This is a genomic window from Neobacillus mesonae, from assembly GCF_023715155.1.
Taxonomy (GTDB): Bacteria; Bacillota; Bacilli; order Bacillales; family Cytobacillaceae; genus Neobacillus; species Neobacillus mesonae_A.
On record NZ_JAMBNQ010000042.1, the window covers coordinates 1 to 42,040 of the forward strand.

General features: G+C 38.0%; 39 protein-coding genes and 2 pseudogenes. 30 read left to right on the top strand and 11 right to left on the bottom strand.

The features are described from left to right. The first annotated feature begins 102 nt into the window (after window positions 1–102). Window positions 103–582 carry an FAD-dependent oxidoreductase gene (locus M3183_RS22635; protein ID WP_251473255.1) on the top strand — a complete coding sequence of 160 codons (480 nt, stop codon included), beginning with the start codon at window positions 103–105 and terminating at the stop codon, window positions 580–582. A 174-nt stretch (window positions 583–756) separates the two neighbouring features. Here M3183_RS22635 and M3183_RS22640 read toward each other — a convergent pair whose 3' ends face one another. The 3 genes from M3183_RS22640 to M3183_RS22650 form a co-directional block, all read right to left on the bottom strand. Next, the gene (locus tag M3183_RS22640; protein ID WP_251473256.1) at window positions 757–861 is read right to left on the bottom strand and encodes a YjcZ family sporulation protein; all 105 of its coding nucleotides are present in this window, start codon (window positions 859–861) and stop codon (window positions 757–759) included. Window positions 862–1,008: 147 nt separating this feature from the next. Continuing rightward, entirely contained in the window at window positions 1,009–1,353 is a 345-nt protein-coding gene (locus tag M3183_RS22645) for a CotD family spore coat protein (RefSeq protein ID WP_311315399.1), read from the bottom strand. 255 nt (window positions 1,354–1,608) lie between these two features. After that, the gene (locus M3183_RS22650; RefSeq protein ID WP_251473258.1) at window positions 1,609–2,331 is read right to left on the bottom strand and encodes a DUF421 domain-containing protein; all 723 of its coding nucleotides are present in this window, start codon (window positions 2,329–2,331) and stop codon (window positions 1,609–1,611) included. 462 nt (window positions 2,332–2,793) lie between these two features. On the opposite strand from M3183_RS22650, the gene M3183_RS22655 reads away from it, so the two are divergent. The 4 genes from M3183_RS22655 (at window position 2,794) to M3183_RS22670 (ending at window position 9,171) form a co-directional block, all read left to right on the top strand. Next, window positions 2,794–3,576: a putative protein N(5)-glutamine methyltransferase gene (locus M3183_RS22655; RefSeq protein WP_285880852.1), complete on the top strand. Its 783-nt coding sequence runs from the start codon at window positions 2,794–2,796 to the stop codon at window positions 3,574–3,576. A gap of 1,235 nt (window positions 3,577–4,811) precedes the next feature. Next, a complete protein-coding gene (locus M3183_RS22660; protein ID WP_251473261.1) occupies window positions 4,812–5,201 on the top strand; it encodes a BlaI/MecI/CopY family transcriptional regulator in 390 nt (129 codons plus the stop codon). Next, entirely contained in the window at window positions 5,201–6,997 is a 1,797-nt protein-coding gene (locus tag M3183_RS22665) for a BlaR1 family beta-lactam sensor/signal transducer (protein ID WP_251473264.1), read from the top strand. The genes M3183_RS22660 and M3183_RS22665 overlap by 1 nt, the downstream gene beginning before the upstream one ends. A 119-nt stretch (window positions 6,998–7,116) precedes the next feature. Then, window positions 7,117–9,171, top strand: coding sequence for a peptidoglycan D,D-transpeptidase FtsI family protein (locus tag M3183_RS22670; RefSeq protein ID WP_251473267.1), 2,055 nt, complete (start codon window positions 7,117–7,119; stop codon window positions 9,169–9,171). Between the two features lie 1,137 nt (window positions 9,172–10,308). Here M3183_RS22670 and M3183_RS22675 read toward each other — a convergent pair. Continuing rightward, window positions 10,309–10,764: pseudogene (locus M3183_RS22675) on the bottom strand (IS110 family transposase); the annotation flags it as partial. Window positions 10,765–11,037: 273 nt separating this feature from the next. Here M3183_RS22675 and bla point away from each other — a divergent pair. The 21 genes and pseudogenes from bla (at window position 11,038) to M3183_RS22780 (ending at window position 30,761) form a co-directional block, all read left to right on the top strand. After that, a complete protein-coding gene (bla, locus tag M3183_RS22680; protein ID WP_396953752.1) occupies window positions 11,038–11,943 on the top strand; it encodes a class A beta-lactamase in 906 nt (301 codons plus the stop codon). A gap of 682 nt (window positions 11,944–12,625) precedes the next feature. Continuing rightward, the gene (locus M3183_RS22685) at window positions 12,626–12,814 is read left to right on the top strand and encodes a hypothetical protein (RefSeq protein WP_251473271.1); all 189 of its coding nucleotides are present in this window, start codon (window positions 12,626–12,628) and stop codon (window positions 12,812–12,814) included. Between the two features lie 632 nt (window positions 12,815–13,446). Beyond that, a pseudogene (locus tag M3183_RS22690) lies at window positions 13,447–13,887 on the top strand (cell wall hydrolase). A 496-nt stretch (window positions 13,888–14,383) separates the two neighbouring features. After that, window positions 14,384–14,626, top strand: coding sequence for a YjcZ family sporulation protein (locus tag M3183_RS27210; protein WP_285880859.1), 243 nt, complete (start codon window positions 14,384–14,386; stop codon window positions 14,624–14,626). A gap of 1,040 nt (window positions 14,627–15,666) precedes the next feature. Next, window positions 15,667–16,221 (top strand): hypothetical protein, encoded by a 555-nt coding sequence (locus M3183_RS22700; protein ID WP_251473274.1) that lies wholly within the window; start codon window positions 15,667–15,669, stop codon window positions 16,219–16,221. A 177-nt stretch (window positions 16,222–16,398) separates the two neighbouring features. Then, complete coding sequence (locus M3183_RS22705; RefSeq protein ID WP_251473276.1) at window positions 16,399–16,587, top strand: hypothetical protein; 189 nt, start codon at window positions 16,399–16,401, stop codon at window positions 16,585–16,587. 509 nt (window positions 16,588–17,096) lie between these two features. After that, window positions 17,097–18,320: a hypothetical protein gene (locus M3183_RS22710; RefSeq protein ID WP_251473278.1), complete on the top strand. Its 1,224-nt coding sequence runs from the start codon at window positions 17,097–17,099 to the stop codon at window positions 18,318–18,320. Window positions 18,321–18,342: 22 nt separating this feature from the next. Further along, window positions 18,343–18,642: a DUF2089 family protein gene (locus tag M3183_RS22715; RefSeq protein WP_251473279.1), complete on the top strand. Its 300-nt coding sequence runs from the start codon at window positions 18,343–18,345 to the stop codon at window positions 18,640–18,642. 105 nt (window positions 18,643–18,747) lie between these two features. Continuing rightward, window positions 18,748–19,143 carry a hypothetical protein gene (locus M3183_RS22720; RefSeq protein WP_251473281.1) on the top strand — a complete coding sequence of 132 codons (396 nt, stop codon included), beginning with the start codon at window positions 18,748–18,750 and terminating at the stop codon, window positions 19,141–19,143. A 34-nt stretch (window positions 19,144–19,177) separates the two neighbouring features. Continuing rightward, window positions 19,178–19,366, top strand: a complete 189-nt coding sequence (locus tag M3183_RS22725) for a hypothetical protein (RefSeq protein WP_251473283.1) — start codon at window positions 19,178–19,180, stop codon at window positions 19,364–19,366. A 543-nt stretch (window positions 19,367–19,909) separates the two neighbouring features. After that, window positions 19,910–20,599 carry an N-acetylmannosamine-6-phosphate 2-epimerase gene (locus M3183_RS22730; protein ID WP_251473285.1) on the top strand — a complete coding sequence of 230 codons (690 nt, stop codon included), beginning with the start codon at window positions 19,910–19,912 and terminating at the stop codon, window positions 20,597–20,599. A gap of 20 nt (window positions 20,600–20,619) precedes the next feature. Beyond that, window positions 20,620–21,486, top strand: a complete 867-nt coding sequence (locus tag M3183_RS22735; protein WP_251473286.1) for an N-acetylneuraminate lyase — start codon at window positions 20,620–20,622, stop codon at window positions 21,484–21,486. Window positions 21,487–21,513: 27 nt separating this feature from the next. Further along, the gene (locus M3183_RS22740) at window positions 21,514–23,010 is read left to right on the top strand and encodes a sodium:solute symporter family protein (RefSeq protein ID WP_251473287.1); all 1,497 of its coding nucleotides are present in this window, start codon (window positions 21,514–21,516) and stop codon (window positions 23,008–23,010) included. A gap of 17 nt (window positions 23,011–23,027) precedes the next feature. Then, on the top strand, window positions 23,028–24,725 hold the full coding sequence (locus M3183_RS22745; protein WP_251473288.1) for an FAD-binding protein: 1,698 nt from the start codon (window positions 23,028–23,030) through the stop codon (window positions 24,723–24,725). Between the two features lie 92 nt (window positions 24,726–24,817). Continuing rightward, entirely contained in the window at window positions 24,818–25,726 is a 909-nt protein-coding gene (locus M3183_RS22750) for an ROK family protein (protein ID WP_251473291.1), read from the top strand. 16 nt (window positions 25,727–25,742) lie between these two features. Further along, on the top strand, window positions 25,743–26,582 hold the full coding sequence (locus M3183_RS22755) for a MurR/RpiR family transcriptional regulator (protein WP_251473293.1): 840 nt from the start codon (window positions 25,743–25,745) through the stop codon (window positions 26,580–26,582). Window positions 26,583–26,639: 57 nt separating this feature from the next. Beyond that, the gene (locus tag M3183_RS22760; RefSeq protein ID WP_251473295.1) at window positions 26,640–27,095 is read left to right on the top strand and encodes a NanQ anomerase/TabA/YiaL family protein; all 456 of its coding nucleotides are present in this window, start codon (window positions 26,640–26,642) and stop codon (window positions 27,093–27,095) included. Window positions 27,096–27,315: 220 nt separating this feature from the next. Next, window positions 27,316–28,497 carry an N-acetylglucosamine-6-phosphate deacetylase gene (gene nagA / locus M3183_RS22765; RefSeq protein WP_251473298.1) on the top strand — a complete coding sequence of 394 codons (1,182 nt, stop codon included), beginning with the start codon at window positions 27,316–27,318 and terminating at the stop codon, window positions 28,495–28,497. Then, on the top strand, window positions 28,498–29,238 hold the full coding sequence (gene nagB, locus M3183_RS22770) for a glucosamine-6-phosphate deaminase (RefSeq protein ID WP_251473300.1): 741 nt from the start codon (window positions 28,498–28,500) through the stop codon (window positions 29,236–29,238). It begins immediately after the preceding gene. A gap of 46 nt (window positions 29,239–29,284) precedes the next feature. Continuing rightward, window positions 29,285–30,010 (top strand): GntR family transcriptional regulator, encoded by a 726-nt coding sequence (locus M3183_RS22775; RefSeq protein WP_251473322.1) that lies wholly within the window; start codon window positions 29,285–29,287, stop codon window positions 30,008–30,010. A gap of 13 nt (window positions 30,011–30,023) precedes the next feature. Next, window positions 30,024–30,761: an SIS domain-containing protein gene (locus M3183_RS22780; protein ID WP_251473324.1), complete on the top strand. Its 738-nt coding sequence runs from the start codon at window positions 30,024–30,026 to the stop codon at window positions 30,759–30,761. Between the two features lie 794 nt (window positions 30,762–31,555). Here the strand turns inward: M3183_RS22780 and M3183_RS22785 are convergent. Together M3183_RS22785 and M3183_RS22790 are read right to left on the bottom strand one after the other, a co-directional pair. Further along, window positions 31,556–32,500, bottom strand: coding sequence for a GGDEF domain-containing protein (locus M3183_RS22785; RefSeq protein ID WP_251473302.1), 945 nt, complete (start codon window positions 32,498–32,500; stop codon window positions 31,556–31,558). Window positions 32,501–32,613: 113 nt separating this feature from the next. Beyond that, on the bottom strand, window positions 32,614–33,435 hold the full coding sequence (locus tag M3183_RS22790) for an EAL domain-containing protein (protein ID WP_251473304.1): 822 nt from the start codon (window positions 33,433–33,435) through the stop codon (window positions 32,614–32,616). A 448-nt stretch (window positions 33,436–33,883) separates the two neighbouring features. Between M3183_RS22790 and M3183_RS22795 the strand changes: the two genes are divergently transcribed. Next, window positions 33,884–35,119 carry an NAD(P)/FAD-dependent oxidoreductase gene (locus M3183_RS22795; RefSeq protein WP_251473307.1) on the top strand — a complete coding sequence of 412 codons (1,236 nt, stop codon included), beginning with the start codon at window positions 33,884–33,886 and terminating at the stop codon, window positions 35,117–35,119. Between the two features lie 209 nt (window positions 35,120–35,328). Here the strand turns inward: M3183_RS22795 and phnE (M3183_RS22800) are convergent, their stop codons facing one another. From phnE (M3183_RS22800) to M3183_RS22815, 4 genes are all read right to left on the bottom strand, one after another. After that, complete coding sequence (gene phnE / locus M3183_RS22800) at window positions 35,329–36,132, bottom strand: phosphonate ABC transporter, permease protein PhnE (RefSeq protein WP_251473309.1); 804 nt, start codon at window positions 36,130–36,132, stop codon at window positions 35,329–35,331. After that, the gene (phnE, locus tag M3183_RS22805; protein ID WP_251473311.1) at window positions 36,129–36,920 is read right to left on the bottom strand and encodes a phosphonate ABC transporter, permease protein PhnE; all 792 of its coding nucleotides are present in this window, start codon (window positions 36,918–36,920) and stop codon (window positions 36,129–36,131) included. The genes phnE (M3183_RS22800) and phnE (M3183_RS22805) overlap by 4 nt, the downstream gene beginning before the upstream one ends. After that, window positions 36,917–37,690, bottom strand: coding sequence for a phosphonate ABC transporter ATP-binding protein (gene phnC, locus M3183_RS22810; RefSeq protein WP_251473312.1), 774 nt, complete (start codon window positions 37,688–37,690; stop codon window positions 36,917–36,919). The genes phnE (M3183_RS22805) and phnC overlap by 4 nt, the downstream gene beginning before the upstream one ends. A gap of 118 nt (window positions 37,691–37,808) precedes the next feature. Beyond that, window positions 37,809–38,750: a phosphate/phosphite/phosphonate ABC transporter substrate-binding protein gene (locus tag M3183_RS22815; RefSeq protein ID WP_251473313.1), complete on the bottom strand. Its 942-nt coding sequence runs from the start codon at window positions 38,748–38,750 to the stop codon at window positions 37,809–37,811. Window positions 38,751–38,925: 175 nt separating this feature from the next. Between M3183_RS22815 and M3183_RS22820 the strand changes: the two genes are divergently transcribed. After that, a complete protein-coding gene (locus M3183_RS22820) occupies window positions 38,926–40,512 on the top strand; it encodes a bifunctional metallophosphatase/5'-nucleotidase (RefSeq protein ID WP_251473314.1) in 1,587 nt (528 codons plus the stop codon). 167 nt (window positions 40,513–40,679) lie between these two features. On the opposite strand, the gene M3183_RS22825 is transcribed toward M3183_RS22820, so the two are convergent. Further along, window positions 40,680–41,003: a hypothetical protein gene (locus M3183_RS22825; protein WP_251473315.1), complete on the bottom strand. Its 324-nt coding sequence runs from the start codon at window positions 41,001–41,003 to the stop codon at window positions 40,680–40,682. 267 nt (window positions 41,004–41,270) lie between these two features. On the opposite strand from M3183_RS22825, the gene M3183_RS22830 reads away from it, so the two are divergent. Together M3183_RS22830 and M3183_RS22835 are read left to right on the top strand one after the other, a co-directional pair. Then, window positions 41,271–41,735, top strand: coding sequence for a hypothetical protein (locus tag M3183_RS22830; RefSeq protein ID WP_251473316.1), 465 nt, complete (start codon window positions 41,271–41,273; stop codon window positions 41,733–41,735). 37 nt (window positions 41,736–41,772) lie between these two features. After that, window positions 41,773–42,040 (top strand): hypothetical protein (locus M3183_RS22835; protein WP_251473317.1); only part of this gene is annotated, 268 nt, incomplete at its 3' end.

Genomic DNA, 42,040 nt, shown 5'->3' on the forward strand with positions numbered 1-42,040 from the left:
ATGTAATGTAACGGGGACGATGGTTAGCTTTTGTTGCGGCATATGAAAAGCACCTCCTTTAAATTAATACCTTGATTGTACCAGGAGATGCTGCCGTTTTATATGCGTTGTTTGAATACGGGCTTACGCCACTCTGCTTTCCATATGGCTAAAACAGTTTACAATTGGAGCAAAGACTTAATTGTTTGTACCAATGGAAAGAAGATATTGACCGTAGAGCAAATGAATATGTTACAAAGAAAAGGAATTAAAGTATATGAGCAAAAAATTAAATCTCTTATAGGCGGAAATGGGAGTTTAGAAGCTGTAATTTTTGAGGATGGTGAGGAGGTAAAGAGGAATGGAGGATTTTTGACACCTGAATGGATTCAAGCCACCACTTTCGGTCAATCTTTAGGATGTAAAACACACGAGCTCGGTGGAATTATAACTGATCAATTTGGCAGAACTAATATTGAAGGGATATATGCCGCTGGAGATACGTCAGTTATTGCTCCTTCACAAGTGATTATTGCAGCAGCTGAAGGTTCTAGTGCCGCAATGGGAGTCAATACAGACTTATCTCAAGATGATTTTAATTAAACCATTTAAAGACTTTGTGAAACAATGTACTTAAAGTAACGGGGTGCTTTAGTAGAAGAAGGAGTTGTTTATTATCGTCGCAATTGACCCAAATTGTGACTCAAAAGAAGCTAGATAGAAGCGCCTAGTGGCACTTCTATCTAGCTGGATTGTTCTTTTATTTAATGTGTGATACTAGTACCCTCCCATAAATTGTGTACCAACAATAATCAAGAGGATGAATAGTACCACGATTAAAACAAAACTCATTCCACCGCCGTAACCGGAACCGTATGACATAATTTATCACCTCCTTTTTTAAGAGGTAGTACATCATACGTATTTATTGTTATTTTTGAAATGGACAAGCATGGAATTATATTGAAAAAACTTTTTTATTGAAATTCAAGGGAAATGCAAAAATCCCCGAATGGGGGCTTTGGGCAGTTAATATCCGAATGGACCTGATGGACAACAAGGGTTGACTGGACATCCGCACATTGTATGTGTTTCACAACATTCATTTACGCAGGATTCAGTGTGTGGAAAATAATGTTGATGGTTAACATGAAGCTTGTTAACTGTTGTTGTATGAGAAGGATGGACATGAGAGACTACTTTATTAAATAAGTTTGTTTTTATATATTGTTTTGCAGGGTCAACAAGTCCTGGATCATACTGTGTTGGAAACGCTTGAGGCGGACAGTATATTGGCGGACAAGGTGGTGGAGGGCAATATTGGGATGGCATTTGTTGTACAGGAGCAACCTGAATTGGCATAGCATTTGGCATTGAGTTTGCATCATATTTGATGGTGGAAAATTTCTATTCATCGTTAAATAACCTCCATGTGAATTTGTTTGGTTCAACATTTTTTCTTAGTAAAAAATGTGTTGCATATTTTACCCAACTTTGTATGTAACGACAGGTATTATTGGCATAGCAACATATATATATATATGAAGCTTTTTCATACAAAAAAAGCTACAAATGCTGTTTATCGTTACACTGATATGATGACAATTTACCCATTCAAGCGAAGGCGAATCATTCAATGCCATATTTCCCGTGAGTTTCTTTATTGGTACTGTTTTTTTTAGATATATACAGTTTTTTAGTATTGTCTAACCCAGCATAAAAAACCTCTGAACAATCTTTGATTTTTTGTTTATTAAGTTCAGATATTAGCCATTCTTTATCGAATCCAGCGCTTGTTAAGTTTTCCTCCATTATTGCGCCATCAATGATTATATCCTTTTCAAGACCTGAACTTGTTGTTTGAATGTTCATATGAGAAGGGGTAAGTGGTTTTTTATCTGATTTAGGTAATACAGATAAATTCCCATCTGTTTCCATTATGGCGAATTCTACATCTGCCAAATGGAAGGCATTTTTTTCTCTTAATTTCATTTTTAATTCATTTATGGTCAATTTCATTTTCTTCATATTTTCGTCTACAATGGTTCCCTTTTCAACTAAAGTAATCGGTTCAGAATTGAATAGTTTCCTTAACGTGATGTTTTTCAAACTTAAGTAACCAGCGAATACAGTCAAAATGGCGAATAATATTAAGGCAGTTGTGCCTGATAGTGTTGCAAATTGCTTATCAATAATGGCATTTGCAACTAATGGACCCATACAAACACCCATAACAAAATCAAAAAAGTTCATTTGGGATATAAGTTTTGTACCTATTTTTCGGGTTAAGAATAAAGCTAAAATGTATATTCCAATACCTTTTAGTATGGTTACGAAGAAAACACTTCCCATATATGTGCTACCTTCTTTTATTTTATTTTTGCTATAGATAGTAGTATTAGAAGGAGGTTAACGGGATATTCATTTATCAACCAATATTATACTTAAGTCTTGGAAATGCAGTCTTAATGGAGGGAGTACCACGAAACGAATACTTATTATTTTGTCTCGATCTTTTCAAGCCAATTCTTAATGAGTCTGAGGCGGTACCCTTAAATTGGGAGTTAGCATATCTTTCCTTTTTCAAAAACCTAACGAAAAGTTTGTGAAGGAATGTACTAAAAGTTTAGTTTAAGAAGACATATACTTATGAACTTCAACAGTCGGACGAAATTATGCGCAAAAATGGTGCTCTTTCTTTTTGTTTAGGGCCATTTGTTGAAAAGGGAATATTTCCAATTTCTAATGAATATAGAATTATAAATATGCTTATCAAAAGTGGTGAGATACATAGGGGAAAAATTTAATTTCTTTTTGGGCAATGAAACGGAAAAATGTATAACCAACAGACTTCGGAGCATGGGTTGTGTTTTCGCAGAAGATGAGACACGGTTACTTATCTCAGAGGCACGAACTCCAGCGGAACTCAAGAAAATGGTGGAAATGCGAGCCGATGGTTTACCCCTTGAATATGTTGTTGGATATGCAGAGTTCTGTGGTTTGCGTATAGAAGTAGACCGGGGCGTTTTCGTGCCTCGCAAACGTACTGAGTTTCTTGTTCACCAGGCAGAAGCCCTGTCATGTTATGGTGATATCGTCGTTGACCTATGTTGCGGGTCAGGTGCTGTGGGTGCAGCACTGGCGGCAGCTTTAGGACGAGCGGAATTGTATTCTATTGACATTGATCCTGTTGCAATACGATGTGCTGGCCGTAACGTAAAGGATTTCGATGGCCACGTTTTTGAAGGTGACTTGTATAAAGCTCTGCCCCACTCACTTAAAGGCCATGTGAACATCCTAGTTGCGAACGTACCTTACGTTCCCACCGAGGCAATCAAGCTGCTACCACAGGAGGCTCGCCTGCATGAACCAAAGGTGGCGCTTGACGGAGGAGAGGATGGACTTGACATACAGCGAAGAGTAACAGAAGAAGCACTTCTCTGGCTGGCACCGGGAGGACATCTTTTGATAGAGACGAGCGAAATGCAGGCATCTCAGACTTTTGAAATCTTTTCAGGTGCTGGGCTTACCACAAAAGTGGCTAGAGATGAGGATCTGGACGCTACTGTCGTTATCGGATCAAATTCTGTTTTTTAGAGTAAATCAGTACTTAGTCTTAATCACAAATGAAATGATAATTTTAGAAAGTTTAAGAAATATATTATGAAAGTTTTGGATTTGAAAAATTTGCAATTGGTATAACAAAGAATATAGATCGATAAATTTAAGTTAATTTATTATAGGAGCCTTGACAGTAAAACTGCGGTTTTTCTGCCTTTTAGAACTAACAGATGTTTTTCAGTTTGAATGCTCTACGATCGGGCGCAGTCCTATAACATCGATGTGTCCATTTTTCACTTTTTAGGGCCAGTTTGATGAACAGCACATTTAAAGAGGATGGGTAAGGGAGAAGAGGCTGCGCTAATGGCGAATGCTTTTTAAATTAATCATTAATCAAAACAGAGGCGCGCATATAAAAATAAGTAGTTCCGTTTCGGTGGAGAAACATACCAAATAGTATGTTAATTAGCAGACCAAATCGCATATGATTTGGTCTCTTATTTTCCTCTTATATATCAACAATTATGAGATATTACCACTTTAATTAGAGAGCAAAATCGCAGCCTAAAAACATATTGACAATAATTATTGTCAACGTGCTAATTACTATGTGAATTCGTATGCAATTTGCTAGGTTGTTTTTTTAATGAGGTTCACTTGGTTTTTTTGAAACATATGTAGTCTAATCCATAATGGGGTAACCGGCGAAGGTAAAATAAGCGGAGATTTTTCCGCTATATGCAGAACGGAGCTCGTTTCGGGGAATATAAGGGGAGTTTTTCCGCTTATTCAAAGCAAAATTACCTATTTTCACATTTTTCGAGTCAATAGGCGGAAACCCTCCGTCTATTTTAGCTATTTTCAGTGTTTTTTGTTACTTAAGGGAAAATTCTCCGCCTATTTATCAAACTTGCCTTAGCATTTAACGACTTGTACAACTTCTCCATATTAAAGACAAAAATCCCAAGCTTTTTTGTGTGCTAGTTATATTGTTATTTACTTGTTATTCATGCTGCGATTTTAGATTTTCTCCACGTTATCGGAACTACTTAATATAAAAAGCGGGTCTTTTTGTTATTTGACCATATCTTTGCATCATTCTTGTTAATAGGGCGGCTATTTTTATATCAGAAATAAGGTGAAAGGTATCAGAATAAATCCTCAGCACACAGGGGATTATTTTCCATAGGTTAAAGTCGCACAATATTCTTTATGTATTTGGACCGTCTTGCTATAATAAATACTACAGTTGTAAAAGTAGGAGGGTTATCATGAAGGAGATTCCACAAATATCAGAAGCGGAATATGAAGTGATGAAGGTTATATGGAACAATGAGCCGATTTCGACTCCTGAGGTAGTGGAGAAATTATCGAATAAGAGTGATTGGAAGCCAAATACCATTCACACCATGTTGGCACGCCTAGTTAAGAAAAAGGCTTTGCATGCAAGAAAAGATGGCAGAGTGTTTATATATACTTCACTGGTTGAAAAGCATGATTATGTTGAGCAAAAAAGTAAATCCTTTCTGCAGCAGTTTTTCGGCGGTACGTTACATTCAATGGTCTTAAATTTTATTGAAAATGATCAGTTATCGAAAGAAGAAATATCGGAATTAAAGAATATATTGTCCATGAGGGATAAGAAAGAAGGGGGGAAATAATGGATACCATTTTGATGCGGATTTTAGTAAGTACACTTGTGGTATCCCTCCTTATTTTCATCATTCTGTTAATCAAAAAGCTATTAAACAATCATATGACAGTGAAAGCACATTATCATATGTGGTATTTTCTTTGCATTCCAATCTTTGCTGCCTTTTTACCTTGGAATGATTTTTACTTTAAAGAAGGAACTGACTTTTTTAAAAGCTTACTTTTCTTTGATAGAGAAGCGCCATTGAAGGGTGAAAGGATTAATGGAGTGGATGTCTCTCAGGCGCCAAACAGCGATTTATTACATGATTTCACGGTATCGGTAAACAAGGGGGCACCCGATTTCGTCTACCATACATTTTTTACAGTTTGGGTTATTGGAGTGGTTCTTTTTGTTGGGACTGCTGTTTATTCATACTATCAAGTCTATCAAATCAAGAAGTCAGCTGCGGCTGTTCATGACCAAAAGCTAAACAAACTATTAGAAGAGTGTAAAGAGATGGTTGGGGTGAATAGAAACATAAGGCTGCGGGAGACCTCTCTTATTTCCTCGCCCATCACGTTCGGGATTTTTCATCCCTTTATTTTTTTACCAAGCAAAACACGAGAAACATTCTCCTTAAATGAATTAAAATACGTGTTTTTGCACGAACTGCACCATCATAAAAGCAAGGATCTGTTCGTGAATTACGTCATGTGGATATTTAAGATTATTTATTGGTTTAACCCGGTTGTCTGGTATGCTGTAAAAAGGATTCGAATGGATCGGGAATTGGCCTGTGATGCATCCGTTTTAAATCTCTTGGATGAGAGCGGATATATCGAATATGGGTATACTATCATTCGTTTTGCAGATAAAAAGTATGATCGGCCCTTTGAACAGTTTGCTCCAGGTATAGGTGGGACAAAAAAACAAATCAAACAAAGAATTCAGTGTATTGCAGGCTACTCTAGAGATTCTCTATTATTGAAATGGAAAAGCAAGGTCATCTGTGCTGTTTTAGGTATTGTTGTGCTATTCCTTGCTCCAATCACCAACGCTATTGCCAGCTCAAATGATGTGTATCAGTTTAGCGGGAAGAATGCGGTATATGAAGATCTAAGCTCCTATTTTAAGGGCTTCAAGGGCAGCTTTGTTTTATATGATCCCTCTAAAAACCAATATCAAATATATAATCGAGAGATGAGTGAACAGAGGATTTCTCCTGATAGTACCTATAAAATATATTCAGCCCTTTTTGCATTGGAATCCAAAGTGATTTCCCTGAATAACAATAAGCAGGCCTGGGATGGGAAAATTTATCCCATTCCAGAATGGAATCAAAATCAAAATTTAGCGACTGCCTTAAGCCGTTCCGTGAATTGGTATTTCCAGAATACTGATCGAGAGGTAGGAAGAAAGTCGCTTGAAGATTACTTTCATAAGATAAAATACGGAAATGAGGATCTTTCAGGGGATTTGGATAGCTATTGGATGGAATCTTCATTAAAAATATCCCCCATTGAACAAGTGCAATTACTATATGCACTTGAAGATAAACAATTTGGTTTTCAAGAGGAAAATATTCAAGCTGTTAAACAGGCAATCTTTATTGGTGAGAGAAAGAATCGGCAGTTATATGGTAAAACGGGAACCGGTATGGTTAATGGAAAGAATATAAATGGCTGGTTTGTCGGCTTTGTTACGAAAGGCGAAGATCGTTACTATTTTGCTGTCAATATTCAAAATAAAGATGGACAAGCACAAGGAAGCAAGGCTGCAGAGATTGCCAAGCAAATCCTGCATGATAAACGAATTTATTAAAAATCACCCCAGAAAGGATGCACCTTCCTTTTTGGGTGTTTTTGACATTAAATACTACAATTGTAGTATTTTAAGGTGATTGGTACATGATGTCCCTAATATGAAAGGTCTGATATGTTTTGAAGCAGAAAAAGCTGAAAGAAAATAAAGTAAAAAACCGAATTCGATGGAGATTAAATGGTCTCTTTTTTATGGTCTTTGTTCTGTTTTCTATCCTGATTTTCCGCCTTGGCGTCATCCAAATTATCAAAGGGGAAGCTTATGCGGCTCAGGCCGAGAAGTCGGATGTGACGTCCGTAAGCAATTCCGTTCCGCGCGGAAAAATATACGACACAAATGATAGGTTAGTAGTTTATAATATTCCGGAAAAAGCAATTACTTTTACACCGCCGAAAAACCCTCAGCCGGACGAATTGCTCGAACTAGCCAAAAAGTTGGATACTTTTCTAGTCATGAATGAGAAGGAAACCGACAAAGTGACTGACAGGGATTTGAAGGATATTTGGCTGATGGAAAATAACCTTGGAGAGGATTTAATCACAAATAGGGAGGAAAAATTATACAAACAAGGAAAACTGAGCGACAAGGATTTATATCAATTAAAATTGAACCGCATTGCAGATAGCAGCCTCCGGGCAATAGACAAAAATCTAGGGGCCATCTATCGGAAACTTTCGTCAGCAATCGCATTAACCCCTACGATCATAAAAAATGAAAATGTCACAGATGAAGAATTTGCGAGAGTAAATGAAAATCTCGAAAACCTGCCGGGTGTGGATGTCACGACCGATTGGAAGAGGGGCCGCACCTACGGGAAAACGTTCTGGAATATGCTTGGGGATGTAACGAGTGCAGATGAAGGTCTGCCGGCAGAAAAGGTAGAATACTATACGGCTAAAGGGTACAAACTGAATGACCGCGTCGGAAAAAGCTATATTGAAGAGCTTTATGATGGCGTGCTGCAAGGCAAAAAGGAAAAAGTAAAAATGGTGACAGATTCAAATGGAAATGTGGTGAATACAGAGACGGTGTCAGAAGGGAAGAGCGGCAAGGATATTGTTCTGACAATTGATATGGAGTTTCAAGCCCAAGTAGAAAAAATTATGCAGGAAGAGCTAGTCAGTGCAATCCAAAGGCCGCATACGGATACGCTTGACACTGCCTTTGTTGTGGCGATGGAACCGAAAACAGGCCGCATTCTTGCGATGTCAGGCAAAGTGTATAACAGGAAGACTCGGGATTTTACCGATTTTACACCGGGAACCTTCACATATGCGTTTGAACAGGGGTCCGTTGTCAAAGGGGCCACCGTATTAACCGGATACCAAACGGGTGTCAGGGATTTAGGGGAAATCGAGCTGGATGAAGTCATGCGATTTAAGGGGTCGGGAACCTTTTCCTCTTACCAAGTTATGAACAGAATTAATGATTTAGAGGCATTAGAGCGTTCATCTAACGTTTATATGTGGAAAACCGCGATTGAAATCATGGGCGGCAAGTATATCCCAAATGGCACATTGAATATCGATCCGAAAAAAATTGAAACCATCCGTTATTATTTCAATCAATTTGGTTTGGGCATCCCGACAGGTATTGGTTTTGATAATGAAACGGCTGGAATTAAAGGAACTAATACAAGCACCTACTTTCAAATTGCCATCGGACAATTAGATACCTATACACCGATGCAAATTGCCCAGTATATTACAACGATTGCCAATGGCGGCTACCGGATGAAGCCCCAATTGGTGAAGGAGATTCGTGAACCCAATAAGGATGGCAATGAACCAGGCAACGTAATCGATGAAATCGAACCAGTGGTGCTGAATCAGGTGGATATGAGTGAGGAGATGATAAAGCGGGTTCAAAAAGGTTTTTGGCTGGTTACTCATGGTTCAAAAGGAACAGCGAGAGGATATTTTAAAGACGAACCGTACAATGCCGCGGGTAAAACCGGGACCTCGGAATCTTATAAAAATGGGGTGAAGACTTGGAATCTTTCCTTTGCTGGTTATGCCCCATTCAATGATCCCAAGATTGCCATTGCCGTTATTGTGCCAAATGCCTACCGCGATGGTTATGCTCAACCGCACAGTGCAGCTAACAGCATCAGTCAGCGGGTTTTTCGGGCATATTTTGACCTTAATGAAAAAGGACAATCAACTACAAAATGAGATTGACATCTATTTACTACAAGTGTAGTATTAATTATGCAATAAATTATTACAAGTGTAGTATTTATGCGGCCTACTATTACACATGTAATCAATATTGGTGAAGGGGGGAAATTCTTCTTCAGCATTTCGGGGAAACATAAGGCTATAAAAAAGTGATATGGAATAGGATTAAAAAGGGTACAAACGGAATAAATTTTTACGCTGCAACTCCAAAATTCATGGAAATAGCCGATGATTGGCGTTAATCAAAACATAAGGCTGTTTCCGTAAACTATGTTGTTATGCCAAGAAAAGCGGTGGTTTATTCCATTTAGGAATAAGCGGACTCTGCGAAAAAGCGGGATTACAGGATAGCCCCCTTGGAGGTAAGAAATAAGCGGAGGTTTTCCCGTTATTTGCAAAATTAAGAGCTTAAATAGTAAAAAATAAGCGGAGTTTTTTCCGTTATTCAATGAAAAGCACCCGATTTTAGCAGTTTAAAATCAAATAAGGGAAATTCCTCCGTCTATTTCAGCTAATTAACATCCAATTTCCTAAATAAGGGGAATTTCTACCTCCCTATAGAAATCTTAATATACCAACGGTTTGAGTCGTTGTTGGGGTGACAAATAAATATTTTTCGACAAATCTTATAACTGTATTTTACAAATATGTGATTACCTTACAGGCAATGGGTACGCTTCGCGGTCACTACTGGTTTTTTCTGGATGGTAGTGAGAGATTCGTATGCGATGCACTAGGATCTCTGCTTTGCTTATGATGACGTACCCTCCCATGTCTAAGGGCATCTAAGTGCCTACATTCCTTCGTTCGGTCTAGTCATAAGGCAGAGGCCAGCGAAGCTCTATTAGGGACTCGCGGTCGAATGGGAGAAATTATGCCGGCTTCTCCGTGTCATCCTATTGTCTAGGTCGGTTAGTAATTTCGGCCCTTATGCCGCCCCTTTGAGGCAAGGGATATCATTCATCATTCGCTGTGCGTCAAACTCTTTGTGCTTCGTGCTAATACCATGCAGGACTTTCAACAGTTTCCCGCAAAGGACCACAACAGATTGTTTCTTTCGTAACGGATTGATTGTCCGGTTCGTGTAATATTCATGAAGCTTGCGGAAGGCCTCGTTGTGCCGGATTAAAGGCCCACACGCAGCTCTGCTTCAATATCCTTAAGGATTCGGGGATAACTGAAACGGCCGTCTTTCAGGAGACGGGCGATGACCAGGGCATCTTTCTTATCGTGTTTGGTCTGCAGGTTATCGTCTAGTTCCTTGGATCGCTTGACGTGCAACGGATTGGTCATGGCCAGAGGAATGCCGCGTTCGTCCAAGAAATAGGCCAAGTTAAGCCAATAATGGCCGGTGGGCTCAATTCCAACGATAACCTCCGTTTTGCCTGTTTCCTGCATTGCGGATATAATCCGGCTGTAAAATTTCTCGAATCCATCCCGGGATTGAGAAACGGAAAAGGATTTCTGGAGTACCCTTCCGCGGTCATCCACAAAGCAGGCATAATGTATCCGCTTGGCAATATCGATTCCAACAACGAGTGTTTTTTCTGAGACTTGATTTATTTTTTGATTTTGTTTAAAATCCATTAGGAGTCCTCCTGGTTAACAAATTAGGGGTCATTTCGTCGACGATTTGACACCCCGTATCATACCAAGAGGGCTCTTTTTATTTCAAGTCCTCGAAAATCCTTCTAACAGGAATGCTCTATTTTTTGAACGAATCTTAAAAAGGGAGCAAAAAGCAACAATCTTTTAGAAAGAGCAAAACATAATGATGAAACCCAATTATTCTATTTTCAAGACATCTATTATGAATAGAAAGAGGTTAAAATTTTGAGGAAAAAACATAATATTTTCAGTATGAACAATTTTATATTTGCCTTGCTTCTGCTAGTGGCTGCAATTGTACCTCTTGCCGGCTGGTCAATGACCACGCATAATCCTTCTGACAAGCCCGGAAAGGCAGCCGCTAAAACAACAGCATCCCATTTACACCATGAGTTCGCAGATCTTGAGAGCAAATTTGACGCCCAGCTTGGAGTCTATGCTATCGATACAGGTACAAATCGTACCGTCTCCTATCGGCCAAATGAGCGGTTCGCTTACGCATCCACTTACAAAGCTCTAGCCGCAGGTGCATTGCTGCAGCGTTACTCCATTGATCAACTCGACGAGTTAGTTACATACAAAAGCGAGGACATCGTTTCGTATTCACCCGTCACAGAGCTTCACGTAGATTCCGGGATGACTCTTCGGGAAGTTATTGAGGCTGCTGTTCGATATAGCGACAACACCGCAGGGAACCTTTTATTAGAGAAACTGGGAGGCCCTGCGGGATTTGAAACTGCACTTAGGCAGATTGGCGATAACGTTACCCAGGCTGATCGCTGGGAGACGGATTTGAACACAGCTATTCCTGGAGATAAACGGGACACAAGCACACCAAAAGCACTTGCTGCCAGCCTTCAGGCTTTCGCGGTCAGCGACCTGCTCCCTGCTGAAAAACGTACAATCCTTACAGATTGGATGCGGGGAAATGCCACTGGAGATGCATTGATCCGGGCTGGTGCACCAACAGGCTGGGAGGTCGCTGATAAGAGCGGGGCAGGAAGCTATGGAACACGGAATGACATTGCAATTGTTTGGCCGCCGAATAGAGCTCCCATTGTCATCGCAGTTCTATCCAGCCGCGATACACAGAATGCCACCTATGACAATACGCTAATCGCAGAAGCTGCAAAGGTTGCACTTAAAGCTCTTAAGTGAACAGATAAGTAAATTTACTCATCACAATTCTCGAAAGGACTTAATGGTTTCGTGAAAAACTAGTACAACTTAGTGAAATAACTGAGGATTATTTTACAGCTCTTTCACATTTTCAATCCTCACAATCGGGCGCTTTCCTATAATAAGGAAAGTGCCTTTTCCATTAAAGGGACATTTTGTGGAGTAAAGAAGCTGTAAGGCAATTTCAACTGATGAATCGGAATTCGGGATGAAAGTCCTTCGTGTTAAGGTAAAACGAGTTGTCTGATACTCCTGCATGTAGAGAATGGCAGCAGCCTGAACGTGTATAAGCTGGTGAATCTGGCTGAAATGTACCATGTTCTTAAATAGAATATGGTCATGAAAGGACGGGATACTATAAAATATCCAAGGTAAAAATGTCCAGATCGATTGACATACTTGCGAAAATAATGCTGTCATTTTTGTAGTTTTTTCATAAGATCACAACTTTTGTTTTAAAGAAGGCGAATAAAAAAGTTTATTTCATATTCTTCCACTTTCGGATGCAAGAGTTGTAGTTCAAGCTTTCATAGAAAGCTTTCTTAATAATTTTCTGAAGTTAGTAATTTTCTGAAAGTTAAGGATCTATAGGCGAGTATCTATTCCTCCTTCTAAATGGACACATACATTAGTTTTGAAACAATTTGAGGAGGAGATATAGATGTACAGACTATTTGGAATGGGCTTTGGAGGATACCCGGGAATGGGTTTCGGGGGGTATCCAGGAATGGGCTTTGGAGGATACCCGGGAATGGGCTTCGGTGGATATGGAATGGGTTATGGAGGATACCCAGGAATGGGTTTCGGTGGATATGGAATGGGCTTTGGAGGGTACCCAGGCTGGATATAGGCGGTTAAATGAGTACGACTATTTAAAATTTGTCGTTCAACAGGGGCGATTCTTCTATAACGGAGGATTGCCTCTTTTCTAATTTAAGTAACTATTACGAAAGACCACCAAAAAGGTTGAAGGTCTTTGGTGTCTAAATTTTTTAATAACCGCCACTGTCAAGCATATCTTCGACTGTCATTAATGGTTTTGACGGTAATTTGTTTACTGCATGGATCTAATTCATTGTTTACAAGCTCCGCTGAATAGTGGACTCCATATTTTTCCTTAGTATTTCAATCAAGTTTAAATGCTGGTAATGAGGCGAGTGGTAAAGCACTAGGGAGAATATTTATTAACGGTAAATAGCGGTATTTAACAACATAAATGATGGTATTCAAACTTATTACTTATGCATTGTAAGATGTGATGCTTATTTTGGATAAGCAATATGATCAACTGCAATGGGGCACTTTTCTTTTAGTGGCAGTGTTTGTAAAAATGACTCATTTATTCAATATAAGGAATTGCAAATATTCCTCCATTCCATTCAATGGTAAAGAAAACATAAACTATAATACCCAGGCATTCTTATTATCTAAACAATGACATGAATGCAGGCAGTTTTTCATACTATATTTGGGGGTGGAAAAATGCCAAGAGTAAATTACCGAACTTCGGACGTTAAATTAATGGCAAGGATGATGAGAGCAGAAGCCGAAGGTGAAGGAAAACAGGGAATGTTATATGTTGGAAATGTAATTGTAAATCGTATTGTTGCTAATTGTTTAGACTTTAAAGGTTTAAGATGAGTGAATCAGGTAATTTTTCAAGTACAAGGAGGAAATTTTTCCTTTGAAGCCGTTCAAAAAGGGAATGTCTTTTATCAGAGAGCAAGAACTTCTGAAAGAAGATTAGCAAAACAGAATTTGGATTATTGGAGAGATCACCCGGCGAAATATGCTTTGTGGTATTTTAATCCGCATGCTCCATGCCCTCCAACATGGTACGGCCAACCTCAAACAGGTCAATTTAAAGCACATTGTTTTTATGAGCCAAAACCTGGAACATGTGATAGTATTTATAGCGGTTAAGCTTACTCTTTGAGTAAGTTTTTTTCATATGTAGAATAGGCATACAAGAACATACTTTTAGAGATCGTTTTATTGAAGAAAGCATGTTGTGAAATGCTTAACTTAAGGAAACAGGAGCAATGCTTATTAAGGCCGGTGCCTTTTTTAAAAAGGCAGTTTATAGGGTGCGAAGAACGTGATAAGTTTAATCAGCTATTAAGGCAATTTATTGTTTGATAGCTGATTAAACTAATGGGCACAAAAGTTTAAAATGTATGACAAATAACCCGCTGGGATTCCAGCGGGCATTTTTGTTTTAACGGAAAATCCCCTTGTTATTTCGTTTGGCTTCAACCTTCTTTTTTTTAAAACAACCCATGGTCTTTTCATTACTTAAAGTGAACGTCACTAAGTCATGCCCATTTATAATATATACGGGCTCCAATTTCCTTTCTAAGTCTAATATATAGTGTAATGTCATGTTAGCTCTCCATACATTCGAAAGGAAGTGTAAAAGATGGAAAATGCCTTACCGATTTCAAATGCCTTTCCAAATGTCTTACCAAACGCCCTGCCAAATGCTTTACCAAACGCAATACCAAATGCTTTACCGATTACTCCACTTCCTCAGCCATTGTCTTACTCCTATCCTGCTCCTGTTTATGCAGGTTGTTTTCCTGTACGTGGGTGCAATAATTTTATCCTCATTGTCGTGTTGTTTATTTTATTAATTATTATTGGTGCAGTTTGTTTCTATTAAAAGATGTGACTGGATTTATGAAATAATCCTCTTCTTACTTTCAGATGAGGATTATTTTTCATTATCCGTATTTAACGTATTTTTAAAAACTATGAGAACATGAAAAACGTTTAGCTCGTACATGGGTTAATGGTGATATGCACTACGGTCCGATGGTATAAATAAAAAGGAAGTTCTTTCTTACATTGGATAGTGATGCCGCTAACTGGTATCACTTTTTATAATTCAACCAAAATTATTGTGATATTTTCCACTCAAACGGGGGTGCCTGTCCAAAGGAAAATTATCGCAATTTTTGTTGAAGTTACTGTATTAACGGGGCAGGTTCCTTACAGACTGAATAAACATTGCTTGTTATACCCAATAAATGTAAGTGAATATGTTAAACTATTTAAAGAACAATTTTAGATGGGTGACAAAAATGATGAAATGTATGTTTATACTTGCAGTGTTATGTATTCCTATTTTTGCTTACTTTGATAAAGGAGCTACGGGAATTTTGCTTTCGTTATTCTTCATATTTCTTGCAGCATTTTTTAGTAAGCCTAGATTTAAGAAAAAGTGAAGAAGCAAATTCAACAACGAAGGCTGTTTCAATAAGAATTTATATGGTAAAATTATACTATATTTAAAGAATATAGGAGGTAATGCTGTGAGTGACATCGTTTGGGGCAGTCCGGCTAGTTTGTTTTGCTTAGGGTTTTTCTTTGCAGGTTTAGGAGTTTTTATTAAACTATCAAGAATGCCAAGGAAATAGTAAAAGTTTAACATAATAGATAAAACATTAAATAGCAGTCAATAGCAGGCTGCTATTTTTCATAATCCAAAGAAAAGTGCGTAAATATTAATCATAAACTTTAGCAGAGTCATTATAGTAAATGTAAATGTCACTATAAATACATAGAATTTCTATGTATAATATAATTATGAAACAGAACTAAGGAGAGTACATAAAAATCTTATTTAATTAGTCAAATCATCTTTCACAACTCTATAACCTAATAAACGCCCAATAACACATAGAAAAATAGGGAGAGAAAATGCGAATAAAATATATTGTATTACTTGCGTTAATTATCTTAATTGGAATTGTCGGCTTTCAAACGATTTCTCGCTTTACAGAAGGACGAAGTTATTACTTTAAACATTCTGATTCAACCAACCTTTCAAATGAATCCTTTGGGGACGTACGACTGCACGATAATATTCATCATCCATCTTTTGTAGAGGAATATGGAATACCTCTTAGCAGGGAGGATAACGATTTATACGATTATTATCATTGGAAAGGTGGATTAGAAACGGCTTCAGTTATCACCGGGAAAGAAAAAGGGAATATTGTTCGTTTAATAATTGGGGAAGTAGAAGAAGGTGTAAGGGCCAAATCCAGCCTTAAAACAGTAAAAGGAATCGCAATTGGCAGTACGAAACAAGATGTTATGGATTCTTATGGTTCAAATTACTATACAAGGACAGAGCAAGGTGTAGATATCATCGGATATGTTGACCATAAACTTCGTACCACCATTGAATTTTGGCTGGTAGAGGATGGAAAGGTAGCGGAAATACGATTAGATGACACAAACATTGACTAATGAACGATGAATTATTCAAATGAGGTAACGGCGGAACCTCTATTGATCTTTCAAAGTTAATTTGTGAAAGCTTGTACTTTAACGAAACGGGAACGTTTCTTTAAGAAGGAGAAATACGTTTATTTATTGAAGGGGCAGGTTAGGAAAATATGTTCACAAAATAAGGGGGGATTGGACGTGGATTTGTTATCTTGGATTACTGTTGGTTTCATCATTATTGGTTTTATTGTTCTTACTTTTATAAAAAGAAATATAGAAAGGAAGAAAGGGTCGACTGCCCATTCAATTGTTTGGTGGATAGTGGGGACCACCGTTTGGGGAGCAGCGAGTATCATTCTTATTGTATGGTGGTTTAGCAGAATTTAGGGGGTTCTTGCTGCAGTTTTAAAGGAAGCAGGTACATTTTGAAAGAGTGTACTTAACAAATGGTGGCATTAGTGTAAAAATAAATTGATTTTAAAGATATAGACCATATCTTCGTTATTCAATTAAAAAAATTTCACAGTCTAAGTCGCTAATCGCCTTTATTGGCTACCGAAACCCTGACCGGGCTATCCTCGAACAAGAATTGCAGTGCTTCAGCATTTAAGTCAGATAGGCAGTATATCTGGACAAATAGTCCTTTTGCAATTATAAGGAGGCTGCCGTCAGGGCTCATTAAAGAACGGAATGGCCGATGTTATTCTGTGTTTTAAAATAAGAAGAAAAATGGGTTTTAAATCCATTTTTGTAAATAAAATGATAAAAACCCTGTTTCTTGATTTGTTTATCAAAAACAGGGTTTTTTAATAAGTTTATTTTATTTTATATATTATTTTTAATAAAGTTAAGGCTTTGCTTAATAATATTAATAAATATGTTAAAATGGGATGGAAATGGTCTTTCAAAGCTTCGATGAAGGACAGAATCTAGATCTTATGAAGGAAGCTGTCTATCATAGCTCTGATGAAAGACAAAATATAGATTTTTGGAAGGAGGTTGTCTTTCATAGCTTCGATGAAGGACAGAAACTTGATTTTATGAAGGAAGCTGTCTTTCATAGCTCCGATGAAGGACAAAATATAGATTTTTGGAAGGAAGTTGTCTTTCAAAGCTTCGATGAAGGACAGAATCTTGATCTTATGAAGGAAGCTGTCTTTCATAGCTCTGATGAAAGACAAAATATAGATTTTTCAGAGGAAATGGTCTTTCAAAGCTTCGATGAAGGACAGAATCTAGATTTTGCAGAGGAAGCTGTCTATCATAGCCTCGATGAAAGACAGAATTCAGATTTTTCGAAGGAAGTTGTCTATCATAGCTCCGATGAAGGACAAAATATAGATTTTTGGAAGGAAGTTGTCTTTCAAAGCTTCGATGAAGGACAGAAACTTGATTTTATGAAGGAAGCTGTCTTTCATAGCTCTGATGAAAGACAAAATATAGATTTTTCAGAGGAAATGGTCTTTCAAAGCTTCGATGAAGGACAAAATATAGATTTTTGGAAGGAAGTTGTCTTTCATAGCTTCGATGAAGGACAGATTCTAGATTTTTCAGAGGAAATGGTCTTTCAAAGCTTCGATGAAGGACAAAATATAGACTTTTGGAAGGAAACGGTCTTTCATAGCTTCGATGAAGGACAGAATCTTGATCTTATGAAGGAAGCTGTCTTTCATAGCTCTGATGAAAGACAAAATATAGATTTTTGGAAGGAAGTTGTCTTTCATAGCTTCGATGAAGGACAGATTCTAGATTTTTCAGAGGAAATGGTCTTTCATAGCTCTGATGAAAGACAAAATATAGATTTTTGGAAGGAGGTTGTCTTTCAAAGCTTCGATGAAGGACAGAAACTTGATTTTATGAAGGAAGCTGTCTTTCATAGCTCTGATGAAGGACAAAATATAGATTTTTCAGAGGAAATGGTCTTTCAAAGCTTCGATGAAGGACAGAAACTTGATTTTATGAAGGAAGCTGTCTTTCAAAGCTTCGATGAAGGACAGAATCTTGATCTTATGAAGGAAGCTGTCTTTCATAGCTCTGATGAAAGACAAAATATAGATTTTTCAGAGGAAATGGTCTTTAATAGCTTCGATGAAGGACAGAATTTAGATTTTTATCTTTAAGAAGAGATAGGGATGAATGAGTGTGGATATCAAAAATGTACCAAATTGGATTCTGTCTTTGGAAGCTGAAGATATGGAATTCATTAAAAACTTTGTTATTAAATCAGGTTCTTTAAAAGAAATTGCTAAAGTTTATGAGGTTTCATATCCAACAGTCAGACTTAAACTAGACAGATTAATTGAAAAAATAAAAATTAATGACGCTGTAGATAACGAAGAATTTATCAAGTTTATTAAACACCTTTCGATTGATGATCGAATAAGTGTAGAAGATGCAAAGTTGATTATTGAAAAATATAAACAAGAAAGGAATGAGAAGTAATGGACTTTGATATTTATAGAGTTCTTATTTTTGCTGGTGTTTTAGCTGTTCAATTTTTCCTTTCAAGCAGGAATCATGCATTTTTTAAAGGGAGAATGTATCTAAATGAGGATGCCTGCACTAATAAATACAGTTGATCATGTTGTTTTGAAAAGAGCTATTAATTTTTTCATATTTGCTGCAGTGATAACGATTTTTTCCGCAACAATTACATACATAATGAATCCGGACATAAAAAGAGTAATGGAAGGGTTGGGTGATAGTTCATTAGGCAAAATAAAGGAATCTACAGGTATAGATAAAGTATGGTCATATGTTGTTCATAACGGTTTTGCGGTTCCTTTGCAAATGTTTATCTTAGCATTCATTCCTATTCCATTTTTATATTGTATCAATATCGTAACAACTAATGCCTTGCTTGGAGTTGTTTTTGGAATTGCTTTACAAGCTGATTCTGAAAAAGGCTTTGAGCTAATAATTTCTTCCTCATTCTGCTTTTGAGATTTTCGCTTATTGCTTCCTTGCAGCAATTCTCTTGGAATTCAATCAAGTTGTGAGAACCAAAATAAGAAATATCTTTAAGAAAAGGAAAGAAGGAGATTCTTTCGTTGAAAAATTCCTAAAGACAATAAGAATTTACGCTGTTATTGTTTTTCCGTTCATCATCATTGCTGCGTTTCTAGAAACTTATATAGCGGACATGATACTCAATTTATTTCAGTAGGAGGTAATTTTAATAGAATGAGGTGCGTGATTTATCCAGAAGAAATTTCATAAGTCATTGATCTTACTCTATTGGAACCCAGTGTCTTCTATTCAGCAATTGTGCGCTTTAATCTAAATTTAGAAATATTATAAAAGCTAAGTGTTAACCTAATCGAATGGTGACACCCAGCTTTTATTATTTCGGCGGCTGAAGCTGTTTTATCTGCGGGTGGAAGTACTATATCTAAGCCTAAAAAATCGATAACTATTTGCCGGAAAGCGGCTTTGTTATAGATGTAACATCGCCGAGGAAGAAAAATAACACTTTTTAAGAGAATCTAGTTCAACTAGGTTCTTTTTTGTTTTCTGCCAACTGGAATATATTTCACCCCTTCCCACAATATTGATAATTAGTTGTCATTATTAAAATTATATTTGACAACAAATTTTCAAAATGATATATTCATATTGTGAAAACGCTTTTCACCTATCTTTTTAAGAGATGATAAAGCATTAGAAAATAAAAGTTCTACATCAAAGAAATAAGGGTAGGAGAGGTAGTATGGACGTTCTGGATCAGGTAAAGAACAAACTCATTGTTTCCTGCCAAGCCTTAGAAGATGAACCGCTTCATGATTCATATATTATGGGAAAAATGGCTTTGGCAGCAAAACTAGGAGGGGCAAGCGGGATACGCGCAAACACAGTAAAGGATATCCAAGCCATTAAGAAAGAAGTGGACCTTCCTATTATCGGCATTATTAAACGAGATTACGAGGATAGTAATGTCTATATTACAGCAACGATGAAGGAAGTCGATGCGCTTTGTGAGGAAGGTGTCGATATCATTGCTTTTGATGCGACAAAACAAGTAAGACCAAATGGGGAAACCTTTCAGGAGTTCTTTGGTAAGGTGAAGAGGAAGTATCCAGATCAATTGTTTATGGCTGATATTTCGACAGTGGAAGAAGCCATCGCAGCGGAAGAAGCCGGAGTGGATATCGTAGCGACTACGATGGGAGGATATACTTCCTATTCAAAAGGAATTGTCCCATTAGAATTGTTGGAACAAGTCGTGTCCAAGGTTTCAGTTCCTGTCATTGCAGAAGGAAATATGGATACACCAGATAAGGCCAGAAGAGCTTTAGAAATCGGTGCACATGCCGTAGTGGTAGGCAGTGCGATTACACGTCCAAAATTAATAACAGAAAAATTTGCTAAAGCAATCAATGCTAATTTAATTCAGAAATAAAAAATAAGAGGGTGCTAAACATGAAAGGGATATTCACAGCGTTAATGTGTTCATTTGATGAAAAAGGGCAGGTAAATGAAAAGGGATTAAGAGAGATTATCCGTTATAATATTGATGTTCAAAAAGTAGACGGCTTGTATATCAATGGCAGTACAGGCGAAAACTTCTTAATTTCAACAGAACAAAAGAGACAAATCTTTGAAATTGTGAAAGATGAAGTAAAAGACCAAGTAACATTAATCGCTCAAATCGGTTCGTTAAATATTGATGAAGCCGTTGAATTAGCTCAATTTGTTACCGAATTGGGATATGATGCGATTTCGGCTGTAACGCCTTTCTACTATAAGTTCGATTTCGAAGAGATTAAAGATTACTATAATACTATTTTAGAAAACGTTAACAATAAAATGATTATTTACTCTATTCCAGCATTAACCGGGGTAAGTATGAACCTTGACCAATTTGGAGAGCTTTTTGAAAATGAAAAAATTATTGGGGTGAAGTTTACAGCGCCTGATTTCTTCTTATTAGAAAGACTTCGTCATGCCTATCCTGAAAAACTTATTTACTCAGGTTTTGATGAAATGCTGCTTTCTGCAAGCGTCTTAAATGTAGATGGAGCCATCGGCAGTACCTTTAATGTAAATGGAAGCCGTGCAAGACAAATCTTTGAATTAGCGCAAAAAGGTCAAATTGCAGAAGCCAGGGAAATTCAAAGAGTAACCAATGACTTGATTGCTGCGATTCTAGATAACGGCTTATATCCAACGATCAAAGAGATTTTAAAAACAAAAGGTGTTGACGCAGGTGTTTGCAGGAAGCCAATGAAGGCGTTGACAGAAGAGAAAGTTCAACGTGCAAAACAAATTGCGGAAAAATATCTTTAATGATTTAACACCTGGGAGGGTAGAAACATGACAGGTACATTTACAATACTCGACTATATCATATTGTTCGCCTACCTGCTATTTATTTTATGGGTGGGTATGGCAGTAGCCAAAACAGAAATGCAAGGAAAAGAGTTCTTCAAAGGAGACGGCTCTATTCCTTGGTGGGTTACTTCAGTTAGTTTATTTGCGACTCTTTTGAGTCCCATTTCCTTCCTATCATTAGCAGGTAACTCTTATTTAGGGACATGGGAGCTTTGGTTTGCTCAATTAGGTTTATTTATTGCAGTGCCAATCGCTATTTATTTTTTCTTACCAGTGTATCGAAATTTGAATTTAGATACAGCTTATGAATATTTAGAACGCCGTTTTGATGTAAAATTGCGGGTAATCGGCAGTGTCTTATTTATCATTTATCAAATCGGGCGTATGTCTATTATCATGTATTTACCTGCGCTGGCATTGGCAGCGGTTACAGGTATTCATGCAGTATGGATCATCCTGTTCATGGGTGTGATTGCCACGATTTACTCTGCATTTGGCGGGATTAAATCCGTTCTTTGGACAGACTTTATCCAAGGTGTGGTTCTCATTGGCGGCGGTATTTTTGCTCTGATTATGCTGCTCTTCTATATTAAAGGCGGTATCGGAGAAGTGTTCAAAACGGGTATAGCTGATACGAAGTTTTTCACGGATACACCGTTTTTTGATCCAAACTTTGTCAATAATAGTGTGATCCTTTTAATTGTAGGTGCTGGTCTTTCTACAGCATTCTCCTATATTTCGAGTCAGGACATGGTCCAGCGTTATTTAACGACAGATAACTTAAAAGAAATGAATAAAATGACGTTCCTAAACGGTATACTTTCACTTGGAACCGCCACATTGTTCTTCTTTATCGGGACTGCATTATATACATTCTATAAGCAGCAAACAGGTCCAATGCCTGATGGAAAAGCAGACTTAATTTTTGCTAACTTTATCGTTTCCCAATTGCCTGCTGGTATTTCAGGTCTATTAATTGCCGGGCTGTTTGCGGCAGGCCAATCGACACTTTCAACTGGTTTAAACAGTGTGGCAACAAGCTGGACGCTGGATATTCAAAAAGTGTTGAAACCAGATATGACAGATGAAAAAGGAACAAAAATGGCTCGTTCTGTTTCAACCTTTGTTGGGATCTTCTCAATCGCTTTTGCTATTGTTCTTGTCTATACCGATGTAAGTAATGCTTACGCATGGTTTAATGGATTAATGGGATTAGTACTAGGTATTATTGGCGGTACATTTACATTAGGCGTCATGACCAAACGGGCAAATGCGAAAGGTGCGCTGCTTGGTTTCATAGGAACAACGGTTGTCGCGATTTATATTTCCTACTTTACTGATATTTCATTATGGGCCTATTCCATTATTAACTTAGTCGTTTCTATTGTATTAGGCTATGGCTTCAGCTTACTTTTCAAAGAGAAAAGTAAAGCGGAAGAGGCAGATTTAACGTTCTATGATCGTAATAAAGCTGTTTAAGATCGCAGGGTGTAAAAATGGTAAAAATTAAATCGAAAGTACAAACAGATGTATTGGTTGTCGGAAGCGGTTTATCTGGGATCAAAGTGAGTAAAGAACTTGCCGATCAAAATGTAAAGGTTTTATTGGTGACAAAGATGCAAATAGCATCTGGTTCAAGCTTTTATCCCTTAAAGGCTTCCCTTGGAACACAGGTGACAAAAGATGAACAAGACGAAGAAATCTTTCTTCACGATATTGAAAAACTCAGCCGGGGCATGCACCGCCATGACTTGGCTGAGGTCTATGTAAATGAAATCCCGGATCGAGTGAAGGAATATCAAGATATCGGGGTTCATGCGAAGAAATTAGAGGGTGAGCGGAAGGCCTGCTTCGCTGAACATGAACGCGATATTTATCTATTAAGTGACTGGGATCAAATTCGTGAAAATGTACGGTCCATTTTTGGTACCTATGACAATCTTTCCATTATGGAAAAAACAATTGTCCTTACCTTGATCAAAAAGGATGGACGAGTAGCTGGTGCCATATTGCTGGATGAAAATAATGAGTTCGTCATGGTTGAAGCTAAGGCGGTTATTCTGGCAACAGGCGGGTTTGGAAGTATTTATAAGCATAATCTAAATCCGAATGATGTTGATGGTTCCGGCCATATTTTAGCTCTTGAAGCAGGGGCCCGTCTTGTGAATATGGAGTATATTCAGTTTATCCCTGGGATTACAACGCCAAAATATAAAACGCTTTTCGGAGAACATACGTTAATGTACTGTGATGATATTGTGGATGAGGCAGGAAACAGCATTTTGGATCCATTTCTTCCGGAAGGCTTGTCTAAACAAGAATGTTTAGAGATTCGGAGCACCCATGGACCATTCACCCATTCACTCTCATCCAAATACTTTGATATCGCCATGATGAAAAACATCATCGCTACTCATAACGAAGATGGTTTTAGACTCTTATACCGCGATGAGCTGTATGAAAATCAAGAAGAATTTTATACCGTGTATTTGAATTGGTTAAAAGAAAGAAACATTCATCTGGTGGAGGATGAAATCCGAATTGCTCCATTTGCCCATGCCAGCAATGGCGGGGTTTACATTGATACGTATGGCAGAACAGGTGTAAATGGCTTATATGCCATTGGGGAACTCTCCTGCAATATTGAAGGCGCTAATCGTTTGGGCGGCAATTCTACCGGTGCCTGTATGGTATTTGGAAAAAGAGCGGCAATGGATTGTGTTCAGTATACACGTAAAACGGACTTAATTGAAATAACTGAAAATGAGGCAGCGGCTCAGATTGAAAAAATGTTTGGATTCCACAATCCTGGCAAAAATCTGCTGCAAGAGAATCATATAGAGCAAAAAGTGCATCAAGTCATTGACGGGATAAAAGAAATTATGTGGTACCATGGCAATGTTGTGCGTGATGAGGAAGGGCTGTCTTCTGCAATTGAGGAAATTAAAAAGTTGGAGGCTTCCCTTGAACTTGGAGCTTTTTTTGAACAACAGCGAAATCGAAAACAAATGGTGAAGGCAAGAAACTTTCTAAAGCTTTCGCAAATTTTGCTTACGTCTATGCTGGAGAGAAGAGAAAGCAGAGGCGCACATTATCGTGAGGATTATCAAGAAGAACGGGAAGAATATAACAAGCGTTTGTTTATTTCGATGACAGAGGATGAAACGATTGAGTATCACTTTTTAGCCCAATAAGAAGGATTTTTACTCATAAAAAAAGGGAAAAACCGGCTATGGGTTTTTCCCTTTTTCTCAAGTTTCGTCAGGAATGAAAGGGAGGAAGGAACATGCAGCTTGGGGTGATCGACATCGGCGGGACTTCCATTAAATATGGGATTGCGACAGAACAAGGGGAACTTTCACACCTTCATTCAATCCCGACAGAGGCCTCTAAAGGCGGTCCTGTATTAGTGGAAAAAGTAAAGCATATTTGTGATCAGCTTTTAAAGGATTCTAAATTAGAAGGAATTGCCATTAGTTCTGCAGGACAAATTGATAATATTCATGGGACAGTTGTATTTGCAACGGATACGATTCCTGGATATACCGGAACACCGCTGGCGGAGTTGATTTCACAGCATACAGGATTACCTGTAACGGTAGAAAATGATGTCAATTGTACGGCTTTAGGTGAATATTGGCAAGGTGCTGCCAAAGGGGTAAGAGATTTTCTTTGTGTTACAATTGGCACTGGAATTGGCGGTGCGTTATTCTTAAATGGAAAACTTTATACAGGTACCAGCTTTTCAGCTGGGGAAATCGGCCATATTAATCTATATCCGAATGGCAAGCCCTGTACATGCGGCAATACTGGCTGTTATGAACAATATGCTTCCAGTTCGGCCTTAACACAGCTGGTTGAACAAAAGTTTGGCAAGGCCATTCCATTGGAGCAATTTTTTGAAATGGTAAAGGAAGGACATCCAGATGCCCTTGATCTATATACACAATGGACCGCCGATGTAGCAACAGGGATTGGGAGCCTTGTCCATATCTTTAATCCCCAGCTTGTTTTAATTGGAGGAGGCATATCTGCACAAGGAGAATTTCTATTACAAGGGATTGAGTCATCCTTATCCAAAAAAGTAATGCCAAGTTTCAAGAAACCGCTTAGTATAAAGATTGCAGAGAATGAAAACAAAGCCAATTTATTAGGTGCAGCAAGGCATTTTTTAAATATGAATCCAGTTACGTAAATATGAGGGGATTTCAATGGACACAAGAAAAGTTTCAGCACAAAAGCCATCCATTTTAATGGAGCAGCATAAGCACAATTTCACCAAATCAGATCATAAGATTCATGAGTATATTGCGAAAAATTCTGACAAGGTTTTGTACTACTCCTTAACTGAATTATCAGAGGCCAGCGGAGTGGCAGAGGCTACGGTTTTGCGTTTTTTTCGAAAGCTGGGATTTAAGGGCTATCAAGATTTTAAAGTGCTGCTTGCTCAAGAAATTTCAGAAGATGAGAACCAGACGAATGATGAAACATATGTCGACCGGATCCGCACCAATATGGTGCATGCAATAGAAGATACGTATAATATGCTAGATTTACAAGCCCTTGAAGATAGTATTGAGGCGATTTACCATTCACAGGATGTGGTGATTTTCGGAATTGGGTCCTCAGGGATTGCAGGACTTGATATGCAAAATCGGTTAATGAGAATAGGGAAACATGCTGACATTGTGACAGACCCTCACTTTCAAGTCATGAGGGCAAGCTCTTTAACAGAAAATTCTGTGGTGATTGCCATTAGTTTGACAGGGAGTACGAAGGACATTGTCGACACGGTCAAAATTGCCAAAGAAAAGAAAGCGACCATCCTGGCCTTAACCAACTATATTAAATCACCATTAACGAAGTATGCAGATTTTATTTTACTTACATCTGTGAAGGAAAGTCCGCTGGACAGCGGCTCCTTGGTAGCAAAAATTACCCAGTTGTATTTAATTGATTTAATTTGCACCGGAATCACGATGAAAAACTATGAAGCAGCAGAAAAAGTGAAGATGGAAATTTCCGAGAATATCGGAAACAAGCTATATTAGCATGTTTCATGGGTGTTAAGCACCTGGCAGCGTGAATGAAAAAGGGGATACACACAAATGATTTTAGACAATCAACGAAATTTCAAACAATATGAAGCCATCCATCAAGGCATGAGAGCAGCATACGATTTTATCCAGCGTCAAGACTTAGAAACGTTGGAAGTGGGGAAACATGTGATTGATGGGGACAATGTGTTTGCAATGATTCAAAACTATGATACAAAATCTGTAGATGAAGGCGACTGGGAAGCCCATAAGAAATATTTAGATATTCAATATATGATTGATGGAACGGAAGCAATCAAAGTGGCCAATATCGAAAAGATGGAAGTCAAGCAGCCGTATAATAATAAGGACGATTATTGGTTATTTACCGGTGAAGGCGACACGATTACCCTTCAAACAGGAATGTTCGCTATCTTTTTCCCAGAAGATGTTCATAAGCCTGGAATCCAAATCAATCAGGAAGCTGCACCAGTTAAAAAAGCGGTTATCAAAATTTTATTAGGATAAAACTATGAATAGGAGTCAATATAAAAGGCGTGTCCAGCACGCTTTTTATATTGAGCCTTAGAAATTAAATATCTATACCAATTTTGCGGGGTAAGACTTTTGGGATGCTAAAATATCAATGAAGTTGAAGGTAGTACGAGCATTAAAAGAGGTTTAATTGGTATAGACAACTAGTTCTTTAAGTGCTATGATGAAAGTGATTTGAAAGGAGTCATGAAAAATGAAACCTCAATTACTAAAAGGAATCGAAGTTTATTCTGAAGGAAAAGTGATTAAAAATGGCTATATCAAAATACAAGATCAAAAAATCCTTGAACTAGGATCAATAGATGAGCTAATCAATGAAGAAGAATGTGAAACCATTGCGGTTCCGTCTCACTTTAAAGCCGTTCCTGGTTTTATTGATGTCCATATTCACGGGGTTAATGGAAGTGATGTCATGGATGGAACGGAAGAAGCCTTAACCACAATGGCTGCCACACTTCCGCGAGAAGGTACGACAAGCTTTTTAGCTACAACGATGACACAAGAAAAAGAGCAAATTGAAAAGGCATTACAAAATGCTGGTCAATATATCCAGCAGCAACCTTCACATGGACAGGCTGAAATTTTAGGAATCCATCTTGAAGGTCCTTTTGTGAATAAAAATAGAGCGGGCGCACAGCCCATCCAGCATATTATCGATCCAGATCTTTCCCTATTTAAAAAATGGCAGGACCTCGCAAAAGAAACGATTAAACTGGTCACATTGGCACCTGAGCAGCCAGGAGGCTTAGAAATGATCTCCTACTTGAAAGAGAACGGGGTCATCGCTTCTCTTGGACACACGGATGCCACCTATGAAGAAGTGATCGCAGCGATTGAGGCAGGGGCCAACCACTTAACACACCTGTACAATCAAATGCGCGGCTTGCACCACCGTGAGCCTGGTGTTGTCGGGGCAGCCTTTTTGCGAGAAGAATTAGTCGCTGAGCTGATTGCAGACGGAGTTCATGTCCGCCCGGAAATGATTGATTTGGCGTATAAGCTGAAACAAAAAGAAGGGCTTATTTTAATCACAGATTCTATGCGGGCCAAATGTCTAAAAAATGGCTTATATGATCTTGGCGGCCAGCAAGTAACGGTAAAAGACGGAAAAGCACTCCTTCATGATGACACACTTGCGGGAAGTATTTTAAAACTAGGAGATGCAGTGAAAAATGTCTTAACCTACACTGGATGCACATTAGAAGAGGTCATTGAAATGACGTCCGCCAACGCTGCAAAACAATTGAATGTGTATGATCGAAAAGGCAGTCTCAAGGCCGGAAAAGATGCAGACATCGTGCTCTTGGATGATGATTTTAACGTTCAGATGACGTTTTGCCGCGGAACACTCGTATTTAACAAGGAGGAAAAGTAAATGAATATTATTGAAGTAAAAGACTATCAAGAAATGAGCGAAAGAGCAGCGAAATATATCATGGGAAAAGTGACCGCTAATCCCAGCATCACCCTAGGATTAGCAACAGGCAGTACACCTGTCGGGACATACAAAAACTTAATTCGTGATCATCAAGAAAATGGAACCTCCTATCGTGATGTTACCACCTTTAACTTAGATGAATACGTAGGGCTTTCAGGAGATGATCCCAATAGCTATCAATATTTTATGAATGAACAACTATTTAATCACATTGACATCAACAAGGCCAATACCCATATCCCCCGTGGTGACGCATCGAATCTTCAAGAAGAATGCATGCGCTATGAAGAATTAATCGCCCAAAACGGCGGTATTGAGCTACAAGTCCTTGGAATTGGCAGCAATGGTCATATTGGTTTTAATGAACCAGGAACATCTTTTCAGTCTAAAACCCATATCGTCCAGCTGACTGATTCGACAATCCATGCCAATGCGAGATTCTTCGATAGAGTAGAAGATGTGCCAACGAAGGCGGTTTCGATGGGAATATCAACGATTATGAAAAGCAAAGAGATTCTTCTTCTAGTGTCAGGAGAAAACAAAAACGAAGCCATGCACAAATTAGTAGGATCAGAGGAAAATGAGAACTTCCCTGCTTCTGTGCTGAAGAATCACCCATCTGTTACAATCATTGCAGATCAACCAGCACTTCAAGGGGTCAAAATTCCGCAGTTGTAAAAACAGTTTTTCACTTCGATTGGGGAAAGGAGGCAGACCAGTGAGCATGATTAATAAGAATTCTCCCATTCCAATTTATTATCAACTGGAAGAACATATTAAAGAATTAATCGAGAAGGGTGAATTAAAGCCTGGTGATGTCCTTCCGCCGGAAAGAGAGTATGCTGAAAAACACCAGATTAGCCGGATGACAGTGAGGCAGGCTTTTACCCAGCTTGTCAACGAAGGTTATCTGCACCGTATCCAAGGAAAAGGAACCTTTGTGGCTGAACGAAAAATTGAACAAGGCCTTCAAGGATTGACAAGCTTTACCGAAGATATGAAATCAAGGGGGCTCACACCGGGAAATGAACTGCTTTCCTTTAAACTGATTCCAGCAACGCTCACCATTGCCAGCCAATTGTCGATTAAAGAATATGATCCCGTCTACGAAATCAAACGAATTCGATTAGCGGATCAGCTGCCTATGGCGGTTGAAGTGAACCATATATCGGCCAATCTAATCAAAGGATTAACGGAACAAATCGTCAACCAGTCGATCTATCATTATATTGAAGAGAGTCTTGGTATGCGAATCCATCATGCCGCCCAGACGATTGAGTCATCTATCGCAAACAGCCTTGAAGCGAAACATTTGCACATCTCAACAGGTTCACCTGTCATGCTGATTCAACGAAATACATTTTTGAAAAATGGAACCCCTGTTGAATTTGTGAAATCAACTTACCGTGCAGACCGCTATAAATTTATGATTACAATGAACCGGTCCTAAGGAGGGAATCTTTATCTTCAGCCAATATTTCCAAAAGATGAAGGACTTAATCGATTTAGTGGAACAAGAGGAACAGGAAAAAATAAAAGCAGCCGCGCAAAAAGCGGCACAATGTATTCAAAAAGATGGAGTGATCCATGTTTTTGGCTGCGGCCATTCTCATATGTTTGGAGAAGAACTCTTTTACCGGGCTGGCGGCTTAGCTGCAATCAACCCCATCTTTATTGAAAAACTCATGCTGCATCATGGAGCGGTCCGCTCTTCCCAATTGGAGCGGAAAAATGGACTGGCCCAGGAATTCATGTCAGAAGTAGACATCCAGCCCAATGACCTTTTCATCGTAAACTCCACCTCTGGCAGAAATCCGGTTCCAATTGATGTTGCAGAAATAGCCAAAAATCAAGGTGCTTTCGTCATTGTCATTACCTCTCTAAGCTATGCCGGAGCCCAGCCTTCCCGCCATAAAAGCGGCAAATACCTGTATCAAATGGCAGATCTATGGATTGATAACCATATAGAAATGGGGGATGCCCTTATGGAGCATGAATCTTATCCAACTCCCTTTGGCCCCGGTTCCACCATTATCGGCATGACCATTTTAAATGCCATGATGGTCGAAGCCATTGACATTATGATTGAAAACCATTTCGACCCACCGATTTTCAAAAGCGGCAACATTGATGGCAGTGATGAACATAATCAAAAATTAATTGAGAAATATAAAAAGCGGATTCCGACACTGGATCTTTAAACAAATGGATGGTGAGATTATTATCCATGTGTTTTGATGGGGAGAAATAGAAAAGACGAAAGAGCAGTCCTAAATGTAAGTAGTTCCGTTTCGGTGGAGAAACATACCAAACAGCATGTTAAATAGGAGACAAAATCGCATACGATTTTGTCTCCTATTTTCCTCTTATATATCAACGGCCTAGAGCTATAACCACTTTAATTAGCCAGCAAAGCCGCAGCCTAAAAAACATATTGATAATAGTTGTTGTCAATGTGCTAATTACTATGTTAATTCCTATGCAATTTGCTAGGTTGTTTTTTACTTAAGTAGGTAACTACTTGGTTTTTTCGAAACATAAGTAGTCTAATCCATAATTGGGTAACCGGCGAAGGTAAAATAAGCGGAGATTTTTCCGCTATATGCAGAATGGAGCTCGTTTCGTGGAATATAAGGGGAGGTTTTCCGCTTATCCAAAGCAAAATTACCTATTTTCACATTTTTTGAGTCAATAGGCGGAAACCCTCCGTCTATTTTAGCTATTTTCAGTGTTTTTTGTTACTTAAGGGAAATTTCTCCGCCTATTTATCAAACTTGCCTTAGCGTTTAACGACTTGTACAACCTCTCCATATTAAAGAGCTTTTTTGTGTGCTAGTTATATTGTTAATTACTTGTCATTCATGCAACGAATTCTTATGTTATTTGTGTTGTGGTTTTAGATATTCACCACATTATTCGAACTACTTATCCTAAATGGCTGCCTTTAAAAAAATTCATTTATGATTCGGTTCACCAAAAAATGTGGTTTTTAAAACTACCTATTCGTTACATAACAACTTCCAGGGACATTCTTACATGTTTTTTTTATTGCAGCTACATCTTCAACAAGTTCCTCTACATTATGGAATACACGATTTTGATTGGTCACAATGGCAATAGATAAGGATACAAGTGGTACTTTTTCTATTAGACCTTGTCGATTTTCAGCTATGACATATTGCTGTAGAAGGTGAGAAGGAGTATAAAATTCTTTAATCATCTTTTCAAACTCTTCAATGAGCAAATTGCATTCTGATTGGATTTCATGATGATGGATCATCGCAATAAAATCATCTCCGCCAATATGTCCTAAAAAATATCCTTTATTGGTATAATGTTTTTTCAGAAGTTCCGCAGTAGATTCAAGGAGCTGATCCCCTTTTTGAAATCCATATGTATCGTTATAGGCTTTGAAATGGTCTAAATCAAAATATAAGATGCTAAACCTTTCTTCCTGAATCATTTCTTTTAATTTTGCTTCAATGATATGATTCCCCGGCAATCCTGTTAGAGGATTTAAAAAGCTCGCAAATTCTACTTGAACTTCAACTAACTTCATTAGTAATCTTTCAATACTAACCACGCCGATATATTTATTCTCTTTTGTGACGATGACATAATCATAACGATTCTGTTCTTCCCTTGCCATTGCCAGCTTGCTTACTTCTGTAACAGGTTGATAGTAATCAACAATGAGAGAATCTAAATGGGCTATTATTAATTCAACCGATTTCCCCATATAAAGGTGATACCCATATTGAGTACCAATTTTTTGATAAAAATGTGATCTTGATATAAGTGAAATTGGAACTTCATTATTTACGACAACAATTCCTTGTATGCTTGAATTATCAATAAAGATTTGATCTACTTCACTATTTAATTCTGATTGAGAAACACAAGGGACCTGTTCTACAATATCACCAATAAAAGCAACCATAGTTTTCATCCTTCTTCTTACACACTTTTCTATCTATTAAATAATAGTAAGGCGGTTTTATGATGCAGAATACTTTGGAATTTTCCCCGGCACCACTTCCTCTTTTGGTTTACCTAAAGCATATCCTTGACAAAATCTACTCCATGTTCACAAATAAAGGCCAGCTCTTCCAGCCTTTCTATTCCTTCTGCAATCATTTCAGTAGAAGATTGTTTGGCATATTCAATTTTTAATTTTACCAACTGCTGTTGTTCAATATTTTTATCGATATTTTGAAAAAGGGACCAATACAGCTTAATAAATTCAGGTTTTAAATAAATGAATGTTTTTAAACTATTGTACCCTGAGCCTGCATCATCAATGGCAATTCGAAACCCTCGTGAGCGGTAATTTGATAGAACCTTTTCAAACAATGGAAAGTCTGTAACAGCACTTTTCTCGGTTAATTCAAAAACGACCTGTGTCGGTTCAATTCCCAGATCGGATAAAAGTTGATATGTTTCACCGCTGTGATAATTAGTGTCTAGTAAAACATGAGGGTGAATATTAATGAAGATCAATGTGCTTTTCTCTTGTATATTCTCTTTGTGTCTTTCAATAAACCGTTTAAGCGATATATTTCGACAAAAACCTTCGAATGAAAACACTTGATTCGATTGTCCAACAAAATCATAAAATGTTTCGGTGTTCGTGAATACTTTTGTTGTACTAGAACGATTCAATATTTCATAACCGACCGTTTCTCCTGATGTTAATTTAAGAATAGACTGAAAAAATGTATTTAATGAATGATGTTTCATAATGCTTTGCAACTCTTTTAAACTCTTATAATAGTCAATTGCATTCCTTCTTCTGGTATTTAAGTACATGAGATAAGAATAAACTTGACTATTCTTTATGTCTGAAAATGATTTGAATGGTTTGGGATGATCCATGACTGTACCTTCTCTAGATATGTACATTCTATGATATCAATGTATTTTTAAGCGAATGTAAATTTTTGTATGAATTTTTGTAAAAATCACGGGAGAAATACACGCTAAGAGAAATGGAGAAAGTATGGAAATCGACAGCCGTTTAAGGGCTCCTGATAAAATAATGAGGTGATAGCTGATGATTCACTTAACATAAGGGATTCAAATGAGGGAACCAATATCCTTGTCCTCTAGTGACCAAGTAAATAACGATTGTCACTTAGCCTCCGTTTCTATGATAGGAAAAAAGGGGGACTCTCCCAAGAATGATCACCTAAATAGTATTCTGGTTCGATTGCTTGCCGGGTACCCTGCAATTCATCACACACGTATGAGTGCGTCTCTTTGTATGCATAAAAATGAGATTGGATATAGTAACATTATACTTTGTTATAACCGGGGGATATAAATGAATTTACAATCTGGAACCTATTATTGGCCTACAACCTTTCCTGATGCACCATCATACCCAGCATTAAAAGAAGACACCTCTTGTGACGTATTAATCATTGGGGGTGGAAGTTCTGGAGCACAATGTGCTTATTATCTTGCTGATGCGAATGTAGATGTAGCTTTAATTGAAAAGTCAACCATCGGCAGCGGCAGTACTAGTACGAATACAGCCTTACTTCAATACTCTGGTGAAAAGATGTTTACACATTTGGTCAACACCTTTGGAGAAGATTACACTGTTCGTCATTTACAGTTGCTAAAAGAAGCCATTAATGAAATAGAAGAAGCCTCCAAGAAGGTCGCCATTGATTGTGAATTTAACAGAAGAGATACCCTTTATGCTGCAAGCTGTGCAGAAGATGTTGAAAGTCTAAATAAAGAATATCAATTTTTAAAACAGCATAACTGTGAACTTTCTTTTTTAACAAAGGAAGAGATTGAAGCAAAATATCCTTTTAGCAGGGATGCTGCTATTTATTCCTATAACGATGCAGAAATCAATCCTTTCCGATTTACCCATGCCCTATTGGATTACGCCGCCAGAAAAGGGACCCGTCTATATGAAAATACGGAAATGAACGGTTATCATTATGATGAAGAACGAGGAAAGATTATAGTTTCGACCAAGACTGGCTGTTCGATACAAGCACGCTTTGTTATTTTTGCAGCGGGATATGAAGGAATGGAAATCAAAAAGGAGAAAAAAGCATCCTATGTTAGTACATATACGGTAACAACCCATCCAGTCGACGATCTTTCCCAATGGTATAATAGAACCCTCATTTGGGAAACCGCTCGTCCCTATTTATTTATGCGTACAACCAGGGATAACCGGATTATCATAGGTGGACTGGATGATAATACGACATACCCTGAAGATCGCGATAGTAAACTGATTCACAGGAAGAAAAAATTGGTGGAAGAATTTAATAAAATGTTCCCCGATATGAAAGTTGAGCCAGCCTATTACTTAGCAGCATTTTATGGAGGTATTTCGGATGGCATTCCGATGATTGGTCAATATGAAGAATATCCGAATAGCTATTTTCTATTTGGCTTTGGGGATAATGGAACGGTTTACAGCCAATTGCTGTCGAAATTGATTGTAAAAGAAATTGTTGAAGGAAACTGCCCAGACTTAGCTTTATACTTGCAAGATCGCCCTTTACTAAACAAGGGAAAACATTCGTAAAAGATTTGAAACGGAAAAAACAGCCTTTGGGGAGTAAATAAATGAATAACGATTGGAAAAATTTATGTGAGGCTGTTCCGGCCCAATATCGAAAGGTAAGCTTGTTATGTGAGCTTACCTTTCTCGGTTTCCTTATTCGTTTTTACTGATTCCTTTCTCGTATTGTGTTAAAACAAAAAACAATTTCTATGCAGTACAGGATTTTTCAGTTAAATAAATTTCTTTCTCAAGTAACCAGAAATCAGGTCAATCATGGTGACCATAACGATAATTCCAATAAGGATAATACCGACTCTATTCCAATCTCTTGAAGTTAAAGCAAAAATAAGGGGGGTACCAATCCCTCCTGCACCAATTACACCAAGAATGGTGGCCGACCGAACATTAATTTCAAACCGGTAAAGAGTATAGGAGAGAAAACCAGGGATAACCTGTGGAATGATGGCAAACCAAAGAGTTTGAATGCGGTTAGCGCCTGTTGCTATTAAAGCCTCTGTTGGACCCGAGTCCATATTTTCAATTTCTTCAGAGAATAATTTCCCCAGCATCCCTATTGAGTGCAAGCCTAATGCTAAGACACCGGCGAAAGAGCCTGGTCCAACAGCTTTGATAAACATAATCGCCATCACAAGCTCTGGAAATGTCCTAATAAAACTGAGTGCGAATTTCCCAAAACTTGGAATGGCCCTGCCTTTACTCATATTGGCTGCTGACCAAAAGGCAAACGGAATACAAAGGAATGCAGAAATAAATGTACCCAGGATAGCGATGGCCAACGTATCAAGTAAACCATGAAGCAAATCTTCCCCGCCTGGCTCAGAGATATAATTCCAATCTGGATGGAAAATACCGCTGAATATGGCTTTTGAGATCTGACCAGCGGTTTGTTTTATTTCAGGGAGTCCCATCCCGGAAAAAGCCCAGATATAAATGAGGAGTAAGGCTGAATAAATGAACCAGAGACCGATTTTATTTTTCTTTGGTTTTGGAATGATTCTTGTTGTTTCACTCATATTAATTTCTCCCGTAATTTTGTACTGATAAAGTCAATGAATAAGACGACAACTAGCGTATAGAGAATAATCGAACTCGCTTTATCATATTCAAGAAAGCCAAGTGTCTTATTATAAAATAATCCGATTCCTCCAGCACCAACAAGCCCTAATACCGCAGCAGCACGTACATTAATTTCAAATGTATACAAAATATAAGAGATAAAATAGGCCAAGACTTGAGGAATAACCCCAAACACGATTAGCTGGATTTTATTTGCTCCAACAGCAGTCATCGCTTCAAGCGGTCCTTGATCAATGGATTCGATGGCTTCATATGTTAATTTGGCGATGATACCGATGGAGAAAACAGTTAAAGAAAGAATGCCTGGCAATGACCCCAGTCCAAAAATGGCTACAAAAATAGCCGCTAACAATAAATCAGGTATGGTGCGAATTAAGTTCAAAATGAATCTGACAGGATAAAAGATCCAGGCATTTTGCACAAGGTTACTCGCAGAAAATAAAGTAACAGGAATGGAAAGGATCGCACCAAATGTTGTCCCAATGACGGCCATACGAATCGTTTCCAGCATAGCATCCGTTATATTATTAAAATAGCCCCAATTAGGAGGAAACATTTGCCCCAGAAGATCCATTATATTGGGAAATCCAACAATAAACTCGCCTATAGAAGACTCCGTTTTGACAGAACTACCCCAAATTAAAATAATAAAGAGTATGGCAGTTATATATCCTTTGATTTTACTAGGAGATGGAGGAATAGTCCTTTTTTGTTCTGGATTCATGACACACTCTCTCCTAATAGCCCACTTTCTTTAATCCCTTGCCCATAAATTTCAGCAAATGTTTCATCATCTGCCTTAGCTGCAGGTCCATCGAAAACAACCTCACCCGCACGCATGCCAATAATTCTCGTTGCGTATTCTTTTGCTAACTCAACGTGGTGAAGATTAACAATGGTCGTAATCCCCAATTCCTGATTAATTCTTTGTAAGTCATCCATAACCTGTTTTGTCGTTAACGGATCTAGAGAGGCAACAGGCTCATCAGCTAAAATAATCTTTGCTTCTTGAGCTAAGGCCCGGGCAATCGATACACGCTGCTGCTGGCCGCCAGATAACTGATCTGCCCTTGTGTAGGCTTTGTCTAAAATATTCACGCGCTCCAATGCATCAAAGGCAAGATTTTCATCTTCTTTCGGAAATAAACCGAAAATGGTTCTCCATGTCGAATGATAGCCTACACGCCCTGACAAAACATTCCGAAGCACGGTTGACCTTTTTACCAAGTTGAAATTTTGGAATATCATCCCAATATCACGACGGATTCTTCTTAAATCGGCCCCTGTAGCATCTGTTATGGAGATACCGTCAATCAAAATCTCTCCATCTGTAATCTCGTTTAATTTATTTATTGAGCGGAGTAATGTTGATTTGCCGGCACCAGATAATCCGACAATGACCACAAACTCGCCCTTTTCAATTTTTAAATTAATCTTTTTAAGACCTTGGAAACCGTTGGGATAAGTCTTGGAGACATCTATAAATTCAATCATGTTTATACCAACTTTCTTTACGTAAAATCAAACTGCTAATTGAAACGTATTAGCAAAAAAATCAAGCCAGTAATCTTGTAAACTACTGGCTGGCAAATTTTTATTAGTAGTAATTGTATTACTCTGTTTTTACTTTCTTTGCATAGTCGCGAACGATATCAAACACTTTATCATCTGATGGTGTATAACCCTCATGGGAGTATATGTCTTGGATAATTTTATGTCCTTCTGAATCTTTACCAATTGCAACAAAAGCATCTTGTATTTTCTTTACCCAATCTTTGTTCATGTCAGAACGAACAGAAATGGTATCGTTCGGAATTTTTTCAGTAAATTGAATCACCTTTGTATCATCAAAGACGTTTGGATAATCATTTTTAACAATATTACGTGCATCTTGGAAAATGACGGCTGCATCTACATCACCATTAAGAACAGAAAGTACAGCTTGGTCATGTCCTTTTACAGTAATTCCTTGAACGTCTTTTGTAGGGTCAATACCAGCATCCATTAATGAAGCGGCCGGCCATACATAACCAGCAGAAGAAGTTACATCTTGGAAAGCAATCTTTTTACCTTTCAAATCTTTGATATCATTAATTTTGGCATCCTTTTTCACAATAAACATAGATTTGTAAAAGTCTACTAATTCTGTGGTAGGTTGACCGGTTTGATCATCTACCCCGTACCGCTGTGCTTGAAGCAATACATTTGCTGCCTTCTTGTCATGCGCCATTACGTAAGCAGTTGGCGGTAAGAAGCCAATGTCTACCTTTTTGGAAGCCATTGCTTCAATAATTGTATTATAATCAGTTGAAACACTTACTTTTACAGGAATGTTAAGGCGGTCACTAAGTAGTTTTTCTAGTGGTTTTGCCTTTGCCTCTAATGTACCAGCATTTTGAGATGGAACAAATTGAACCGTTAATGTTTCCGGAACGTAACTTTTGGCCGCTGCAGCATTTTGGGCAGTGTCCTTCGAAGTACCACAGGCACTTAAAATACCCGCAGTTATGGCTAAAGACATGCCAAAGGCAGCGAATTTCTTAAACTTAAACATCTAGAAACCTCCATGAAAATAATAGTTTTGTTATGCAAGAGAAGTATAGCACCAAAATAGTCACATTTTTGTAAATAAATTGTATAGTATTTGTTAATTTTGTAATTTAAGGTAATATTTTATTTTTAAAAGGTATAATGAACACGGATATTTTTGAGGAAAAGGCGGTTGAAAAATGGAAAAGCAAACGGATCAGTGTGAGCTGGTCATCCTTGAAACAAGTGATATTCATGGGAATGTTTATCCAATCGATTATGGAACGAATAAAGAAGTAGATTTGGGTATCGCAAAAGTCGCAAGCCTCATCAACCAAGAGAAAAATAATACTCATTATACACTGCTAATTGATAATGGAGATGTAATTCAAGGGACCCCATTAACCTATCATTACGCTAAGTTCCTTAATCGGAAAAAAAATCCGATGATTAGTATTTTAAATCACTTGGAATATGATGCCGCAATCATTGGAAATCATGAATTTAATTATGGATTGGGTTTACTGAATAAATCGATTGAAGAATCAACATTCCCTTGGCTTTCTGCTGGTATTATCGACGATGAAACAAATCAGCCCGCATTCGGCCCCCCCTATTTTATAAAAACATTTCCCAATGGGCTGCGAATTGCGGTGCTGGGAATCACCACACATTATATCCCAAATTGGGAGAATCCAAGTCATATCAAGGGATTAACATTTGTTGATGCTTTTGAAACGACGAAAAAATGGGTTCATTCTATAAGAGAAAATGAAGATTTTGATTTATTAGTGGTTTCCTATCATGGAGGTTTTGAAAGAGACCTTTCATCAGGAGAACCTACAGAATCATTAACCGGCGAAAACCAGGGCTGCCGGATCTGCCATGAAATCGAAGGTATCGATGTATTGTTAACTGGACATCAGCACCGGCGTATTGCCTCAAAGCTGAATGGAGTAACAGTAGTTCAGCCTGGATGTAATGGCCAGGCAGTTGGAAAAGTAAAACTTCAATTTCAACGCCAAAATGGGAATTGGAAAGTGGTAATTACTTCTTCCGAGTTGTTAGAAGTCGATCATGATACGGCAGCTGACCAGGATATTCTAAAGCTGGCGGAGGAGTTTGAAAAACAAACCCAGGAGTGGCTTGATCAACCGATTGGTCAGATTACTGGAGATATGAGCATTGGTGATGCCTTCAATGTAAGGCTTCGCGATCATCCTTTAATTGAATTCATCAATAAAGTACAAATGGATGCAACGGGAGTAGACATCTCCAATACCGCTCTTTTTCACAATGAATCACCAGGCTTCTCAGAACATGTCACGATGCGGGATATTGTGTCTAATTATATTTATCCAAATACATTAAAAGTCATTCGAATATCTGGCCAGGATATCAAAGATGCCTTAGAAAAATGTGCGACCTATTTCATTTTGGATGAAAATAAAAAAATAAAAGTCAATCCGACTTTTATTGAGCCGAAGCCCCAACATTATAACTATGATATGTGGGAAGGAATCGAATACGAATTAAACCTTACAAAACCAGCAGGAAACCGAGTGCAAAATCTGACTCGAAATGGCAAACCTCTGAATCTTTCTAAACAATATGATGTAGTTATGAATAACTACCGCGCTGGCGGTGGTGGAGATTTTATAATGTTCAAAGACAAACCAATAATAAAAGAAATTCAGATTGACATGACAGAGCTCCTAGCAGATTTTTTTCTAAAAAGAGGAACTGTTGAAGCAAGCTGTAATCATAATTGGAAAGTTATCTATTAAAGCTGCAGGTGAAGGAAACCATGTTTGGGTAATTCCTTAACTGTTCCATTATAGGGGAATTTCATGCTTTAATAGGGAATAAAATGGTTGTAAAAGCTGAGTGTTTACTTATTTGAAAGTGGACACTTAGCTTTTTCTTTTCTATCGGCCGTTATCCTATCTGCGGCTTAGTACCATATATCCGCGGGTTGAAGTAATTTATCTGCAGGATCCACCGAAGTATCCGAGGTATGAAGCATTTTAAATGAAGGTTCAACCAAAGTATCCGCGGTATGAGGCAATTTATCTGTAGGTTCAACCGAAGTATCCGCGGTATGAGGCAATTTATCTGCAGGTTCAACTGAAGTATTAGCGGTATGAGGCAATTTATCTGCAGGTTCAACCGAAGTATTAGCGGTATGAGGCAATTTATCTGCAGGTTCAACCGAAGTATTAGCGGTATGAGGCAATTTATCTGCAGGTTCAACCGAAGTATCCGAGGTATGAAGCATTTTTACTGCAGGTTCAACTGAACTATCCGCGTGTTAACCCCAACCGGTGAAAAGCCAGTTCGACAGATTTTGGTGGTTTCACAAGAATTTAATTTCATTCTTACATTTAGTTCTCCAAAGCATGATCTTAATGATTCTTTGTGGCAATTTGATAGGAAAGGGAAAACCTCTATGGTGGAAAATATGGCTAACGCAGATGCAAAGGTAAAAAATATCGGTGACCACTTTGTACAAGAAGTTTATGAGATCTAGAATCAAAGCAAAAGAGTGATTCCAATTCTCGTCACTTCGATGAAGATTTTAAGAGGAAGTTGGCTTTATAGCTTCGATGAAGGACAGAATTCAGATTTTGGGAAGGAAATAGTCTTTCATAGTTTCGATGAAGGACAGAATTCAGATTTTGGGAAGGAAATGGTCTTTCATAGCATCGATGAAAGACAAAATTTAGATTTTGGGAAGGAAGTAGTCTTTCATAGCTTCGATGAAGGACAGAATCTAGAATTTGGGAAGGAAGTAGTCTTTCATAGCTTCGATGAAGGACAGAATCTAGAATTTGGGAAGGAATTTGTCTTTCATAACTTCGATGAAGGACAGAATTTGGAATTTGGGAAGGAATTTGTCTTTCATAGCTTCGATGAAGGACAGAATTTAGTTTTTAGGAAGGAAATGGTCTTTCATAGCTTCGATGAAGGACAGAATCTAGATTTCTGGAAGGAAAATTGTCTTTCATAGCTCCGATGAAGGACAAAATTTAGATTTTAGGAAGGAAATGGTCTTTCATAGCTTCGATGAAGGACAGAATTTAGATTTTAGGAAGGAAATGGTCTTTCATAGCTTCGATGAAGGACAAAATTTAGTTTTTTGGGAGGAAATGGTCTTTCATAGCTTCGATGAAAGACAAAATTTAGATTTTGGGAAGGAAGTAGTCTTTCATAGCTTCGATGAAGGACAGAATCTAGAATTTGGGAAGGAATTTGTCTTTCATAACTTCGATGAAGGACAGAATTTGGAATTTGGGAAGGAATTTGTCTTTCATA

Coding starts and splice junctions, on each gene's coding strand:
- M3183_RS22635 (WP_251473255.1), top strand. CDS start 103: ATGCGTTGTTTGAATACGGGCTTACGCCACTCTGCTTTCCATATGGCT.
- M3183_RS22640 (WP_251473256.1), bottom strand. CDS start 861: ATGTCATACGGTTCCGGTTACGGCGGTGGAATGAGTTTTGTTTTAATC.
- M3183_RS22645 (WP_311315399.1), bottom strand. CDS start 1,353: ATGCCAAATGCTATGCCAATTCAGGTTGCTCCTGTACAACAAATGCCA.
- M3183_RS22650 (WP_251473258.1), bottom strand. CDS start 2,331: ATGGGAAGTGTTTTCTTCGTAACCATACTAAAAGGTATTGGAATATAC.
- M3183_RS22660 (WP_251473261.1), top strand. CDS start 4,812: ATGAAGGAGATTCCACAAATATCAGAAGCGGAATATGAAGTGATGAAG.
- M3183_RS22665 (WP_251473264.1), top strand. CDS start 5,201: ATGGATACCATTTTGATGCGGATTTTAGTAAGTACACTTGTGGTATCC.
- bla (WP_396953752.1), top strand. CDS start 11,038: ATGAACAATTTTATATTTGCCTTGCTTCTGCTAGTGGCTGCAATTGTA.
- M3183_RS22685 (WP_251473271.1), top strand. CDS start 12,626: ATGTACAGACTATTTGGAATGGGCTTTGGAGGATACCCGGGAATGGGT.
- M3183_RS27210 (WP_285880859.1), top strand. CDS start 14,384: ATGGAAAATGCCTTACCGATTTCAAATGCCTTTCCAAATGTCTTACCA.
- M3183_RS22700 (WP_251473274.1), top strand. CDS start 15,667: ATGCGAATAAAATATATTGTATTACTTGCGTTAATTATCTTAATTGGA.
- M3183_RS22710 (WP_251473278.1), top strand. CDS start 17,097: ATGGTCTTTCAAAGCTTCGATGAAGGACAGAATCTAGATCTTATGAAG.
- M3183_RS22720 (WP_251473281.1), top strand. CDS start 18,748: ATGAGGATGCCTGCACTAATAAATACAGTTGATCATGTTGTTTTGAAA.
- M3183_RS22730 (WP_251473285.1), top strand. CDS start 19,910: ATGGACGTTCTGGATCAGGTAAAGAACAAACTCATTGTTTCCTGCCAA.
- M3183_RS22735 (WP_251473286.1), top strand. CDS start 20,620: ATGAAAGGGATATTCACAGCGTTAATGTGTTCATTTGATGAAAAAGGG.
- M3183_RS22740 (WP_251473287.1), top strand. CDS start 21,514: ATGACAGGTACATTTACAATACTCGACTATATCATATTGTTCGCCTAC.
- M3183_RS22745 (WP_251473288.1), top strand. CDS start 23,028: ATGGTAAAAATTAAATCGAAAGTACAAACAGATGTATTGGTTGTCGGA.
- M3183_RS22750 (WP_251473291.1), top strand. CDS start 24,818: ATGCAGCTTGGGGTGATCGACATCGGCGGGACTTCCATTAAATATGGG.
- M3183_RS22755 (WP_251473293.1), top strand. CDS start 25,743: ATGGACACAAGAAAAGTTTCAGCACAAAAGCCATCCATTTTAATGGAG.
- M3183_RS22760 (WP_251473295.1), top strand. CDS start 26,640: ATGATTTTAGACAATCAACGAAATTTCAAACAATATGAAGCCATCCAT.
- nagA (WP_251473298.1), top strand. CDS start 27,316: ATGAAACCTCAATTACTAAAAGGAATCGAAGTTTATTCTGAAGGAAAA.
- nagB (WP_251473300.1), top strand. CDS start 28,498: ATGAATATTATTGAAGTAAAAGACTATCAAGAAATGAGCGAAAGAGCA.
- M3183_RS22775 (WP_251473322.1), top strand. CDS start 29,285: ATGATTAATAAGAATTCTCCCATTCCAATTTATTATCAACTGGAAGAA.
- M3183_RS22785 (WP_251473302.1), bottom strand. CDS start 32,500: ATGGTTGCTTTTATTGGTGATATTGTAGAACAGGTCCCTTGTGTTTCT.
- M3183_RS22790 (WP_251473304.1), bottom strand. CDS start 33,435: ATGGATCATCCCAAACCATTCAAATCATTTTCAGACATAAAGAATAGT.
- M3183_RS22795 (WP_251473307.1), top strand. CDS start 33,884: ATGAATTTACAATCTGGAACCTATTATTGGCCTACAACCTTTCCTGAT.
- phnE (WP_251473309.1), bottom strand. CDS start 36,132: ATGAGTGAAACAACAAGAATCATTCCAAAACCAAAGAAAAATAAAATC.
- phnE (WP_251473311.1), bottom strand. CDS start 36,920: ATGAATCCAGAACAAAAAAGGACTATTCCTCCATCTCCTAGTAAAATC.
- phnC (WP_251473312.1), bottom strand. CDS start 37,690: ATGATTGAATTTATAGATGTCTCCAAGACTTATCCCAACGGTTTCCAA.
- M3183_RS22815 (WP_251473313.1), bottom strand. CDS start 38,750: ATGTTTAAGTTTAAGAAATTCGCTGCCTTTGGCATGTCTTTAGCCATA.
- M3183_RS22820 (WP_251473314.1), top strand. CDS start 38,926: ATGGAAAAGCAAACGGATCAGTGTGAGCTGGTCATCCTTGAAACAAGT.
- M3183_RS22825 (WP_251473315.1), bottom strand. CDS start 41,003: ATGCTTCATACCTCGGATACTTCGGTTGAACCTGCAGATAAATTGCCT.